The sequence below is a fragment of the Butyricicoccus sp. AM78-15b2TA genome, assembly GCF_027665985.1.
Classification (GTDB): Bacteria; Bacillota; Clostridia; order Oscillospirales; family Butyricicoccaceae; genus Agathobaculum; species Agathobaculum butyriciproducens.
The window spans coordinates 115,343-172,701 of the sequence record NZ_JAQEHY010000006.1; the positions used below are offsets into that span (position 1 = coordinate 115,343).

The window sequence follows — 57,359 nt, forward strand, 5'->3', positions numbered from 1 at the left end:
GCACGCGTCTGCCTTGGGAGCGAGCGGCTTCTCGCAGAACACATACTTGCCGGCTGCGATGGAGGCCAGAACATATTCCTCGTGATACGGATCAGAGGTGGTGCACATGACTGCATCGATCTCGGAATCGTTGATCATATCGATCGGGTTCTCAAAGCCCTTGATGTCGTACTTCTCGGCAACGGACATACCGAATGCACTTGCCGGATCTGCACAAGCAACAACTTTGCCGCCCTGCAGGGTGTTGTTAATGCGCTCGATATGGGTGCGGCCAATGCCGCCGGTGCCTACAAGACCAATTCTCAAAGTTTCCATGGTATATTCTCCTTTTGGCTGCTTGTTCTCCTCCCTGCGGGACTGCCCCGCAGGGGGGAAAAGTGATATGCATTAGATGTGGTCGAAATGAAGTGATGCTTACTTCAGGTACTCGTCAACATTGTCCTTGGTGATGGACTGGAACGGAACGATAACTTCCTTGTCCGGAGTCTCACCGTTCTTCAGCTTCTCGAGAACTTCGTGGGTAGCCTTAGCCTGACCTGCTGCATCCTGCAGAACGGTCTGGCACATATAGCCGTCCTTAACAGCCTTCAGACCGTCGTCGGAGCCGTCAACACCGGTAATGAGGATCTCACCGGCATTGGTCAGCAGACCTGCGCCCTTCAGGGATTCCACAGCACCCAGAGCCATCTGGTCGTTTGCACATACAACTGCGTCGAAATCGGCCTTGCCGCCCGAAGCGTAAGTCTGAATCCAAGCGTCGCAGATACGCATTGCTTCGTCCTTAACGTAATCGCCGTCCTGGTCAGCCAGAATGGTGATGTCATCGCGGCCTGCTTCGCTCAGAGCATCCTTGAAGCCCTGACGGCGGTCAGCGGAGTGCTGCAGACCAGCGGTGCCTGCCAGATACAGAACCTTAGCGCCCTGCGGCAGGTTTTCTGCCATGTACTCGCCCTGCATGTGGCCGGAGTCGTAGTTCTCGGATCCTACGAAGGTGAAGTCACCGGAGTTCGCCTTGATGCCGAGGCAGATAACCGGAGTGCCATTGCTGTTCGCAGCTGAGATAGCCGGAGCGATTGCATCCGAGTCAGCTGGTACGAGGATGAGCGCGTCAACACCCTTTGCGAGGAATGCGTTGGTCTGGTCGATCTGCTTCTGGTTGTCGTTGTTGCCGTCAGAGAACGATACGGAGTAACCGGTACCATCAAGCTCTGTGGTCAACGCGCTCTCACGAGCCATGCAGAATACGTCGGTATCGGCAAGGTTTACATAGCCGATATTCCAGCCGTCGCTGCCTGCGGAATCACCGCCGCTGCTGCTGCCGCCGCCGCAACCGGTGAGTGCCAGTGCCGAAAATGCCGTTACCATTGCCATTGCGCCGATGCGTTTCCAGATTTTCATAATAATTTCCTCCTAAATTATCATTTCTCGTTTCTTCTTCTCTTTACCAATCTGTGCGGAAGCGGAGCCTCCGCACAAAATTGAATACAACAGTTTGGGATTAGCGTGCCTTCTTCGCAGAATTTTTGGTAACTACGTCGATGATAACCGCGCCGACGATGATAACACCCTTGACGATCTTCTGGATGTTGGAGTCAACGCCCATCAGGGTCTGTACGTTGTTGATGATACCAACGATGATAGCACCTACCAGCGTACCAAGCAGCGTGCCAGAGCCGCCGGACATCGAGGTACCGCCTACGATAACAGCGGTGATGGCGTCCATCTCATAGGAGAGGCCGGCGCCCGGAACACCGGAGTTCAGACGGCCCATCAGCAGCAGGCTGCCGACGCCGACCAGTGCACCATCAAGCAGGTATGCCTTAAAGGTTACGGACTTCGGACTGATACCGGAAGCCTCCGCTGCCTTGGAGTTGCCGCCTACCGCGTAGATGTAGCGGCCGTACGGAGTCTTGTTGAGGATGACCCACATGATTGCGAAGCAGATCAGCAGGATGATAACCGCCATCGGGATCGGGCCTACATAGCCCTGGCCCATAAAGGTAAAGCCGCTGGAAATGCCGGAGATCGTGTTGCCCTTGGTTACCAGTACCGCACCGCCGCGGGCAGCTTCGGTTAGTGCGAGGGTCATGATAAATGCCGGAATACTGAATTTTGTGATGATAAAGCCGGTCAAAGCGCCGAGTACAACGCCGATTACAAGTGCTACTGCGATAGCGGCCCATACGGAACCGGTGGCAACGTCAACCATGCAGGCGATACAGCCTATAAACGCGATTTCCGAGCCGTACGCGATGTTGATGTGGCCCAGAATGATGATGAATGTTGCACCGAAGCCAAGCACTGTTGTGCAGGCGATCGCCAGCAGGATGCTCTTGAGATTATACGTGCTCAGAAAGCCTGGAACGAAAAGCGATGCTGCGATGAAAATTACAACAAAGATCAGTGCGATACCGTATTTGCCATAGAATTGACCGAAATTAAACTTCTTCTCTGCCTGTTTGCTCATTGTTTTCCTACTCCCCTCGTAGCCAGTTTCATAATGCTTTCCTGCGTTGCTTCTGAACGATCCAGAGTACCCTGGATAATACCCTCCTGCATAACAACCACACGGTCGCTCATGCCGAGGACCTCAGGCAGCTCGGAAGAGATCATGATGATGCCCATACCCTCACGAGCAAACTTTGTCATCAGCTTGTGAATTTCGGACTTTGCGCCGACGTCGATGCCTCGGGTCGGCTCGTCGAGGATCATGACCTTAACATCGCCTACCAGCCACTTGGCCAGTACGACCTTCTGCTGGTTGCCGCCGGAGAGCGTGCCTGCTTCCACATCTTCGTTTGCGATCTTGATCTGAAGCAGCTCACGCATCTTTTCAACGTCCTTGCTGATCTTCCTGTCATCAATCAGGCCCTTGGTATATTTCTTCAGGTTTACCAGCGATACGTTGTGGTGGATGCTGCGGCCGAGCACCAGACCGTAGGTACGGCGGTCCTCGTTTACCATTGCGATGCCGTGGTTGATGGCATCACGGGTGTTCTTGATGTGCACTTCCCTGCCGTTCAGATAAACCGAACCGGAGGAGATGGGATCCAGACCAAAGATGGCACGCATGACCTCACTTCGGCCTGCGCCTACCAGACCGGCAAAGCCGAGGATCTCGCCTGCGCGGAGCTGGAAGTTGATGTTTCGGAAGCGGCCGCCGTCGGCCTTTTCCTGTGTCAGCTCCTTTACCTCAAAGATAACGTCGCCGATCGGCACCGTGGTGTCCTTGGGGAATACGTTGGTAATCTCGCGGCCTACCATGCGGGCGACCAGCTTATCCGGGTTGTAATCGGTTGCCAGACCGGTTTCGATCCACTGGCCGTCGCGGATGATGGTGATGTCGTCCGCGATGCGGAAGATCTCGTCCATCTTGTGGGTGATGTACAAAATCGCTACGCCCTGTTCCCGGAGGGAGAAGATCTGCTTGAACAATACGTTGATCTCCTCGTCACCGATGGCCGAGGACGGCTCATCCATGATGATGACCGATGCGTTGCACGAGATTGCCTTTGCGATCTCGACCAGCTGGTGGCCTGCGATGGACAGCTCGTACATCTTCTGATTTGCCTTGTACGGCATATCCAGCTTGTCGAGCAGCTCCTGCGTGTCCTTCTGCATCTTGCCGAAGTCTACGAACCTGCCCTTTCTCGGCTCGCGGCCCAGCCAGATGTTCTCTGCGATGGTCATTTCGAGCACCGGATTGAGCTCCTGATAGATCATTGCGATGCCCATTTTGAGGGTATCCTGCACGGTGTGGGGACCGATCTTCTCGCCCTTATAGAACATCTCGCCCTCATCGGCAACGTAAGTACCGTTGATGATCTTCATCAGCGTGGATTTACCTGCGCCGTTCTCGCCGCAGATAACGTGCACCTTGCCGGGCCGAACCTGCAGTTTAACGCCGTCCAGCGCACGCACGCCGGGAAATACCTTTACAATATCCCGCATTTCCAGTACATACTCTGGATTTGCCATGCTGCTTCCTCCTTCTTTCTCCGTTTCTTCTCTTTGCGCGAATTGCGAGCTCGTGCTCGTTCTTCTCTAAAAAAATATTTCGGGAACGAGCTCGTGCTCGTAACCCTGTAAAAAATATTTGCTCCAGAAAGCAAATATTTTTTTCAACTGATTTACAGGCTTTCCTTTACCAGTACGCGAATATCGGTAAAAATCTGCTGCTGTTCGGGTTCCTTGCCGAATACCAGATAATCCATGATGATCTGTACCGGTATCTCGCCCTGCTGCTGGAGCTCTCCGGCAAGCGTACAGTCGATAACATCCTTTCGGATGAGGTCTACAACCTCGGGGTAATCCTCAAAGGAGATCACGCGGATGTCTTTCGCTCTCCCGCTCTCCTCCAGCGCCCGTCCCACTTGGGAGACGCCGCCGCAGGTGATGTAGATACCTTGCAGGTCTTGGTAATCCCGCAGAAGTTTGACTGTCTTTTCGTAAGTGATCTGCGGATCCTCAAAGCTGTCCAGCGTGGTGATGATCTCGATGTCCGGATATTCTTTATGGATGAAGTCCGCAAATTCGGTTTCACGGACCCGAACGTAATAGTTGTTGTTCTCGGAGGCGATCGCGCTGGAAACCACTGCGATCTTTCCTTTGCCGCCGAGGAACTGACCCATCAGACGGCCTGCAATGCGGGCGGCCTTGCGGTTGTTGATGCCGACGCAGCAGGTTCGCTTTGTCCCGTCGATATCGGCGTTGGTGGCAACGACCGGTATCCCGGAATCCACCGCTCTGTCGATCGCCTTTCGGACGCGCTCGGAATTGATCGGGCTGATGATGATGCCGTCCGCCCTTGCGGCGATAGCGTTATCAATAAATTCCTTCTGCCGTTCGGCATCCTGAAATTTGCTGATGGCGTAGGTGACTTCAATATCAAAGCCGACCTGATTGTGTACGCCCTGCTCGATACCGGCCTTGAGGAACGGCAGTGCGTCAACCTCGACCAGTATCGCTTCGATGCGGTACTTCTTGCCCTGCTTTTGCAGTACGCGGCCGGCAGGATTCGGCGTGTAGCCCATCTCATTGATGATGTGCTGCACCTTCATTCTCACTTCATCGCTTACACCGACCCGGTTATGCAGGACCTTATCTACCGTAGCTCGGTGAACGCCCGCACGTTCTGCGATTTCCTTGATCGTTACTTTCATCGGGCTTTCACTTCCTCTCCGGTAAATAATAGCATATCCGGCAGTTCTCAGCAAATCATGCCGCCGGTTTCAGAAGCCCGTGATCGCATTCTATCGAGCTCGTGCTCTTTGTTTTACGAGCTCGTGCTCGTTCCCTTTGTGATGTTAATATAACCGAAACCGAATGAAAAGTCAACGGATTTTTTATTTATTTTTTTAATTTGGCAGGATAGCTAAATCCCACCGGAGGTATTTCGTACAGCCTGCCTAACGCCGCGTACATATCGCACAAAATTACATATATAAAACCGACATGCAAAACCCGTCCGCAGGCAAGGCCGATTTTGCCCGAAACAGCCTGCGTACGCTTTGCAGAGATTTCAGACAAAGATCGCGTTATTGCACTGCTGAAAAAGGTATTGAAATCCGGCTCTATGATGGACACCGCTGACAGCGATATCATTGCAAATTTTGTTGCCAGGCAAAAAAACGGTATGCAAATACCCAACGGGAGAAACTGCGGTTTCTCCCGTTTTTTAATGGCAACTCCCCCTTCCCCGCTGTTGATTTTCGCCAGTCCGCATGCTATGATGAAAGCAGAAAAGGCGCGTGTTCGCTACGCACGCTACTGCGGCTTCGGTGTTCTGGACGAGATCAACATGGCGAAAAACGAAGCGCTGGCGGTGCTGCACGCCACACTGGATTTCCGCCGTTCGATTGACGTGCCGGGCTATGACCGATTGGACGTCGATCCGGCCGCGCGGTTCATCGGCACCATGAACTACGGCTACGCCGGTACCCGTGAGCTGAATGAGGCGCTGACCAGCCGTTTCGCTGTCATTCAGGTGCCCGCCATTGACGGCGACAATCTGGAACGGCTGCTGACCGAGGAATTTCCCACCCTGGAAAAGAAATATCGCGAACAATTTGTACAGCTGTTTCTGGATCTGCAGAAAAAGTGCGAGAATGCCGAGATTTCCTCCAGGGCACTCGATCTCCGCGGCATGCTGGATGCGCTGCGGCTGATCCAAAAGGGACTCAGTGCCGGAACCGCGCTCGATATGGGCATCACAAACAAGGCGTTCGACAGCTATGAACAGGGTTTGATCCGAGACATCATCGCCGCCCGCATTCCGGCCAAACTGGACCGTGCCCGCCTGTTTACCGACTGATATGGGAACTTCTGCTTACAGTGCCCGTCAGCGGCGGGCTATCAATCAGATCTGGACCGCCTGCGGAGATTATCGGTTTGAACCGCAGTTTCTGGCGATGCGTTCGGACGGTCAGCCCGATCTTTACATGAACTGCGTGATCGGTCTGGTGCACAAGTGGTTCGGAGAAGATCTGCCAAAAAAGCTGTTTGCCTCGTGGGCGGGTGACGCTCATCAGGCCATGTATGACGATCTGGCATGGCTGGCATTGGAAAATGCCGTCTACGAAAAAGAGCTGCCGGAGCGCCCCGCGCTGGCGGGACTGCGGCAGGCGCATGCGGCTGCCTTTTTTGCCTCGGAATACCAGCTTTCCCGACAGGAATGGATGGCGAAAAACCAGCTGGTATACGCGCTTCAGTCCGCCCGCTGGAAAGCTGTGCTCGGACAAAAGCCGCCTGTGCTGGCGCCTTGGGAAAAAGGTCTGTCGGCGGCGCTTGCCTGCCCCGGCACGCTGAGCGGTGAGGAACTGACAGAGGCAGTACGGACAGCCTTCCGGAAATATCTGCGCTTTGACGGTACTGCCCATGCAAAAAAGCCGTTCACCCTCCATTTCGGGGAGCGATGGGTGCCGCTGCTGACCAAGCTGTTCACGACCGAAATGGTCCGCACCGACGATCTGGCCATCGACCGCTCTGCGGCGGCCGGAGAAAACGGCATGGTGCGGGCGTCCAATGCGCTTCGCGCGCAGCTGGAATCCGGCGACCGCGAAAACGAGGACCGGGATTATGTGGAAGGCTGTTTCGGCCGCAGTCTGTATCCCCCGCGGGAGCTGGCGCTGATTGAACAGCGGCTCTGCACCGGAAACCATCTCGGCTGTCACCTCTGGTTTACCCGCGGTGAAACGGTGCAAGGCAAAACCATGCGTGCCGATGTGCAGCACCTTTTCGATCAGGCGGCCGAGCAGGCCGAACGGAACCGTGCAGATTTCCTCAAAAACAATGACCTGTATCAAAGCTCCATTCTGCGGCTGACCGAGCACATCCGCAACTGCATGCAGGTGCAGCAGCAGCCGGATGCCGTTTCCGCCCGACAGGGACATGTCGATAGTCAGCGCATCTGGCGGCTTCCGGTACTGAAGGACGGAAAGGTATTTCTCCGCAGCGAGGAGGAAAACAATCCCGGCTTTACGGTGGATCTGCTGCTGGACGGTTCGGCCTCGCGCCTGCACTGTCAGGAGACTATCGCAGCGCAAGGCTACATTCTGGCCCGCAGTCTGGCTACCTGCGGAATTCCGGTCCGCGTCAGCAGCTTCTGCAGTCTGCGCGGTTATACGGTCGTGCGGATTCTCAAGGATTTCAGCGAGAAAAACGCGGAAAGAAAAATTTTCAATTACTTTGCCGCCGGCTGGAATCGGGACGGACTGGCGCTGCGCATGGCCGGAAAGCTGCTGGATACCGCTCCGGCAGATCGGCATCTGCTGATCCTGCTGACCGATGCCAGCCCGGATGACAGCCGCAAAATTCTCCCCACCGGCAAGGTGCCGCTCAGCCGCAGCTACGATGGCGAAGCAGGCGTGCAGGACACCGCCGAGGAGGTTCGTGCTTTGCGGCAGCAGGGCGTCCGGGTCGCTGCCGTCTTTATGGGCGAGAACGCCAGCGCCCCCGACGCACGGACGATCTATGGACAGGATCTGGTCCGTATCCAGCGGATGGACCAGCTTGCCACCGCTGCCGGAAAACTCATTCAGGAGGAGATTCGGGAGCTGTCCGGGTGAGCATGTGCAAGTATATTGTAAAAGTTATCATTTCTCCCTGCAGCCGACATAAAAAAGGAGCCTCCGCAGAGACTCCTCCGGTTACAGGCCCCACAAGCATCTGTAACCTAATCGCTATAAATTATAGCATTTTCGTGTAAATTGTCAATGAAAAGTTTCTATTATAGAGAACACAGTTATTTGCAAAAGTAAATTCCTGTTGGGTGTGGAATTTAACCTTACAAACAGGACTATGGAAATTAACCTTACAAATAAAACATTATATAATAAAATCTGTAGGCAATCCCATTCGCTTAGCATAATCCTTTTCATACTCAAATCGAGTAATCCCTTCAATAAAGAGTTTTTCTTTCGGAGTTGCTGCACTCCAGCGAACATTGAACCTTTTACACATCTCAAAAAAGATGCCGTCAAAAATATCTGCTTCACCGCTGCATCGATCAAAATACCATTTCGCGTCCGAACGAACGGGTTCGCCTTTATAATTGATTGCTGCCATTATAAATTCTCCTTTCCAGAATCGGTCAAATAATCAGAGATAATAGCTAACGACACATCGCCATCAAACATGAAACGTTGAGGTCCACCAACCGACGTTAACGGGATTGCATGATATGCATTGTAATAATGCATTGCTAACTCTGTCGTTTTTGCTTCAAGAGTAACGCAACCATAACAACCGTTGTTTACAGAAAGTGCAATACCTGCCGCAATTAACGCCTTTCCAATTCCATCATACTTTTTATGGCTGACTAACGTAGGATTGCTTTCCGGATGACTTTCCATATATACAATTCTGACTACAACATATTTAGCACGAATCTCATATGCAACGAATCCAACCAGTTCCCCATCGCATGTTTTAAGCGAAAACTTCTCCTTTTCCTCATCTTGAATATATTCAGTATCCCACTCTGTCTGCCAATGTGGTTCCTGAGTGGTTACCAATACATCTTCTTTTGCCATAATAAAAGGCCCTCCTAATGATATTTATTTTATCATAGAAGGACCTTGCTTAGGTTATTTTACAGAAAAAATTTCACAGGCTCTTTGCATCATCGTTTTTATTTCGCCAGGGTACAGTTATTGGTTTGCATGGTGACTTCTTTCCTGCTGCACGGCATTCGCTGCTAAAAAGTTCTGTATCAAGCGTCAAAAATGCACCTTCAAAACGAACCTATCGCCTCCGAGTTATAAAAAATCGATAATCAGTAGATTCTTAATTCTTAATAGTCCCAGCACACGCATTCCTGAACAATATGCTTCGCAATCCCGTTCTCCTTATGGATAACAGCTTTTTGATAATACTGATATAGTGCGTTCTCCTGAATTCTGTACTCTGCGATTCCCTTTTTCTCACATATTATAGCTACCTCTGCAATAAGTGCCGTTCCAACCGAAGCTATCATTTGATCCTTACATGATATTCCCACGCACACAATATCACTCTTCATATCAGACATAAGATCGTAAATTGCTTTCCGCTGTACATCAGTTGCTTTCCGCTCATTGGATCCAGTGATTGCATAAAATAACATATTCGTCGTCATGCAGTAAACACCATGATCCAGAAATGAAAAAACGGCTTTCAGAAGTGTACGATGTTTAGCATTAAATCTGGTTATAGGCAACATACGCTCTGCAAATTCATCAAAAGTATCAAATTGAGGCATCTTTTGTATAACTTCTTCAGACAATTCCTTCAATGGGTCTTCCACGAATATGTCCAATGCATTTTCTTTCATAATAACTACTCCTCTTGTCGTTAATATTCGATTTTAACGCAAAAGGATTTGCAAATTTCATTGCGATTTCTTAAAGCTGCGACTCCGAAAATGCATCCTGCTCCTGCTGAATCATCAGTTCAACGACCTGCAGGATACGCTGTTGTGATGCAACAGGAAGATTTTCCAGCTTTTTTGAAAGCACTGAAGTCTGATAATCCGGCGAACTCGTCAAGACATCGCAGAACACAGCATCCGCCGGAACTCCAAGCGCATTCAGTAGTTGAACCAGCTTTTCGCACCGCGGAAACGTCATGCCGCGTTCAATCGTAGAGATATAATTGATGGTCACACCCATCTTCTTTGCAAACTCCTCTTGTGTCAGGCCAAGTTTTTCCCTGCACTGCTTAAAACGCTGTCCAATTCGCTTATCAATCATTTTTAATCCTCGTTTCTATTGTTCATCAGTAATACACAGAAATGCTTGGCCTTTTATTTCTTCTGTTCGAAGGAACTTAAAATCCCTCCAACTCGTGCATAGCGAAACAGTAAGTGTGCATTATGATGTAGAAATTCCGTGAAATATGCGGTTTCCTGCTCTGTAAAGCCATCGCACATCAACCATCGATAAGACGGCAGTTCACACCGTGCGGAATCAAAACCACCCATTTTCGGTCGCTCAAAATGGACCTGCACCGTCTCGCTGTTGCCTTCTCCCAATACCCGCGAATGCGTAACTAAGGTTTGATCTGCGAATTCCATATATTCATACATCATAAGCGCTACGCTATATTCTCCTGTATATCGCTATACGTTTAATTCATCTGTTTTGCGTCAGCCAGTTGACCACGCTTTATCCCTTGAGCGGCTCTGGACAGGTCTGCTGTACCCAGCGAAGAAAATCATGCACTGTGGTGTCTTCTATTTTCAACTGCGTCTTACCCCCATTACAAAGCGGAAGTTTAGTGACAACGCCATCCAAATTCACCACAAACAAAAAATCATTTTGACGCGGATTTTCACAATTCCAGATTTCCGAAAAGATACCATACTGGACTAATCGGCCGTGTAAGTATACCATCAGGCCTGCAGACTTGCGATCGCCGCGATAAAATCGCCAGTTTTCCGGCATCGGGTTAATCTTTCCAAAAGTATACTGTGCATACACTTCGCTATCATGCTTTACGATATTTGCACGGTCATAGCCCACGTTTTGCTGTGCCCAAATCGGTGAAAGCGCCATCAAATCAATGATCTGTTTCTGGCCAAGCAGCGGAGTCCATAGCAACTGAATACTGAGATGGCTGTCCTCCTCTTCCTGCTGTTCCTTCGGAAGCAACGGTGCATACGTCACCCGCAGTATCTCAACCAGCATCGCAATCCGTTCTTCATCACTCTCCGTGCCTTCCAATCCGCGCTCAAAAACGCTGCGCGAGAGCATCGACGAAATAATCGTTCCCGATCTTCTCAGTCTTTTCATTTCTTTAGGACTGAGCGATTCAAACGCCATCTGCTCTGCATATGGTGCACCAATGTACGAGCACTCACCATTGGTGGTTTTGGTGCGGATTTCCCACGAAAGATTTTCCGGATCAGCGTTAGCTAAAGCAACCTTCAGGCCCATTCCACATCTCTTATAGGCCAACGCGCCTTGCAGAGCCCCAACACTGAAAATCTGATCAAAATCCTCCCTGGCCATTCCGTATCCATCGTCTGTGACTTCCAGTGAAAATTCATCAGTATCCGTCTGCACCAGATGTACAGTAATCCTTGTTGCAGCCGCTGCCCGAGCATTATCAATAAACTCGTTGATAATATTTGCGAAGTTGAGTTGTTCCTTGCTTAGCACGCTCCATATACCGCAGCATCGAGGCTTAAAAGCATTTTCCATAGTTTTCCTCCCATTGTGTAATTTTGCATTCGCGGTTTTTCGGTTTTTAGGATTTATAAAAATCCTGAAAAGTGATAGAAAAGCAAAAAAGTATGCAGGTTTTAAGCCTACACACTCGCAAAAATTACACACCAAGGAACAGAATATATCACTTCTTGAAAACTTGTGCAACCTATATTGCGGTCTTAAGCAAAAAAAGGTATACTGTTATTGCGGTGCGGATTTTATCCGTTGTGTAGGTGGGGTGTCACCTGCGCAGGCTGACAAGGGTTGCCGCCCTTGTCAGCTGCTGTTTTTGTCTTCTTAAATATTATACCATACATGGCATCATACCTAAAGGTAAAAATTCAACAGATATTGCATTTCACTGTCGATATTTTTATATGATATCATACTCTTTATAAGGAGGTTCTATATGCCCACTTCAGAAGCTCGTAAACGCGCTTGTAAAAAATATGAGCAAGAGAAAATCGACCGTATTCCGCTTCGTGTTCCCAGAGGGAAAAAAGCTCAGATACAGGAACGTGCAACATCGTTAAACGAATCGATAAATGCTTATATCAATCGCATAATCAATGAAGATTTAGCCAAATCGGATACTTAAATAACGAGCTGATGCTATCGCATTGGCTCGTTATTTATCTATTCAGCTATATTCTCTATATAATTATCTCTCCTATCATAATCGCATTCACCCATCAATAGGGCCATACCTTTCACGCAAATCTTCCAACTTCGCTTTATCAAAATCCGGATTATCTTTCAGAATACCTGTCAATGATTCCGTTGCGCTGGCTGCAGGCGTATTTTTCTTATCCTTTGTAAGCCTCATCCAAAGACCTTCGCGTTCCAGTTTATCCCGACAGTATTTACGATTGATTTTATTCGTTTGTTTGCGCAATTTCCGAATACCTTTCGGAATATCTGTACAGCCGATGTTTTTCAGATACTCCTGTATCGTACCGATAGAGCCCAGTCTCATGCCACACCGGAACCCCTTAATATAGTCCAGTTTATTCTGCTCACTTTTCTCCGGTAGATCAATCAACGATGCCCGGATACCCAGATAGTAATCCACTGCTTTATGAAAGTCTGCTACCGTTTCCTGTGCAGTATGCCCCGCAAAGTAAATACTGCATTCTGCATCCATCAGGATACCGATAAAGGTTTTCGTCTCTTCATCATAGTCAACAACGCCTCGGCAGTCACGATATTCGATTACACGGTTCAGCTGTACGTCGTAACCAGTCTTGGAATCAGCAATACTATCAGATGCTCGGCAGGCCTGCTCCTGTACCTCTGGAATGCGACTGTTAAAAAGCAGTTCCAGCGCAGCCTTGCATGCCGGTACATACATCTTGCAATCCCAGTCCAGAAACTCACCGGTTATCTGCATAGAAATACCGTTGGGACCGCTTACCACCACCAGATTATAGTCATCGTCCAAATAGCAATCCGCATTCGGACACCATATTTCACGATTTCCATCGTATCGGATCAGCACACCATTCTCCAGTGCAAGCACCTGCACAATATCATTCTTGCTGTTGTATAATCTGATTTTCATAGATTATCCCTGCTTTTGCCTTATTTTCTTTAATTTACACCAGTATTTTCTCATCCGAGTTTTGTGCCTTTATAATTCGAAACGATTTTAATTACATTTATACATGGTATAATAAACCTCAACAAGCACTTTGTCAAGCATCATACAAACACATTTCTTCTTCAGTTATTTGTAAAAGTAAATTTCTGTTGGGTGTGGAATTTAACCTTACAAACGGGACTATGGAAATTAACCTTACAAATAAAACATTATCTCAGAACAGTAAAAAAGAGAAGACTGCAGCACCGCAATGCTGAACTGCACCCCATTTGTTAGACAGTATGATATACTATCTAACAAGTGGGGTGTTTTGCTATGCCAAAAGGAGTACCAAACAAACGATATACGCCGGAATTCAAAAAACTGGTGATTGAAACCATGCAGGAAGAGAAATTGAGTTACAGCGAAACCTGCCGTAGATTTGAGGTAAGCAGCAGAGATCGAATCAAATCATGGGAGCAAATCTACCTGGAGGAAGGGCCGGAAGGCTTTGCCGTTGAACGGCGCGGCCGCAGCAGTAAGGGCCGTCCGCCAAAGCGGCTGCCGAAGGAGGTAACGGAAGATCTGCTGGCAGAGGTTTAGCGGCTGCGTGCGGAGGTAGACTACCTAAAAAATTTGCAAGCCTTGGTTTTGGAAGACGAGCGACGCCAGCACAAAAAACGCTGATAGTTCAAAAGCTAAGGCAAAAACACGCACTCAGTATACTGCTCTCAATCGCTCAACTGCCCCGTGCAACTTTCTACTATCATTTGAAGCAGATGCAGAGAGAAGACAAATATGCATCTGTTAAGCCTGCAAATAAAAAGTCAAGCCCTCAAGCGGACTTGACAAAAGAAAATATCGCAGGCAGCGGGCGGAGAAAAGCACAACACCAAAAGGCCGCCGCGAATGCGCCGACCTGCAGAGCCTGATTACAGCTGTTTATTTCGTGTGATGCAAGCCTGTGGAATCCATATCTACAGGCGGCAGATCTTCCAATGCAGCGAAGTATGCCATCCTACCTCGCACCTTCGGCACATCAATATGAGCCATGTCGTTCACCTCCAATTTTTCATTTTGCGTAAGTTTGCGATACACCACTCTTGCCGTCTTGTCAATACGTTATGCGAAAGTTTTTACGCGAAACGCAATTTTTGCTTGCGCAACGTATTTGCCTGTGATATAGTTAACTTATCATAAGAGGGAGGTACTCATTATGGGAAATATATCATCTGTCTTGAAAGCAAAGCGCAAAGAATTAGGACTTACACTCGCACAGATTGCCGAAAAAATCGGCGTAACCGAAGCTACTGTGCAGCGTTGGGAAAGTGGAAATATTAAATCGTTACGGCATGAACGCATTGCCAAACTGGCTGACATTCTCGGCGTTACTCCTGCTGTATTGATGGGCTGGGACGAACCCACCGCACTAACTCTCCCCTCCCCCACCATCACCGAGGACACAGTGACATTTCCGGTCATCACCAGCGTAGCGGCGCACTACGACGGCGTATCCATCGACGAGAGCGCGGCCGGCGAGAAGATCGAAGTGCCGCGCGCCTACCTCAAAGGCCGGAAAGCCGAGGACTTCTGTGCTATGCGCGTGCGCGGCGACAGTATGTATCCGGCGTTCCAGAACGGCGACATCGTGCTGGTACTGCGTCAGTCCACCATGAACCACTCCGGCGAGATCGGCGTGATCAGCTACGGCGATGACGAAATGACCATCAAACGCATCAACTATGTGGACGGCGAAGACTGGCTCAAGCTTGTGCCGCTCAATCCCGCGTACCCGCCCCGCCGCATTGAAGGCGTAGACCTCGAAAGCTGCCATATCATCGGCATCCCGCAGGTGCTGATACGGGAATATTAAGAAAAGGAGCTATCCCGCATGAATGACCTGAAACCTGCTCTTGCACAGCTTGCGAAGGACTGCGGTGCACGCAAACTCGTCCTGTTCGGCTCCCGCGCACGCGGCGATAACCGTCCGCGCAGTGATATTGACCTTGCTGTGTTCGGTATGCCGGAGGAGCAGCAGACGCGGTTCTGGTGCGGCATGGACGATCTGCCGACCCTGCTGAAATACGACGTTGTGTTTGTCGACGACTACACCTCGCCCGAGCTGCTTGCTGAAATTGACCGAGATGGAGTGATACTGTATGAAAACCAAACGCGATAACTTTGTAAATGCTGCACATCGACTGGCGGAGGCGGTAACGGACTATCGGAACATCCGAAACGACACCGTCCGCGACGGCATGATCCAGCGGTTTGAATTTACCTTTGAGCTGGGCTGGAAGGCACTCAAGGAATATATGCTCGACGCTGGCATGCAGAATACCCTGCAATTCCCAAAGCAAGTGCTGCGTGAGGCGTACGCCGCCGAGCTGATCGACGATGAAAGCGTCTGGCTGGATATGCTGAATGCCCGCAACCAGACTTCGCATATCTACGATGACCATACTGCCGCTGTTATCGCAGCAAAAATCCAGAACGCCTATCTGCCCGAGTTGCAAAAGCTCGCCGCGCGGTGGGAGAAATAAAAAATCCAGCCCCGGTGCTACCAACACCAGAGCGGGACATGAGGTACTGATAAACTTCCACATCCATCAGTACCTCTATTTTACCATTTTTTACTGTAAGAAAGGGGTTATTTTTTTGCTAAGAAAAAAGCCAACCCGCAAGGACAACCGCTACGAGTACAAGCTGACACTCGGGCGCGACATTCACGGCAAGCCGCTGCGCAAGTCCTTTTACAGCACGGTGAGTCTGTCCGATGCGAAGAAGAAAGCCGAGGAGTACCGCGTAGCCTCCGAGGTGTCGGCTCGTACCGGTGAAGCCTTTGTGCCCTCCACCTACAAGCAGCCGTTCGTTGACGTCAACACCTATGAGCTGACCTATGTCAGTCTGGTCGAGGGTCATCTGATCCCCTATTTCGGGGCGGCGCGGTTGAGCGATATTCGTCCGGCGGACATACAGGCGTACTTCGCCACAAGGACGGAATGTTTGGAGAGCCGGCTGAAGAAATGAACTGCACCCCATTTGTTAGACAGTATGATATACTATCTAACAGATGGGGTGATTTATTATGTCAAGAGGAAAACCAAACAAACGATACACGCCAGAATTTAAGAAGCTGGTCGTGGAAACCATGATGGAAGAAAGGTTGAGTTACAGCGAAACCTGCCGTAGACTTGAGGTAAACAGCAGAGATCAGATCAAATCATGGGAACGAATCTATCTGGAAGAAGGGCCAGAAGGCTTGACGGTCGAACGGCGCGGCAGCGACTGCGTGCGGAGAACGATTACCTAAAAACTTGCAAGCCTTGGTTTTGGAAGACGAGCGACGCCAGCGCAGAAAGTGCAGGTAGTTCAAAAGCTGAGGCAAAGACATTCTCTGGATATTCTTCTCTCAATCGCTCAACTGCCCCGTGCAACTTTCTACTATCATTTGAAGCAGATGCAGAAAGATGACAAATACGTATCTGTTAAGCCCTCAAGCGGACTTGACAAAAGAAAATATCGCAGGCAGCAGGCAGAAAAAAGCGCAACCCTAAAAGGCCGCCGCGAATGTGCCGACCTGACGATCTAGATTACAGTTGGTTATTTCGTGAGATGCAGACCTGTGGATTCCATATCTACAGGCGGCAGATCCTCCAGCGAAGAGAAGTATGCCATCACCTTGCCATAATAACGGCGCAGAAACTTATTGCCCGCAGCTATCATGTAAACATAGTACGGCTTGCCCTCGGCACGCTTCTTGTCCATGAACTGGAACACTGGTTCGTCTGCCGGAGCACGTTGCAGATGTACTTTCATAATGTTGAACAGCGTTCTGCGCAGATATGGAGAGCCACGCTTGGTGGTCCTATTGCTACGGGAGCAGTAATTGCCTGATTCGCTCGGCGCGGGGTCAATACCTGCAAAAGCAACAAGCGACTGTTTACGCTCAAAGCGGCGCACATCACCGATTTCCGCCATAAGCTGCGGTCCAAGGGATTCGCCAACACCGTACATTTCCATGACGACAGAGTATTCGGGCAGCTGAGATGCCAGCTTGTTCATCTCGCTGCGGTAAGTTTCTACGCTGCGCGAGATCGCTGTGAGCTGGTCAGCAGCGGCCTGAACGAGCGTTTTCGTGACAGAGGTTTTCTGCACCAGTACAACAGCGGACTTTGCCAGAGCATATACCTCGGCAGCTTTCTCTGTGCTGAACTGGTAACGGTTTCGTTTGCACCATTTGCGGTAACGCTCAGTAAAAGCGTTCAGACTGCCGCTGCGAACGCAATCAACATGCCAGAAGTCATGGGTCAAATCAACCCATTTCTGCGTGCCGTCACCGCGCACAGGGCTGTCAAACAGCTTGCGGATACCGGGAAAAGACTGTTCCTGAAGTGCGATGAGGTTGTTTGCAGTAGCGGTTTTCTGCTTAATGGCCAGCTGAAACTGACGGTTCATAGTTTTCAAATCGTATCGAATCGTATCCATAGGAGTATAATCACGCAATTCGCTCCAATTGTCAAGAGCATATTTGGCAATCTTTATCGCATCTGCCTTATCGGTCTTGACCTTGCGGAGAGAATTATTGCCGTACTCTTTGATAAGCAAAGGATTGACTGCCGAAACGTAATATTATAGCGTTTGAAAACCTTTCTCAAATAAGCAAAATGATCCTTATCTTCTTGGGTCAGCGGAGCAACCCAGCCGGTTTCATCTGCATGCCTCTCCACCTGACGGAGATATTCAAGTCGCTTCTGATCCATCATTAGGTACCTTTTTATTATAAAAAACTAGGACGCCGTCGCAACGCCGCCCCGTACAAAAACTATAAATCGTTTTTTGATGCTGCAACTATTATATATACTCTCAGTCTGAAAATCAACCCTCATTCTCCAACTTTTTAGAAGATGTGGTATGATTGATTCTTATAAAATCTGACGGATTAGACTTTTCAAATTTGACTGAATGATATTCTGAAATTTGACCGATTGAAATTGTAAAATCCGACTAAATGGCCTGCAATAGCAGCAAGATGCATAAACCGCCCATACAGCGGCGCCTGCACGGACTTTCAGCGACATCTTGCCGGAGAAATAGCGCCACCTCGCTGGAACGCAGCGACAACCTTTTGAATTCACGATATCTATGCAGAAGCCTGCGACGACATGAAAACAGAGAACTGGCTGAACTGTCATTCTCATGCTTTCAATTATTTCGGCGGCGTGAGCAAAGCTGCTCATCTGGTACAATGGGATAAGAACAACTTTTAGGAGAGATTTGTACAAGCTGTTTCCTAAAATATGAGCCATATTATGTAAGATAGCCGGTACAGTAGAAGCCGTTCTCAAATGAGGACGGCTTCTCTGGTTCACTTTTCGTAGGGGATACGGAAATAGTCAAGATAGGCTTTGTACTTATCCTGTGCGGTTAAGCAGGTATCCGTAAGATATCCCTTTTCGTTATACCATTCCTTGAGACCGCGATAATAAAACAGCTTGAGGTTTTCTTCTATGATAAACGGAACGATGTTGTATTTGAGACATTCCTTGAACATGATAAGCCGTCCAACGCGGCCGTTGCCGTCTTGAAATGGGTGGATACGCTCAAAGCGCACGTGAAAATCCAGAATATCGTCCAGTGTCTTTTTAGGAACGGCATTATAGTCAGATAGCAGAGCTTTCATTCTATCGGCAACTTCTTCCGGAAGTGAGGTCTGCATACCACCGACCTCATTTGGCAAACGCTTATACTCGCCAACGGCGAACCAGTCCTTACGGGAATCGCTAGTGCCGGTTTTCAGAATATGGTGCAGTTTTTCGATGAAATGCTCGCTTAGCGTGCTTGCTGCATGATCTATGATGAGATCAATGCAACGGAAGTGATTCGAGGTTTCAATCACATCGTCCACATTCAGCACCTCGTTTTCTACACCGATGGTGTTGGTTTCAAAAATATAACGTGTCTGGTCGTGCGTCAGGCAGCTGCCCTCGATGTGGTTAGAGTTGTAGGTCAGGTCGATTTGGGTTTTGTGATAGATGCCTCCAGCATACTTGGTTCGTTTTTCTTCCTGCAGAATGGAAAGCAATGTTTTGACAGGCGTTTTTTTGCCGTTACTACGAGCAGGCTTTTCCGCATTCTCGGGAATGTGCCATGTTTTGCCGATCAGCACAGCACCCGGAATACGTTCCTGTGCACAGTAATTTCGCACACTTCGTTCGGAAATATTCCACTTTTTCGCTGTTTCTGCAACAGAAAGATAGTTCATATGCTCACCTCCGAGCGGGATAGCTGTATTTATAGTATACCATATTATCGGCAAGAAATATACAGAAGTACAGAATGAGTCGGATTGTTTTTTGCCGATGCATAGGTCAAAAGCCGTTCTCAAATGAGTACAGCTTTTTCATTACCCGAAAAAGGAGAAGATGTCGCTCTATTACGTGAAAGTGTCGCTGAAACTCCGTGCAGATGCCGCTCTCACTCCGATTTATGCACAAGATATTGCGTATTTAGCATAGTGATTTTTCTTGTTTCGCGCTCAAAAGCGTGGTATGCTGAGAGAAAAGTAACATACAGCGGATATTCTCCCTATCCGTTGAGAAGGAATACAGAATGAAGATCACCTATGCAGAAGAAAAAGACATTGCTGCCATCGCCGCTTCTGCCGCCTGCTTTCCGCCGGCAGAAGCGGCAACCGAGCAGGAATTTGTCGAGCGGATTAAGTATTACAGCAATCACTTCTGGCTGCTGTACGACGCCGACAAGCTGATTGCGTTTGTCGATGGGTTTGTCACGGACGAGCCGGATTTGACCGATGCAATGTACGAAAACGCCTGTATGCACAACGAAAACGGTGCATGGCAGATGATTTTCGGTGTCAATACCCTGCCGGAGTACCGCAAACGCGGCTATGCCGGTGAGCTGATCCGCCGTGCCATCGCCGATGCCAGACAGCAGGGCCGCAAGGGACTGGTGCTGACCTGCAAGGAACGGCTCATTGCGTACTACGCGAAATTCGGCTTTGTCGACGAAGGCGTGTCCGAGAAATCCACGCACGGAAATGTCCGGTGGCACCAGATGCGGCTGACGTTTTGAGAAGTTAGAGGCACGAAACCGCTGCTTTTTGACGGCAATCACATAACATAATATCTACTATTCCGCAAGGCGTACGCTTCTTACCCCAAGAAGCAATCCCCAAAGCAAAAGGTTTATGGTCCTTTGCTTTGGGGATTGTTCTGTCCCCCCGCTTATGCGGGGATAATTTGCCGATTTTCAAATCTAAGCGCTTACATCAAATTGGGGTGACCCCGCAAATGCGGGGAAGAATTGTAAGACACTTTGCGTGTCTTCCATTCCTTTTTCGAGAGTTACTCATATTTTTAAGTAATACCCAAATCGGCGTCTATCAAGCGTTTTGACGGCGATATCGGCACATTCCTCAGCTGACAATTCTGTCAGCTCTGCAATTTCTTGAAAGGACAAACCGTCATAACGAGCCTGCAAAATAACATATTCAAGCTCAACCCATTCAAGAGCTTCCTTCCAAGGCACGCCAGGTTTATAGGGCTCCTTAGGCACCTTTGGACGACAGTTGTAACACACACCATCCCGTGCAGGAGTACGTCTTTTCCCACAGATAATGCAAATCTGTGCAGAATTAACCCTTTTCTTGTCCCGGCACCATTCACACAATCGATCCTCAGAATTTGTGAGGTGTTCCTTACAGTCTTTACATACATATTTATATTCTCTCATATTGATTCTCCTCATATATTTCCGCAGCATTTACTCATCCACATTCTGCGATGTGCTTGCGACGGCGATGCACACGCCTTGCTGCTTCAGATACTTTCTCTTCAGCGCTTTTCGGTGCAAATAATCGGGTATTCTGCCATGCGTGTGTAACTGCTCCGACCGGTGCGACAGCCGCCATTGCTTTTCGCATCGAAGCATCGCGCGGGTGAACGTAGTAGTGCGTGGTCGTGGTTACATCCGCGTGTCCAAGCAGACCCGCAACCGTTGCAACATCGATCCCCTGCTCGATCTCACGGGTGGCAAATGTATGCCGTTACGGTATAATAACGACAAACAGAAAAAGCCTTTATTTTCAAGGGGTTTGAGCGTTTGTCGTCTTTTATTCAATTCCTTTTCCAAGTTGAAAATTGACGAAAACTATAAAGAAAAAAGGAGGCTGTTTTATTAACGACAAAATTTAATAGTGCCAGCGGTCCGGCTTTATGTCTGACCGCTGGTTGCCGTGGGCGTTTCACTTTTATAGGTGGACGCCCTTTTTTCATACTCATTTTCGAGAGAAAGGAGATCCACATGGAATTAAACGAAATGGAAAAAAAGCTGCTCTTTCAAGTGGAGGGCGATTATCAGACAAAGATCCTGAATGAACTTTATATGACCGTGCGGTATTCAAATAATTCCGAACAGCGGGAGGCGGCAGAAGGTCTTATGGCAAAACTTCGTGTTCTGTCAAATGCAGAGTGCATGGACTTGGTAAAAGATATTCAGAAGAATTACCGTCTGCCCTATCCAGCCCGGACGATTGGAGAAAAGATCGCCGAGGCCAGACAACAATCAGGGGCAGAAAAATTGAAGGGGCATGACATCATGGCACTTGAACGCTTTGATCCAGAAGTAAAGCACATGATCGTCTTTGATGTATTGTCTTACGATTCCCCTGTTGGCGACAAAGGCGATAAGATGCGCTTGTTCCTTACAGATGCCGGCTATCAGAAATTTTTAGAGAGCCAGGAACGGGGCGAAGTGAAACTGAAAAACCATGCGAAGGTCTCTGACGGTCATCTCCATTATGACCGCAGGGATCATGCCTTGTAACGGAATAGTCGAAGAAAGGAGGCGGTACAATGGCAGTATTCCGTGTAGAGAAAACAAAGGACTTTACGATAATGAGCAATCACCATCTGCGCAATACGGAGTTGTCCTTAAAGGCAAAGGGGCTTTTATCACTTATGTTGTCGCTGCCGGAAGATTGGGATTATACCACAAAGGGACTCGCCCATATCTGCAAGGATGGTGTGGATTCTATCACTACTGCCCTGAAGGAACTGGAGCGGCATGGTTATCTCACCAGACAGCGCCTCCGCTATGATAACGGGCAGTTGGGAGACATTGAATATACGATCCATGAGCAGCCTGTAAGTACCGAAAACACAGGGCTTTCACCTAAACGGGAAAATCCAAGACAGGTAAAACCAGAACAGGCAAAACCTAAACAGGCGGAACCTGAACAGGAAAATCCGGCACAATTAAATACTAATCCATTAAAAACAAAAAAATCAAAAAAAGATAAATCAATAACTTATCCATCAATCTATCCGGCAGAGCCGGAAGCGGCAAACCGCACGGATGGGATGGATCGGATAGAGCTGATAGAAGCCTATCGTGAAATCATCAAAGAAAATATTGAATATGACTTACTGGTCTTACGGTATGGCAAGGAACGTTTGGATGAAGCCCTTGAACTTATGCTTGAAGTGATTTTGTCGAAACGCCCTTACATTCGCATTGCCGGAGATGATTTTCCGAGGGAGATCGTCAAGAGCCGGTTCCTGAAGATCAATTCCGGCCACTTAGAGTATGTCTTTGACTGTATCGACAAGAACACAACGAAGGTCGGAAACATCAAAGCGTATCTGCTGGCGGCGCTGTATAATGCCCCGGCTACAATGGACAGCTATTACCGTGCCGAGGTCAATCACGACCTGTACGGCTGTTAGGCACCTTTGGGTGTCTTTTTTCATTTCATCACAGGAAGGAGGCAAAGCACAATGAAAAGAAACACTGTGCCGGTACTATGCCCGGCGTAACCAAAGAACAGATTCAGGCAGCGCGGGAAGCTGACTTGTTTACTTACCTGCAATTCCATGAACCCGGCGTGCTGAAACAGGATGGACCTAATTTTCGGCATAAGGAGCATGACAGTCTAGTATATGTGACCGGGAAAAGGTACTGGTACTGGAACAGCCGCGGACGGAGTATCAATGCGCTGGACTACCTGATCCAGATTCGGGGATATGGTCTTGTGGATGCGGTTCATGCTCTGGTAGGTGGCGAAATCCCACAGGAACCGGCTTACCGAAGTACGGCAGAAATACAGGTATCAAAAGAGCCGGAAAAGAAAACATTCGCTCTCCCCTGGGCCAGACGTTGCGCGACCGCTGCGGTCTCCTATTTGCAGAAACGGGGGATCAGCTCAGAAGTCATTCGCCAGTGTTTACAAGCCGGGATTTTTTACGAAGCCCGGTATCATGGAGAACCGGTTTGTGTGTTTGTTGGGAAAGATGATTCCGGGAAAGCGAAGTTTGCTTGTATGCGCAGTATCAGCGGCAATCTCAAAAAGGATGTCTATGGCAGCGACAAAGGATATAACTTTTGTTATCCCCCGCAAAGTCCGGGCAGCCGGCATGTGGCAGTCTTTGAAGCTCCTATTGATGCGCTTTCCCATGCGACACTTCAAGAGCTGGAGGGATGGAAATGGAATGGTTATCGCTTGTCTTTGGGCGGTACTTCCCATGTGGCGCTGACTTCTTTCCTGGAACGCCACCCGGAGATACGGCGTGTTACCCTTTATATGGACCACGACCTTGCCGGATTTGTCAATGCCCGGAAAATCAAGACCATGCTTCACGAGGATAAACGTTTCCGTCATATCCGGGTAAGTGTCAACCCTCCCCGGATGGGAAAAGATTACAATGAGAAATTGCTGCTGGTTCGGGAACAACTGCAAACCAGCCAGCACCAACGCCGCCCAAAAGAGGCGGCTGTTTCAATTTAGGGAGGATTTCAACATGAATGGATCTCAACATATCTGCTTTACAGACAGCGCCGGAAAAGCGCTGTTTTCCATTCCCGACAATGGTTTACTCTGCCTGTTCTATGGAAACGGGGACAGGCACTTTGCTGTTTGTCATCGTCTGGATGACACCCATGCAGAAATTGACGGGGTAAATTATTCGCTGCCGGATTTTGCCAAAAGGATGAAACACAACCAGATCAGCTTTGCTCCGGCATAAGGCTGGAAAACAAATAACAGGAGGATTTGAAAATGAAAAAAATTGAAAATACCGCTTTGCAGATGATTGCCGAGGCTTCCCGGTGTCCAGACTACGGCCCCGATATGGTTAAATCGCTGATGAAAAAGCTGGACATGAACGAAAAGGGCTTTGCTCTTTTGATGAATGTTGCCCCATCCACAGTGCGTCTTTGGACCAGCGGAGCTGCACAGCCCTGCGGCACAGCAAAACGCCTCATGCAGATTTATGAAACCGGTCCGGAGATTGTCGGCAAGATTGCCGGCGGGCAGCTACCGGCAGATGGGAGGGATTGATTAAATGGCGGAGACAGATAGCCAGCCGTTTGCGGAAAATGAGCAGGTCAAAGAGCTGCTTCACATGAAAGGAGGAATTTGATTGAATCAGGAACCACTACCGCAGATTCATTTGATCCGTGATACAGACTTATCCGTCTTTGCGTATGAGCTCCATATTTTTGCCGGAGATTTTCTTAGGGAATGCGAATTTAATATGCGTTCTCTGGCGACAAATACCGGGGCTGATTCCATTGCCATCATGGGAAAAAATCACATATGGCTTTCCGACGCTTTGTTTGCTTATTGTTCTACGGCGGATCTTTATCAAATGATCTCAACAACGGAGTTTATCGGAGCGAGGGCTTTCCTGTTTCATACGGATCGCAGAGAGGGCGGTCACTTGTACGGAGATGTCCTGATGATGGATTTAGACACGCTGCGGCAGGATATAAAAAGAAATATCCTCTATCCTTGCGGCGTCAATATCGAACGCAAAGATGGTTCAGCGGCTACGGTCAGCCTGAAAGAATGGACTGAAATGGAGCTTTACGAAAAAGATGCTCTGAAAAGTTGGGGGTTTTCTTATGCCCCGAATCAAGTTACGGAATGGCAGTACCACTATTCCACGATGTTCAGACAGTGGATGGATCAGGCATTTCGTTATATGCCCCAGGATTTAGAAGAACGCCTGAATATGCAATATATGGAGGCAGCCCAGAACCCGGATATGGATAAGTACCGCATACCACAGGGAACGGCAAAGCAGATGCTTCTTTATGACGAAGCCCCTGTGTATCGCCTTCTTCCATCCGGTTCGGAGAAAATTGCGCCCATCGCGGCAATCTCTACGGGCCTGTGGTATGAAAATTACCGGGAGTTTGCCATTGCACCGGAGGATTTAGGCGCTCTGGACAAACTGATCCGCAGGGAAACTGACCGGCTCACAGGAAACCTCCCACAACTTCACAAAAACGAAGAACGTCGCCCTGCCCCGGAGCGATAAGAATTTTACACTGACTGGAGGTGATGAAGATTGGCAGGAGTGCATGAAGATTTCGGCGAAAAGATCGGCGGTGCGAAAAAAGACCTGTGGAAAGACCGCGGGCTGTATGCGGATGATCTGGAAGCCATGAATGAGCGCGAAGCCGAAAAATTTGTGAAAAAGGATAATGTCTGGAAAAAGCCGGACTATGCAGCCATGCTGGAGGAAGGGATTCCTCTTGGCGTGGTCTATTTTATCAAAAAAGCAAGGGACGGCTTAAACGCCTCTCCTCAGTATTACCGCACGGATGACACCCCGGAAAAACGGACTGCGAGGCAAAAGGAGTATATAAAAACAGTCCGGGAATTGCAGACAGTGCTTTCAGATGTCCGTACTGTGGAGGATGCCATGAGAGCCTATGACCGCTTTTTCGTTGACAATGGATATTTAGAAAAGGTACAGGGCTGGGTAAGCGGAATCCATTACCGGGCAACGAAAAAGGGTCAGGACAATCCCGTGATTACAAACAAATTATCCAATACTATGCTGATCCGCTCGGCTGAATATTTTGAGCGCAACTTTACTCAGAAAGCAAAAAAGGAACAGTTTTGTGTTTCCAAAGAGCAGAAAATACCGAAAGGTTATGCGATCCACTTCAACGACGGGAAACATACCTATTCTAAAAATGAGGACTGGAAACCCGGTACCTACTATGTGACAAAAGGCTATTCGATCCTGCGGACCAATTTTGAGACCAAAGAAGCTGCCCTGAAATGGGTGCAGGAACTTGCCAAAGGCAGGAACAAAAATGGGAAGATCCGGTTTGTCCCTCCCCAGCTCGCCCATGTCAAACGTACCGGCCCGGATTATCGGAATGGCGTGGAGATCACCGGACAGCATTATCTTGATACATTTGGATTCCGCGGCGGCGAGTTTGGAAACTGGATGAACCAGAACGACCGTCAGACCTCCCTTAACATGGGATTTGAAGCACTAAAGGATCTGGCGTCAGCCCTTAAGATCAGCGATAAAGATATTGCTTATCAGGGAACGCTTGCTATCGCTTTTGGTGCAAGAGGCAGCGGCAATGCTGCGGCTCATTATGAACCTTTGCGTACAGTCATCAATCTTACGAAAATGCACGGGGCCGGTTCGCTGGCACATGAATGGTGGCATGGACTTGACGATTATCTTGGTACAAAGATGGGCGCAAAAGGGATGCTGTCAGAACAGCCCCGCCTCTATGCGCCGTTCCAAAAACTCATTGACACCATGAAGTATAAACCGGAAACACCGGAACAGGCAGCAAAGCGCACGGAAGCACAAACAGAACGCACCCGGAAAAATGCGGCAAGCTGGCTGGATTCCTCGGTTCTTGCCTCTCTGAAACGGTATGGCAATGAGGAACAGATGGAAACCTACGCAGTCTTGCGGGAAGCATTTTTGTCCGGCGAACCCGGCTCTGTGGGACAGATCAGCGCATTTAAGAAGAATGTTACCGGCCGGGTAATTCCCAAAAGTGAACGGGAACGGCTGGAAATTTTTGAGCGTATGCTTTCCAGGATGCAGGCGCAGGAAGCTCCGCAGATTGGACGGACGGAAACTGATTTTTACCGTAATTCGGTACGCATGGGAAAAGAATGTGAAAAAGACGGCGGTTATTGGGACAGCAATGTGGAAATGACAGCCAGAGCCTTTGCCTGTTATATCAAGGACAAACTGCCCTACACATCGGATTATCTGGCAGGCCATGCCGACTGTGCCCTTACCCTGGTTTCCGGTAAAGACGGAGAAATGGAGGTATTGAAAGCCTTTCCTGTGGGGGAAGAACGCCGTGCGATCAACGCTGTTTTTGACGAGATCATTCAGGATTTGAAACGGGAACAGCTATTGACCCATGCCGATGTAACGCTTCCTCTCTCTGTTTCTGAACTTCGTGAGGCAGCGGACGGTCAGCTATCCATGTTCGGCGTCGGCCGTCCTTCCGTGATGGATCAGCTTGCGGCAAACAGACCGGCAGATAAAAAATCACCGGCACAGACGATTTTCAGAAAAAACCATGAGCCGGAAATATAGCAGGAGGTGAACAGCATTTTGGAAGAAAACAGGGATTACCATGCCTACCGGTATGGCGACCACTTGACGCCGGGATCAGAGCTTAAAATTGAACACAGCGTAGTTTGTGAAAATGTGGATATTTCTACTCTGATCACAATGGGAACCGATAGCCTGGAAGCCATGCGCCAGGGAAGTATTGACGGGGAGCAGAAAGCCTATGAAATCGTGGTGGCTGCTGCAAAACAGTGGGAACAGCAGGCAGCGGCAACACAGACGATCAACCGGGCTTTGGAATATCTTCGTACACCGGAGATCGAACATACCGGCAACCAGTGGAAAGACACCGATAACTGGAGGGCGGATCAGAAAATCAGCAACCGGGTCTATCAGATGACCTGCAGTATTTGGGAAGATACGAAATATGACAGAGAAACCAAACAGAGTGTTCCGATTGCCTGGTATGTGACATGGGAAGTCCGTATTCATTCCCCGAAGCAGGGATATGGAGCAAAGATTGCCGGACAAAACCAGAAACGATATACAGATAAGAACGCAGCCATAAAATACCTGGACGGGCGAAAGAAAGCCTATTCCCATTTATTCACGGAAATTTCCCCGCCGATCCCGAAAGAATATGAGCACCATTTTATGGTTCACGGTACTCTTTTACCTGGCTATACGGTTGAAGGACTGGAACAGGCCAAAACGGAACATGCCGCCGCCGAGGTTTCGGAGGGCGGTATTTTTACACCCGAAAACCAGGAGAAGCCTTCCGTCCTGGGGAAGCTCTCTGTGGCAAAAACTCAGGAAAAAACGCCAACCACTCCCGGTACGGCAATGAAAAAGAAGGAGGATATACAGTTATGAAAGTGTTAATGGTAGAGCCGGGCAAGTCCCCTTATGCTGCGGAGATCGAAAGTGGTCTGAAATCCTTGCAGGCGGCAGTGGGCGGAGATATTCAGGCGGTCTATCCGTATGAGGACCCGGTGGCTCTGATCTGCAATGAAGAAGGCAAGCTGATGGGGCTGCCTTTGAACCGAGCTCTCTTTGACGATGACGGCCACATCTATGATATTGTGTCCGGGAATTTTCTGATCGTTGGTCTTGGCGAGGAAAATTTTACAGACCTTTCCCCGGATCTGATGGAGAAATATGGGGAGCAATTCAAGTACCCTGAAAAATTTGCAAGGCTTGCCGGCGAGATCATTGCAGTCAAGCAGCCTGCAACCAATGAGCACCGGGAAAAACCGATGATGCACCATTCCGGCCCGGATTTGTAGAAAGAAAGGAGCCAATTATGTTAATGGCAGTAAATGAACCTTATGCCCTTATGGTGCAGCCGGACGATATTCTGATCTCTCCCCGTGAGGTAGATGAACATTTTGGGACGATGGTATGCTTTCATCCCCGCTATGCGCTGGGCGACCATCACAACCATATGGACAAAGATGACTTCCTGCGGGAAATGTATTTAGATACCGTAGGACATGATGAAGCCGGCATGAAACGCTATGAACGGATGGTAAACATTGTAAGCAGCCGTTTCCGGCATGGACCAAAGACAGAGGAACGGGCGATCGATGAAGCAATGCAGAAAGTAATTTCGGAAAAGTATCTGATGCTCCCCCTCTATCTCTACGACCACTCAGGTCTTGCCATGAGTACAGAAAGTTTCTCAGGCAGGGCTCCTCATGCAGAATGGGACAGCGGACAGGTCGGCTGGATCTATGTTTCCAAAGAAGATGCCCTAAAGGAATTTGACGCTGACAAGATGACCGGCGCCATCCGGCAGAAAGCGGACGCACTGATGCGCAGCGAAGTCGCCGCTTATGATTCCTATCTGCGTGGCGAATGTTATGGGTTTGAGCTTTATAAAAACGGGGAGCTGTCGGATAGCTGCTGGGGCTTTATGGGTAACTTTTCCGATGTGTTGAAAGATATGGCGGCATACCTCCCGGATGAGTGCAAAGGGATGGTCGATCATCTGGAGGAACAGGAACGCCCGGCTACGATCATCAAGACGCTTTTGAAACATGCTAAAATTCAGGTCGATCAGGCAGCAAAAGCCTTTGAACACGCTTCCCGACAGCAGGTTCTTGGGGAAAGCCGGTAAAAAGTTATTTCCATATTATAAATACCGATTTTATCAGAAAGGAGGATGCTCTTGCAGGAAGAACTCGAACAACGAACGGTTTCTGTTTCTATACAGGCAGCAAAACTGTCAGGGCGGGTACTGCGTGCGGCTATTGCTGCGGTACTCCAAAAGATGGAACAGGAACGCACAATGCCAAAAGTCGGGCGCAACAGCATGAAGCGGCTGACTTATAAAGACCCCGGAGCCAATACCATTGAAGTTTCAGGGCGAATCCGCTCTTTTGAACGGTATGCCAGAAAACATCAGGTACGCTACCATATAGAAAAGGAACTTGGGACCGATCCCCCAAAATGGACGGTATATTTCAAGGCAAACCAGGCGGATGCACTGACGGCAGCTTTTAAGGAATATACAAAGAAAGACCTTACACGCAGCACCAGACCGTCGCTGCTTACACAGCTTCATAAGTTCAAAGAACTGGCACAGTCGCTTGGCCGTGACCGTGTAAAGAACAAAGAACACGGAGGACCGGAACGATGAAGATTGATGCAGAAACATTGAAAAAACAGGTCATTCTCCATCTGCCTTATGTTCTGTTCCTTCTGGTATTTGCCAAGCTGGGCGAAGCGGTGCGGCTGGCTCCCGGAGCAGACGCTTCCCAAAAGCTGTTAGGACTGTCCGAAGGCTTTGCCCTTGCGTTTCAGAGTATGTGGCCGGGGGCGGCAATGGACTGGCTGATCGGTTTCTGCGGTGCAGCCATTATGCGGCTGGCAGTCTATCTTAGAGGGAAAGACGCTAAGAAATACCGCAAAAATGTGGAATATGGTTCTGCAAGATGGGGAAATAAAGCCGATATTGCCCCGTTTATGGACCCAAATCCGGAAAACAATATCATTCTTACCCAAAGTGAAGGACTGATGTTAAACGGAAGGCCCAAAAATCCGGCCAATGCAAGAAATAAAAATGTACTGGTAGTCGGAGGATCAGGTTCGGGAAAAACGCGCTTTTTCATCAAGCCCAATCTGATGCAAATGCACAGTTCCTACGTCGTCACCGATCCGAAAGGTACAGTCCTTGTGGAATGCGGAAAGATGTTGCAGCGAGGCACACCAAAGCTGGACAAGGACGGAAAGCCTGTGCGTAATGAAAAAGGAAAGATCATCTATGAGTCCTATAAAATACGGGTATTCAATACGATCAATTTCCAGAAAAGTATGCACTTTAACCCGTTCGCCTACATTCATTCCGAGAAAGATATTCTGAAGATCGTCACTACCCTAATCGCCAATACCAAAGGCGAAGGAAAAGCCGGAGACGATTTCTGGGTCAAGGCAGAAACCCTGCTCTATACGGCACTGATCGGATATATCTATTATGAGGCTCCGGCAAACGAACAGAATTTTGCCACACTGGTAGAAATGCTGAACGCAATGGAAGTCCGTGAGGATGATGAGTCGTTCAAAAATGCCGTTGACCTTCTCTTTGACGCGCTGGAACAGAAAGACCCGGATCATTTTGCCCTGCGTCAATATAAGAAATATAAGCTCGCTGCCGGAAAAACAGCCAAGTCGATCCTTATTTCCTGTGCTTCCAGACTGGCTCCTTTTGACATTAAAGAAGTCAGGGAAATTACCATGTATGACGAACTGGATCTGGATATGCTGGGAGATGAACGGACTGCTCTTTTCCTTATTATGAGTGACACGGACGGGACCTTTGCATTTTTGATCAGTCTGATCTATTCCATTTTGTTTAACCGCTTGTGTGAGCGGGCGGATGATGTATATGGTGGAAGGCTTCCCATCCATGTGCGCTGCCTGATCGACGAGGCGGCAAATATCGGGCAGATCCCGAACCTGGAGCGTCTTATGGCGACCATCCGAAGCCGTGAGATCTCTGCCTGCCTGGTGCTGCAGGCGCAAAGCCAACTCAAAGCCCTGTATAAAGACAACATGGACACCATCATCGGTAACTGTGACGCCTCCCTTTTCTTAGGAGGCAAAGAAGAAACCACCTTAAAAAGCTGGAACTCCCTATTGGGGAAAGAGACCATCGACCTGTATAACACCAGTGTCACAAAGGGCAATCAGGAATCCCACGGACAAAATTTTCAAAAGCTGGGAAAGGATCTGATGTCGGTGGATGAACTGGCAGTCATGGACGGGGGTAAATGTCTGTTGCAGATCAGGGGTGTGCGGCCGTTCCTCTCCCGGAAATACGATATAACCAAACACCCAAATTACAAACTGCTTTCCGATTTTAATGAGAAGAACGCTTTTAATATCGAAAAGTTTCTTTCTACCCGGATGCCGATGCGTCCCGGTGAACGATACCGCAATTATGAAGTCACAGCCGAAGATCTGGCTTCCCAGACTTTATAAAGTTGTTCCTGCCTGTCAAAGCATGACGCCCTGGCAGGCTTTGTTTTTGTCACGATGAAAGGAGGATTTTTTGAGGATTCGTGATTCTCCCTGAAAAGTAAATAACCGCAGGATTTTTCCTGCCCCATGCCGCCGTGCTGTTTGAAACAGATTTTTTCTAAAAACAGTGCGGCGGCTTTTTTTGTTTCCGGCCTGATACGGCCATATCACAAATTAAAATTTCTGAAATTAAAGGAGGAACATTATGGCATTTTTTGCAAGCGCGATTGATACTTTGAAGATCCTTGTGATCGCCCTGGGCGCAGGTCTGGGCGCATGGGGTGTTGTAAACCTTCTCGAAGGTTACGGAAATGATAACCCAGGTGCAAAATCCCAGGGGATCAAGCAGCTTATGGCAGGCGGAGGTATCGCTCTGGTTGGTGCAACGCTGATCCCGCTGCTTTCCGGCCTGTTCGGTTAAGGGCTGACTTATGGGCAGTCTGTTTGAATGGATAACAGACTGGATTAAAGAGGGCCTGATCGATGCGATCACCGGACAGTACACCAGTATTTTCAACTCCGTCAACAACCAGGTTGCGGATGTGGCAAATCAGGTAGGACAGACCCCGCAGGGCTGGAATGGCGGCGTGTTTTCCATGATCCAGAATCTTTCGGAAACCGTCGTCATTCCCATTGCGGGCATGATCCTTACCTTTGTTCTGGTGTATGAACTGATCCAGATGATTCTCGAAAAGAACAACATGCACGAATTCGATACATTCAACATCTTCAAGTGGATTTTCAAGACTTTTGTTGCCACTTACCTGCTCACCAACTGTTTTACGATTGTGATGGCGGTCTTTGATGTGGCCCAAAATGTGGTGTCGCAAAGTGCCGGTGTCATAAACGGGAACCTGGATGTGCAGGCGGCATTGTCTGACCTGGAAACCCAGCTTGAAGCAATGGGAATGTGGGAACTGATTGGATTGTGGCTGGAAACCAACATCATCAATCTGTGTATGTGGGTACTGTCCATCGTGATCTTTGTCATTGTATATGGCCGTATGATCGAGATTTATTTAACCGTGAGCCTTGCACCGATCCCGTTTTCCACAATGGCAAACCGGGAATGGGGACAAATGGGAACCGGGTATCTGCGTTCCCTTTTTGCCCTGGGTTTTCAGGGTTTTTTGATCCTGATCTGTGTTGCCATTTATGCAGTGCTGGTCCAGTCTATCCCATCGTCCGGCGACGTGCACGGCGCGATCTGGGGAACGGCGGGTTATACGGTACTGCTGGCTTTTGCCCTGTTTAAGACAGGTTCGTTATCCAAATCCATATTTAATGCAAGATAGCATGAACAAAACCAATTCTAAAAAGGAGGATTTTATATATGAGTAAAACCAATACAGAAAAAATGGCGCCGGAAACACAGACGCCGGAAATGGCAAACGGCATGAAGCTGGATGTCCGCGTGCGTCCGATTGCTCCAATGGGAAACCTGCTGGCGTTTGCCAATGTTACGATTGGCGGATGCTTTAAGATTGACGGTTTCCGTATCTGTTCCAGTGAAAAGGGGCTGTATGTCAATATGCCCGCAACCCAGGATAAGGGCGGCAACTGGAAAGATGTCTGCTGGCCGGTTACGGCAGAGTTCCGCAAGCAGCTCAACGATGCCTTAATCGATGGGTACGGGCAGGCTATTGAAAATTTGCAGGCAACTCTTGAAGCAACAAAGGGAGCTGCGGAAAAGCCTTCCCTGACCGGTACATTGAAGGAAAATGCCGGTAAGGTCAAAGAACAGCCGACTAAACCTGCCCCATCTAAGAATGAGCAGGCTCGCTAATGCCGGAAACGAAACAGTACGGCATTATCTATGCCGATCCGCCCTGGCATTATGACAGGAAACATGGAAGCGGCGTTGCGGAAAACCATTACCCCACAATGAGCATTGAAGAAATCTGTGCCCTGCCGGTATCGGAACTTGCCGCAAAAGACAGCGCCCTCTTTCTGTGGGCGACCTTCCCACAGCTTAATGAAGCCTTCCGGGTGATCGACGCCTGGGGGTTCAAATATAAAACGCTGGCTTTTCTATGGCTCAAACAGAACCGGAAAGCGGATAGCTGGTTTTATGGCATGGGCTTTTGGACCCGCTCAAACGCGGAGGTCTGCCTGCTGGCAACCAGAGGCCGTCCGAAACGCCAGTGTGCGGGAATCCATCAGTTTGTGATCTCCCATATTGAGCAGCACAGCAAGAAACCGGACGAGGTGCGGGATAAGATCGTAAAACTCATGGGCGATCAGCCCAGAGTGGAACTGTTTGCAAGACAAAAGACTCCCGGCTGGGATGTATGGGGCAATGAAGTGAACTGTACGCTGACTATGCCGGAGCGAAAGGGGTGATTTTGATAGAACAAGATGCAAAGCGGCTGCTTATGGAACGGCTGGACGAGTGTTTGAAGGTTCATGCGGATATGCTGGATGCACAGAACATCGGCAGCATTTACGAGTTGCAGGGATTTTCGGAACTCCACTATTATCTGAAGGTTGAGCATGTATTTACTCCGGCGGAAGTAGAGGCACTTCTTTCTTTTCAGGACCCGTTGGATGTAGCCCGATGGTGCTGGGAAGAAAATAACCATGAACACAGTTTCCCGATCTGCGATCTTCTCAAAGAAATTGATGCAGAGCAAAAATTTGAACATTTCACAAGCGAGCCTTCCGCACAGGACAAATATACGCTCCTGATGAAACGACTGGGACAGAATTACTTTGCCTACCGGGAAAGCCTTATGTCAAAGGATAAGGAATCCTTAATTGAAAAAGCTGCTGAAATTACAGCCATGCAGGAGGCGTATTCCTATCTGACAACAAAGTTTGAGTTCGGGGATGAAATGCTGGATGATGTGCTGGCGCTTGAGAATCCTTTGAAATACTTTGCAGACCGTTGGCTTTTGCCAGTTTCGGATGTGTTCGACGTGGATATGGATATTCGGGAAAATATTGCCGGAATCCGAGACAGCCAGGAATACCTGTGTCAGAGAGGACCGGCTGTTTCTGTCCTGGCACGGCTGCAAAATGCGGCTCAGGAAGTGCGGGAATGTCCGGCTGCGGAGAAAGCGGTACGCGATTTTGGTGCACGCTAATGGACCGGAAACTATATTACGATGGGAGGTGTATAGATGCCTTATGTACCTGTACCAAAGGATTTAACCAAAGTTAAGACCAAGCTGGCCTTCAATCTGACGAAGCGCCAGCTTATTTGTTTCAGCCTTGCCGGACTTGTCGGCCTTCCGGTGTATTTCTTTACCCGCGGGGCGATCGGCAATTCGGCGGCTGTACTTTTGATGATCGGGCTGATGATGCCCTTTTTCTTCTTCGCCATGTATGAGCGTGACGGGCAGCCGGCAGAAAAGATCTTGAAGAACCGGCTCCGTTATAAGCTCTGGCCGAAGGACCGTCCATACAGGACGGATAACCTGTATAAATCTATGTCAAAGAAGGAGGTTACAAAGATTGCCAAAAAACAAGCAGCAGGAAGCTCAGGAAAAGCGTCTGCAAAAAAATATCAGGCAGGCCAAAAAGACCAGAGCCGATGCAAAGCAGGGCAAAACTAAGTCTGCCCGTTCCAAGCCGTCTAAAAAAGGCGGCTTTTTTGCCGGGCTGAAAGCAGATGCCCCGCAGACGGTCCAGCAGAGCATCCCCTACCGTGAAATGTACCGGGATGGGATCTGCCGGCTGACTGATACCCTTTACACCAAAACGGTGCAGTTTTTTGATATTAACTATCAGCTTGCACAGGCAGATGATAAAGCACAGATCTTCGAGGGTTACTGCGATTTCTTAAATTACTTCGATGCCTCGATCCATGTGCAGCTTACCTTTATCAACCAGCGGGCCAATATGCAGGATTTTACCAGAAGCATTGACATCCCTCCCCGCGGCGACGAGTATGACGGAATCCGCAGGGAATACGGGGATATGTTAAAGAACCAGTTGCAGAAAGGAAATAACGGTCTCACCAAACGCAAATACATTACCTTTGGAATCGAGGCAGATGACCTGCGTACTGCGAAAATGCGTCTGGAACGCATTGAAACGGATGTGCTGGCAAATTTCAAGACCCTGGGAGTTCAGGCGAGATCCTTAAACGGACTGGAACGTCTGGAACTTCTTCACAGCCAGCTTCACCCGGACGGTCAGGAAAAGTTTCATTTCCAGTGGTCGGATCTGCCTAAGACTGGTCTTTCTACCAAAGACTTCATTTCCCCATCCGGGCTGTCTTTTTCAAAGGATGGAAAGACATTCCGGGTAGGCGACCATTCCGGTGCTGTCTCCTTTTTGCAGATTTTGGCGCCGGAGCTTACCGACCGGCTTTTAGCGGATCTTCTTGACTTAAACGACGCCGTGACCGTCAACCTGCATATCCAGTCTATCGACCAGGCGCAGGCGATCCGAAACATCAAGCGAAAAATGTCGGACCTGCAGAAAATGACCATTGAGGAACAAAAGAAAGCGGTCCGATCCGGGTATGACATGGACATCATTCCCACCGACCTTGCCACCTATGGAGAGGAAGCCAAAAATCTTTTGCAGGATTTACAGAGCCGCAATGAGCGCATGTTCCTTGTGACGGTACTGGTGGAAAATATCGCTGCCAAACGTCAGAAGCTGTTTAATGATATTTTTGCCGCTTCGGGTGTGGCACAGAAATACAACTGTGCCTTAAAACGGCTGGATTACCAACAGGAACAGGGGCTTATGTCCTCGCTTGCTCTTGGCACGAACCAGATTGAAATTGAGCGCGGGCTTACGACCAGCAGCACAGCGATCTTTGTACCGTTTACCACCTGTGAATTGTTCCAGGAGGGCGAGGCGTTGTATTACGGTCTGAACGCCCTTTCCAATAACCTGATCATGGCGAACAGAAAAACGCTGAAAAATCCCAATGGGCTGTTTCTCGGTACCCCAGGAAGCGGTAAATCTTTCTCTGCCAAGCGTGAGATCGTCAATGTGTTTCTTCTGACGGAGGACGACATCATTATCGCTGACCCGGAAAATGAGTATGGGCCGCTGGTACAGCAGTTCGGTTCCCAGGGGCAGGTCATTGATATTTCTCCTACTTCCACGAACTACATCAACCCGATGGACATCAATCTGGACTATTCCGATGATGAAAACCCGATCACTTTGAAAAGTGATTTTATCCTGTCGCTGTGTGACCTTATCATCGGCGGCAAAGAAGGACTTTCCCCCATTGAAAGGACGATCATCGACCGTTGTACCAGACTGGTGTACCGGGAATACCTGCAGGACCCGTGCCCGGAAAATATGCCGATCTTAGGTGATCTTTACGAGCTGCTTTTGAAACAGTCTGAACCGGAGGCACAGAATATCGCAACGGCGCTGGAAATCTATGTCAATGGTTCCCTTAACGTGTTCAACCACCGTTCCAATATCCAGATGGATAAACACCGGGTACTGTGTTTCCAGCTTAAGTCACTGGGAAAAGCCTTAAAGGAAATCGGGCTTTTGATCATGCAGGATGCGGTGTGGAACCGTGTCACGGCCAATCGCTCCAAACATAAAACAACCTGGTTCTATATCGACGAATTCCATCTTCTTTTGAAAGGGCAGACAGGAAGTTTCAGCGTGGAGATCTGGAAACGCTTCCGTAAATGGGGCGGAATCCCATCAGGTTTAACGCAGAATGTCAAGGACCTTCTGGCTTCCCGTGAGATCGAAAATATTTTTGAGAACTCGGACTTTATCTATATGCTCAACCAGGCCCAGGGAGACCGTCAGATTTTGGCAAAGCAGTTGGGAATCTCCCCGCACCAGCTTTCGTATGTGACCCATTCCGGTCCCGGCGAGGGGCTTTTGTTCTTTGGAAATGTGATCATCCCTTTTGTGGACCACTTCCCGAAGGACACACTCTTGTACAGCGTGCTTACCACAAGACCGGATGAAGTAGCGGGGACCAAAGCGTGAGACAAAAATTAAAATGGATCGGAGGTGAGAACAATGGCACACGACAGGGAATTTCAAAGGAAGCGCAAAGATACCCGGATGCCGGTGCGTGATTCCCACGGGGAGGATCAACCGGCAGCCAGGCAGACCGAACAGGATTTTGACCTGCGCAGGGCACGGGACACCCCTTCTTCTGTCAACGGCAAGACACACAGGCAGGACATCCCTGTACAGACGGAATTTTCCCATCTGTCACCGGAAACACCGGCGTCCTTGCTGGAACAGGGCGAAGCGTATGCAACCGCTTTGGATGGTTTTTCGGAACACTTTGAGACACCGGATGCTACCAGGACAGCGCCCCCGATACAGGACAACGTGCGAAGCAATTTCCGGCAGGAGGCTTCCAGGCGTTCTTTTGTAACAGAGGATGTGACAGACCATGATACCGGAAAATATGCTCCTTCTTCCGAAGGCTCAGCCACACCGGACAGCACAGACAGATCCGGTCAGGAACACCGTTACCGAACACACCAGCATGGGAACAAATATCAGCAGCGTTTTCAGGAAGCGGCACAGGCGGAGGAACAGGCAGCGCAGAAGGAAAAGGGTATGGATAGCGAACCGCCGAAAACATCCAAGCTGGAATTTACTGCGGATGAACTACCGCCGGAGACAAAGGATAAAAAGCTCACCCATGCAAGACGGAAGGCGGAACGGACTGCACAAAAAGCAGAGCAGGCGCAAAATCGTCTACCTGCCCGGAAGAAACTGCGCATGGAGACGGTTTCCGACCCGGAGACCGGAAAAGCCAAAAAACACTTAAAATTTGAAAAGGAGGTCAAATCCCAAAAGGTCCATGTAAAAGGACCTGTACCCCTGCGTCCGGTCAAGGCGGGCGCCAATACTGCCATTGGTTACGCTCATAAAAAGATTTATGAGGCAGAGGATGAAAATGTGGGCATCAAGGCAGCCCACCGCTCTGAACTTGTGGGCGAGGCAGGGCTTCGCACGGCATATCACCGGCATAAAACTGCCCCCTACCGAAAGGCAGCGAAATTACAGCAAAAATCAGCAAAAGCAAACGCAAGACTTGCTTACCGGCAGGCTCTTAGCGACCACCCGGAGCTGAAGAAACATGCGATTGCCCGGATATGGCAGAAACAAAAACTGAAAAGGCAGTATGCCAAGGCTGCCCGTGAAGCCGGGAAACAGGCAAAAAATGCCGCAGTCGCAACAGAGAGGGTCAGCGTCGGTATTGTCCATGCGGTCAAACGGCACCCTGTAATCTGCCTTGTCCTCCTGCTTCTCCTTTTGGTAATTTTCCTGATCACATCCCTGTTTTCCACGTTCTCCAATATCGGGACCGGCGGTTTGGGAAGTCTGGCTGCTTCTACCTATCTTGCAGATGATCAGGACATCAACCAGGCGGAGCTTACCTATACCGAATGGGAAACGGATCTGCAAATGGAAATAGACCGGGTGGAATCAGACCGCCCCGGCTATGACGAATACCGGTATAACCTGGGCGCAATCGAGCATGACCCGTATGTGCTGATGGGGTATCTGACTTCTGCTTATCAGGGATTTACTTACGATGAAGTGGAAAGCGTGCTGCGGCAGCTTTTCCAGGAACAATATACCCTGTCCTTTTCAGAAGAAACCGAGATCCGTTACCGCACCGAAACTTCCGTTGATCCGGAAACCGGGGAAGAAACCCAGGAGGAAGTGCCTTATGAATGGCGCATCTTAAATGTCAAGCTCACGGTTATACCTCTGGAAAACCTGGTCGTTTCCCGGATGAACGCAGACCAGAAAGAGATCTGCGAGATCCTGCTGCAGACAAAAGGAAACCGCCAGTATGTCAAAAATGTCTTTGGCACCAACTGGCTCCCTTATGTGACCAGTTATTACGGCTACCGGGTACATCCCATCAGTGGGGAAAAGAACTATCACACCGGTGTGGACATCGGGATGCCGGAGGGCACAGAGATCCTTGCCGGGCATGACGGAACGGTCACCCTTGCGGGAAATGCCGGCGGTTATGGCTTGTGTGTCGCTATTGAAGGCGAGGCATACGAAGGACATACCCTGACGACCAAATACGGGCACTGTTCCCAGATCCTTGTTTCTGCCGGGCAGGAGGTCAAAGCCGGGGATGTGATCGCAAAGGTCGGGAATACCGGAAATTCTACCGGGGCCCACCTGCACTTAGAAGTCCTGGTTGACGGCCAGTATTTGAATCCCCTGTATTTTGCCGATACCGGCGATACCAGCGAACGGCACCTGCCGGAAGTTGGTTCAGGCGGCACAGGAAACTACTTCGATTATGACATTCCACCGGAAGCCCTTGCGGATGAACAGTTTGCCGCAATGATGGCCGAGGCGGAAAAATATCTTGGCTATCCGTATGTATGGGGAGGCGCAAGCCCTTCCACTTCCTTTGACTGTTCCGGCTATGTGTCCTGGGTGATCAACAACTGCGGCGTTGGCTGGAATTTCGGAAGGCTGACCGCGGATGGTCTTTTAGGTGTATGTACGCCGGTATCAAGTGCGGATGCAAAACCGGGCGACCTGATCTTCTTCCAGGGAACCTACAACACCAACGGCGCAAGCCATGTAGGGATCTATGTGGGAAATGGAATGATGATCCACTGTGGAGACCCGATTTCTTATGCAAACATCAATACAAGCTACTGGCAGCAGCATTTTTATACATTTGGGCGTCTGCCTTAACAGATTGGAGGTAATAAATTGAATCCTAAAATTGAAAAACTGGAAAAGGAAATTGAAAAGACCAAAACAAAGATTGCGGAAATGCAGGCAAAGCTCCATAAGCTGGAGGAACAAAAAACAGAGCTGGAAAATACCGATTATGTAGCGGTGGCGCGCAGTTTCAAACTGACGCCCCAGCAGCTTGCGGATTTTTTGAAATCACAGCAGGCAGCCCCTTCGGAAACTGTTTTACCGCAGGAGAAGGAGGATGTGCATGAGGCTTAAAAAACTTTCCCTGCTGCTGGCGCTTACGCTTCTTGTAAGTGTCAGCGCATTACCTGTAACGGCTCATGCCGGCGGTTCCAAAGACACCACACCGCCAACGCTGACTGCTTCCATGGAGGGCGATGCCCTGAAAATAGAAAGCAGTGACGATCTATCCGGCGTGGAGGCGGTCTTTGTTGATGAAAACCGTATCAACTCCCTCACCGACGGGAAAGCGTCGGTCGCACTGAAAGATTATGCCGGAACAGAAAAACAGGTAAGCATATACGCAAAAGATTATGCCGGCAACCGTTCTGATGTGGTAAAGCTGGATAATCCGTATTACAAAGAACCGGCTCCTGAAAAGAAACCTGCTACGGCAGCACCCCAGAGTCCGTCCGGTACACAGACAAAACCGCCTAAGGAAGAAAAACCTTCCGGCTCAAACGCTGCAACCCCTTCCGGCGGCGGAAATTCTTCCGGTTCAGATAACAGTACCGGACAGCAGGAAAATACTTCTGCGATCCCGGAAGGTGCATTTACCCCGGAAGGCACCGGAACGGTACAGGACAACATCAGCGGTACGGATGGGGAAAAGCAGTTTTACACCATCACTACGGACGCGGGCAATGTCTTTTATCTGGTGATCGACGGGAAACGGGAAGATAACAATGTCTACTTTTTAAACGGCGTCACAGAGTCCGACCTGATGGCGCTTGCAGAAAAGAACAATGGCAGCATGAGCATGATTCCCCAGGAAGAAAGCTGCAACTGCACAGAAAAATGTGAGGCAGGAAAGGTTAATACCGGCTGTCCGGTCTGCAAAAATGACTTAAATGGCTGCAAAGGAAAAGAAAAGCCGGCGGAAACTGAAAAACCGGCAGAACCGGAAAAGCCGAAGAAAGAAACCGGCAGCGTCGGCACGATCCTGTTTATCCTTGCTGCCTTACTTGCGGTCGGCGGGATCGGTTACTATGTAAAAATCGTGCGTCCGAAACAGCAGGCCGAGGACGATGCGGAATTTGAGGATGACGGTTATGGCGAAGGCTTTGACCCGGATGAGGCATACGGGGAACCGGAATATCTTTCCGAGGATGATTTTGACGACAAGGACAGCAAATAAGGCTGTCCTTTTAGATTTTATGAAAGTGAGGATTTTTTCATGGAACATATCATAACCAGACGCCGCGGCTTTCGCAAGCTGTTGGCGTTTTTGCTTTGTATGGCAAGCATTTTGGGGCTTCTTCCGGCTCAGGCTTTTGCCATGTCTGTCGGACAGACGGCAAGCTCCTGGCTGGGCGACGAGTATGTGGGCTCTGATGGGAACCACTACCGTGCCCCGGCGCCTTACACCTATCTTGCCTACCATGCAGACGGAACCATCGATGTACACACCAGTTCCGGGGGCAATGCTTACCGGCACTATATGCTGACGGATTCTGACGGGATCAGCCACCAGGTTTACTGTGTGGAGAGCGGGATTCCTTACCATACTTCGGAAAATACCTATGTTTCGGAAAGCGGGACCAACAGCCAATACCTGAACCTGCTTCCTGCCGAGGCAAGGAGGGGGATCACCCTGACTGCGATCTATGGCTGGAAACCCGGTGCGGCGCTCCCTGTTTCCGGAATCAACGAGGATGACTATAAGATGGCAACCCAGATCATCCTTTGGGAATACCAGCAGCAACTTAGAAGCGATCCGTACAGCCGCCACGGAAACGGCCACGCAGACGCCGACCAGTATTTCAGCGTGATCGCCGGACGACCGGCAGAAAAAGCCTATGACTGGATTCTTGCACAGGTCGCTTCCCATTCCACAGTACCTTCCTTTACTTCTTCTAAGAAAAGCGAAGCACCGGAACTGGAACTGAAATGGGATGTAGAAAAAAAGGTCTATACCCTGACGGTCACAGATACCAACAACTTGAAGATCGATCTGGAGGCTTTGAAAGGCAGCGGCGTTTCTGTGACAAGAAACGGAAATGAATACACCTTTACCAGCAGGCAGATGATGATGGACCCGGTGCTGTTTGAATTCCGAAAGAATATCCCGGTGGCAAACGACATGCTGATCTGGGGCAGACCAGGCTACCAGACCATGATGACCGGCGCCAGCGATCCGGTTTCCTTCTTTGTAAAGATCAAAACGGAAACTTACGGTACCGCAAAACTTGTCAAGACCAGTGAGGACGGCATTGTTTCCGGTATCACCTTCCATATCTCCGGTACGGACATTTTGGGAAATGAAGTCAATGAGGAAGTTACGACCGGAGAAAACGGCCAGATTGAAAAGAAGCTCCTGCCGGGAACCTATCTGGTAAAAGAACTTCCGGTGGATCGCTATGTGACCCCTTCCGCACAGTACGTGACCATTGAAAGCGGGCAGACTTCTTCGGTACATTTCAGCAATATCCTGAAGAAGTTCCGTGTCCATGTGGTAAAGAGTGATGCTGACACCGGAAATGCCCAGGGGGACGCCACGCTTGCAGGGGCGACCTATGGGATCTTCCGTGATGGCGAACTGATCGACACTTATACTACCGGGCCGGATGGCAGCTTTATGACTCGCTATTATGTGTGCGGGGATAACTGGACGATCCGGGAGATCGAACCGAGCACCGGGTATCTTCTGAATGAAACCGTTTATGAAGTGGGTGCATCCCCTTCCCTGTATGAAGTGGAACTCAATACCACAGAAAATCAGGTGACGGAAACGGTTATTTACGGAAATATCCAGCTTGTCAAGCACACCGATGACCTGGACCCGGATGTGCCTGAGGGCGAAAATACCGACGATCCCAATGCCGGTATCATCGAACGCCCGGAAGCAGGCGCAGTCTTTGAAATTTACTTAAAGGCAGCCGGAAGCTATGACGCGGCAAAGGAAAGTGAACGCGACCTTCTTACCACGGATGCGGATGGTTTTGCTTCCAGTAAACCGCTTCCGTATGGGCATTATACGGTCCATCAAATCGCAGGCGAGGAAGGCAAAGCCTTTGTCCCGGACTTTACGGTATTCATTTCCTCTGACGGAAAGACTTACAGCTATATCCTGAACAACCGCACCATCACAGCCCGTCTGAAAGTTGAAAAATGTGACGCAGAGACCGGAAAGATTATCCCTGTGACCGGAACCGGTTTTCAGATCAAGGATCTTTCCACCGGGGAATTTATCACCCAGACCGTCTACTATCCGAACCCGGAAACACTGAATACCTTCTATGTTTCTGACGAGGGCTGGCTGATGCTGCCGGAGCCTTTGGCCGCCGGGGATTATGAACTTTATGAGGTAGCTGCTCCTTACGGCTATGTGCTTTCCGACCAGCCGGTACCGTTTACCATTGACGGCAGCGAGGCGGTTGTGACGGTCACGCAGTACAATATGCCGCAGAAAGGCCAGCTTACCATCACAAAGACCGGAGAAGTATTTGCTTCTGTCCAGGAAAACGACGGACTGTACCAACCGGTATATGAGGTTGCCGGACTTCCTGGAGCGGTCTATGATGTGATCGCAGATGAAGATATTTATACCGGTGACGGTACCTTGCGGGCAGAAAAAGATACGGTTGTGGAAACACTTACGACCGGCGAGGACGGCACAGCGAAAAGCGGGTCTCTCTATCTTGGCCGTTATCGTCTGGAGGAACGTCAGGCGCCTTCCGGCTGTGTGTTGAATCCTCAACCGGAATATGTGGAACTGACCTATGCGGGTGAGACCATAGAGGTTACACAGACAGCGGCCGGTCTTTATGACGAACGCCAGAAAGTGGATGTCACACTTTTCAAGGCAATGGAGACCGATGACCTGTTCGGTCTTGGCATGAACGAGGAATATAAGGATATTTCCTTTGGACTTTATGCTTCCGCAGACCTGACGGCGGCAGATGGCAGCGTAATCCCGGCAGGTGGACTTCTGGAAGTGGTCTCTGTTTCGTCTGAGGAATCCGGCGGTTACAGCGCTTCCTTCGCTTCCGACCTGCCTTTTGGCAGCTATTATGTCAAGGAACGCACAACCAACGGCGCCTATATCCTTTCGGATCAGGAATATCCGGTTGTCTTTGAGTATGCTGGTCAGGAAACCGCCCTGGTACAGATCCTTGTCAATGAAGGCGAGGCTGTTTCCAATGAACTTCTCCGTGGGCGTGTAGACGGTGTAAAAGTCGGGGAAAACCCGGAAGGCGGCGAGGATGTCACGCTTGCCGGTGCGCTCATGGGTCTGTTTAGACCTGATACCGAAGAATTTACTGAAGAAAATGCGCTGCTTACTGCTATTACCGGAAAAGACGGCAGTTTTTCCTTTGAGAACATTCCTTACGGACACTGGATCGTCAAGGAGATCTCTGCCCCTGACCTTTATACGGTAAGCCCGCAGCAGCACCATGTATATATCGGTGCAGACGGACAGCATATCGAGATCCGTGTGGAAAACACCCTGATCCGCGGCAGTGTGCAGGTAACTAAAACCGAAGCTGTGGAGGAACCGTCCCCTGTGGAAAAGGAGGATAAGAAAGACAAGAATTCTTTCCTGCGCTTCCTGCCCGGTGCAGTGTTCGACCTGTATGCGGATTCCAACGCCAACCAGGAATATGATCCTGACGATCAAAAGATCGGTACGCTGAAAGAAACCGATGCAGGCTATCATACGGCGGAAAACCTTCTGGCTGGCGGCTACTTTATCAAAGAAAGCAAAGCGCCGGAGGGCTATCAGCCTGACTCAAACGCTTACTATTTTTCCATCACAGAAGATGGACAGGTCGCAGTTGTGGAAAATGGAGAAGCCGGGCACGGGTTTACCAATGAGGCTTACCGCGGCAACTTAAAGATCACAAAGGATTCCAGCGACGGGCGCAAAGATGGTTTTGCCATCGAGGTTAAGAGTGCGGACGGCTCCTACTGCGAGACATTCACCACTCCAAAATCCGGCGTGATTGAAGTTAAGGGCCTTCGTGTCGGTATTTATACCGTAACAGAAGTTGCAAACCGGGCAAGCAAGGATTACATCATTCCTGATGCCGCTACGGTGGAGATCAAGGCAGATCAGACATCTACAGTCCAGTTCTTTAATGAAAAACCGGAAAAGCCGGATAACCCAAAGAACCCGGAAAAGCCTTCTGTTCCCTCCAATCCTTCCACCCCTCAAAAGCCGGTACCGCAGACCGGGGATGATCCGTATATTTTCCTGTATGGCGGACTGCTGGCAGCCGTACTGATCGGTGGCAGCGTATTTGCTGTGTATTATTTCAAAAAGGGAAAATACAGCAGGACTTCCCCGAAAAGAACGGCTGTCGGGGTTTCTGTCCTTTCACTCTGCGTTCTGGTGGCTCTTGGCAGCGGTTTTTTGGTGTTCCGTGACTTGAACCAGTATGCTGAGAGTAAAGATGCCTATCGAGATCTTGCCGGATATGTGGAAGTACCGGAGCAGACAGCTTCCCCGGAGTCGGCACCCGATCCGACAGAACCAAAACGGGACGATGCCGATATTGTCCTGCCTTCGGTAGACTTTGAAACGCTCCGTGAAAATGGACCGGACATCATCGGATGGCTTTCTCTTCCTGATACGGTGCTCAATTATCCGGTGACGCATACCGACAACAACGAGTATTACCTGAACCATCTTTATGACGGGACCTATAACAAGGTTGGCTGCCTGTTTGCCGACTATGAAAACCGGGCAGATTTTTCAGACCGCAATACGATCATTTACGGTCATAATATGCGGGATGGTTCCATGTTTGCCTTGCTGAACCGGTACGATGAACAAAGTTACTTTGATACTCACAGGCAGATGTATCTCGTTACTCCGAAGGGGGGTTATGTCATGGAGATCTTTACGGCATTTGCAGCAAAACCGGAAGAATCCGGCAGTAAAACTTCTCCCTGGCAGCTTTCCTGGAAGGATGACGGTGCTTATACTACCTGGCTTACAGCTATGAAGGAACGTTCTGCGGTGGAAAGTGATGTGACTGTGACCTGCAGCGATAAGGTACTGACCCTTTCTACCTGTACGCCGGGCGGCACAGGACGCTTTCTTGTCATGGGAAAACTCGTGAAAGTAGATAACGAAATATAGATTTTAGACGGTGCGGGGGCAAAAGCTCCCGCACCTGCTGTTTACAAGGAGGATTTTATTTTATGGTAAATACCATGATTTCCATTCCCGGCTATGTCCATCTTTACCGCTCGCTTTTGCGGTTTTACGACATGCCGGAAAATGAAGTCCGGGAAATGCTCTATCTTCTGAATACGGCAAACCTGGACTGCTATGAGTATTATCACCCGGACCGCAGTGTGATCCAGAGCGGACCGGTCGCTTTTTGCGGATGGCTGGAAACGAAAGACTGCCGCCCTTACCGCACAGAGGTACAGCTTTACAAATCGCTGCTGTTTTTGAAGCGCAGCATTGACCGTGACCTGATCGTATCAGCTCAAAGGGAGGCTCTGCAAACCCTGCGCTGTATTATCTCCAATCTGGAATACCGCTTTTATAAAGCCTATGGCATGGAGATCGAGGACAAACGCACGGTCTATGGGGAATGTACCTACCGTCTGGTTCCCAGGGAGGATGAACCCAGCGTGTGCCTGATGCACGACTGGATCTACCTGCCAACTGCCTGATGTCACGAATAATATATAAAATATGTGACATATATGAAAACTGTACTGCCTTGCAAAATTTTTGATTTTTGATGTATAAATCAGATTTTTAATGGGAACACTCAAAATAAGAGGAATAGGACCTATTGCAATCATGTCACGAATAATATATAATATTCGTGACATGAAGGGAGGCGGTATTGTGGACAACGGATATACAAAACGAATACGAGAGCGTGTTCTTTCTCTTGAAGATGGAACTGTTTTTGTGATGTCTGATTTTGCGGATATTGCAGATACATCCACTATTCGTCAAAGTTTAAGCCGTTTAGTGCAATCAGGAACATTGCGCCGTATTTTGAAAGGAGTTTATGAAAAACCAAAATATAGCAAACTTCTGGATGAATATGTGGCGGCAGACCCGGAAGCGGTGGCGAACGCATTGGCACGAAGTTATCACTGGACGATTGCCCCATGTGGGAATACAGCATTGAACCTGTTAGGTCTTTCAACACAGGTAACAGCAGTATGGTCCTATATCAGCGATGGTCCATATAAGACCTACGAGTGGAACTCTACAAAGCTGGAATTTAAGCACCGGACCAATAAGGAGATTACCGGATTGTCCTATATGACAAGTTTGGTTATACAGGCATTAAAAACGCTTGGCAGATCGAATGTTACGCCAGAAGTCATACAGATGCTTTCCGAAAAACTGACAGACAAGGATAAACAGGCTTGTTTGAAGGAAGCAACCGAGTCTACGGATTGGGTTTACGATACGATACGGCAGATTTGTGGAGGTGAAAAGGTACAATGAGAAATATAGCAAGACTTTCAGATAACGACCGCAGGGAGCTGTTCAGAAATACAGCAGATAAAATGGGGCTGAATGATGCCATCGTGGAAAAAGACTTTTGGGTATGTTTTACGCTGGATTATTTATTTCACCGCTCACCATGGAAAGAGTCCATCACCTTTAAGGGAGGTACCAGCCTTTCAAAAGCCTTTCACCTGATCAGCCGGTTTTCAGAAGATATTGATTTGATTCTGGACTGGCGTGTATTGGGATATGGCAAAGATGAACCATGGGAGAAACGTTCCAATACAAAACAGGATGCTTTTAACAAAGAAGCCAATGTGCGTGCAGAGGTATTTCTGTCCGAAACATTCTGCCCGGCAGTCAAAGCCGGCTTATCCCAGGAAATCGGTTGTGAAGCAAATGTCTACATAGATGAAAAGGATAAACAGACGGTCATTTTCGCCTATCCGCACCTTTTTACGAATACGGCGACTTTACAGGTGATCCGTTTAGAGATTGGTGCGCTGGCAGCGTGGACTCCTGCAAAAACAGCGCTGATCGAACCATACGCGGCAAAATATTATCCGAAGATTTTTGAGCAAAAAGAAACCGCAATCCTTACCGTTGCCCCGGAACGGACCTTCTGGGAAAAAGCCACAATCCTGCACCATGAAGCGAACAGACCGGAACATTTGGAAATGCCGCAGCGGTATTCCAGACATTATTATGATCTCTACCGCATGGCTGCAACACCGGTCAAAGAAGCTGCTTTTTCCAGGCTGGATCTCCTGAAGAAAGTTGTAGATTTCAAAATGAAATTCTATCCCAGAGCATGGGCGAAGTACCCGGAGGCTGTGCCGGGCACATTAAAATTACTCCCGCCGGAATATCGGTTCGCAGCATTGGAAACGGACTATAACTCTATGCAGGATATGTTGTATGGGGATATTCCGACATTTGAGACAGTCATAGCAGCGGTCCAGGAACTGGAAAAAGAGATCAATACACTATAAACAATTACATATCCATTTATTTGCCGGCTATTCTAAGATGCTTTAGAATAGCCGGTTTCTTGTTTTCAAAGGAGGGATGCTATATTACGCAAAATGAAGTCAATGCCGTTTTTGACGAACAGGTACGGCTCTGTGCTGATACCTTGAAACGAAAAACCAAAGAATACACCGGGGATGACCCGGACCGGCTGATTGCATTTAAGGCAGCGGCAGCTTTACAGCATACAACGCCCCAGCGTGCCCTTGCCGGTATGCTGGCAAAGCATATTGTTTCTCTGTACGATATGTGCTTTGCCGAGGAAACAGTTTATCCGATGGACACATGGGACGAAAAGATCACAGACAGTCTTAACTATCTGTTCTTACTGAAAGCGATTGTAAAGGAGGGACATACCAATTAAACAGATTGAAGTAAAAATTTTGAACTGCCAGGCGGTAGCGGAAGCAGAAAAAAACATGGTCTTTGCGGCAAGACTTACCCAGCAGGGACATAAGATTGCCTCAATGGACGACCTGATGGAGCTCTACGAAAAATCATTCAGCGTTCAGACAGTAGCAGCTATGGGGGCGCTTCCCCATCCTACCATCCAGAAATTTGCGGTGATCACGGTAGCCATTGTCGGCGCCAGCAGGCGTTTTCTGGCGCAGATCACCCGCCACCAGAACGAAGTAAAATTTATGAGTGCATCGCTGCAGTACAGCAACTATACGGGACAGGCGGATTTCGCTGTCCCGTATTCTATTATGACGGCTCCGGCAGTGGTACGGGAATTGTACTTAAAAAGCTGTAATGAAAGCATGAAATGTTATGAAGCCCTGTGCACTGCCGGAAGTGGGCACGATGCGGCCGGCTATGCCACGCCCCAGGGATTACGGAATGTACTGCTCATCAGCGCCACCCCTTATCAGTGGAAACATATCATCAGCCAGCGGGTATGCCGGAGAAATACAGATGAAACAAGGATCGTGCTGTTAAAGGTCTGGAAAGAACTTTATGACCTAAGCCCTGCCTTGTTTGCCCCGTCACTGACCGGGCCTTTCTGTCAGATAGATCGATGTCTGGAAGGTAAAATGACCTGTGGACGAAAACTGCAGGCAGATATGACGCCAGAGGATATTTTAGAAAAAGACTATCCTGCTCTTTGGGAAGGAGGCTGCCGATGAAAATAAAACTGATTGACTTTGGCGTACCGGAGCACCAGCGTCCTTACCGTCCGCATGGCAATGATGCCGGGGCAGATGTTTATCTGCCCTATGACTGCACCTTACAGCCCGGAGAAATCGCCAAAATTCCTCTTGGTTTTGGACTGGAAATACCGGATGGGTATGCAGGATATATCTTTCCCCGTACCAGTATGGCGGTAAAAGGTCTGGTCTGTGAACTGCCACCTGTGGATTCCGGCTACCGTGGAGAGATCCATGCGATCATCAGCAATGTAAGCAATCAGGCGCAGTCTCTTTTTAAGGGAGCCCGTATCGGGCAGCTTGTGATCACGCCGATCGTCATTGCGGATTTTGTAACCGATCTGGGAACAGAACGAGGAACCGGCAGCTTTGGCAGTACCGGCGAATAGAAAAAGGCTGTTTGGAGAACAGTTTTTGAATACTTATCGGTATAGGGAGCGGACATTTCGAGAACATTATAAAATATAATAAAGAAAGTCACGAAAAAAGCGGCCATTACCGTGACCGCTTACTTTCTGCTATTGAGTTCTTTCATAATACCGAGGATATATTGCATGGATTGAGGATCAAGCTGTCTTGCCTCTGCAATGAATTCCTTCAAGGTTTCCGGGTAAGTATTTCCTTCATCAAAGAATTCCTGCGGAGTCACACCCAGATATTCGCAGATGTAGAAAAAAGACTGCATAGCGGGAAGTGACTTTTTATTCTCAATATTATTGATGTAGTTGTTTGCCTGACCTAACGATAAAGACATATCGCGTGCGGAAACTCCTTTTTGTGTCCGCAGCTTCGCTAATCGTTCCGGGACAAAATCTTCATACATCGCCTTCACCTCCCATTCTGTAATAGATTGTACCTTACACCCCTTTATTATCCGCAAAGAGAAAAAGGGTATTATCGTTGACTTGCTAAATAAAATCTATTACTATGTGAAAAGTGAAGAATTTTACCTATCAGATGGAGGGATGACCGATGAAAGGAAAGACTTGCTGTGTTACCGGACACAGGGATTTGCCGCAGAATGAGATTAACAAAATAAAAGCCGCTTTGGAACATGAGATCGATGCTGCCGTTACAGATGGATTCACCTGTTTTATGAGTGGCTTTGCAGATGGCGTGGATCAGTATTTTGCAGAGCTGGTGTTGGAAAGAAAGCAGACCAATCCGGCGCTGGAGCTGATCGCAGTGATCCCTTACCGCAAGCGTCTGGACAGCCTGAATAAGAAAACAAGAACCCGTGAACTGCTGGAGGCTTGTGCGGATGTTGTTGTCATACAGGAAAAATATCTCCCAAGCGTCTACTCCCACAGAAACCGCTATATGGTGGAGCACTCCGACCGAGTGATCGCTGTATATGACGGACGGGAAACCGGCGGTACGGCAAAGACGATCCGCTTCACCCATCGGATGAAGAAGGAACTGCGGGAAATCCCGGTTGGAGAGATCGTCCTGCCGGATCACTTGAAACCAAAAACAAAATAGATACCTATTGATGCGCTCACTTTGAAGTGGGCGTTTTTCTTTACCCATTTTTAGGAGGAATGCTTATGTGGAACCTGATTTCATATTTCCTTACCTTTGCCGGAGGAATGGCTTCCGGCGTTATGCTGATGTGTCTTATGCAAACCGGAAAACTTGCGGATAAAGAATTTGAAACTATGAAGGAGGAATAAAAATTGAAACTTGTGATTGCAGAAAAGCCCTCTGTTGCTATGTCACTGGCAGCAGTATTAGGCGCAACGAAAAGAAAAGATGGTTATCTCGAAGGTTCCGGCTATCTGGTGAGCTGGTGCGTGGGACATCTTTTGGAACTGGCACAGCCGGAGGCTTACAAAGAACAGTACGCCAAATGGCGGTATGAGGACCTTCCGATCCTGCCGGAAAACTGGAAATATGAAGTTCCAAAGGATAAGAAAACGCAGCTTGCTCTTTTGTGCCGGCTGATGAAGGACAAACGGGTTGATTCCGTGGTATGCGCTACGGATGCCGGGCGTGAAGGAGAACTGATCTTCCGTCTGGTCTATGAATATGCCGGATGTAATAAGCCTATGGAACGGCTTTGGATTTCCAGTATGGAGGATGCGGCGATCCGTGAGGGCTTTGACCATCTCCACCCCGGCAGTGATTACGATAAGCTCTATGATGCGGCGGTCTGCCGGGCAGGAGCCGACTGGCTGATCGGGATCAATGCCACCCGGCTTTTTTCTGTCCTGTATGGTGTCACCCTAAATGTCGGCCGTGTTATGTCACCGACACTGGCACTTTTGGTACAGCGTGAGTCGGATATTGAATCCTTCATCAGTAAGCCTTTTTATGTGCCGGAAATCGCCTGCGGAGGTTTTACTGCTTCCGGCGTAAAAATGACGGAACGATCCGAGGCTGAAAAAATCCGTATGGACTGTGACCACAACTCCGCTTTTGTGCGTTCTGTGGAAAAGCAGGTAAAAACTATACAGCCTCCCCGCCTTTATGACCTTACAACTCTGCAAAGGGAATGTAACCGTATTTATGGCTATACGGCTCAACAGACCCTTGATTATGTGCAATCTCTCTATGAAAAGAAGCTGGCAACCTATCCGAGAACGGACAGCCAGTATTTGACGAAGGACATGCAGGCAACCGCCGCTTCCCTGATCCTGTGGCTGCGTGACAATATGCCCTTTGGAAAAGGCTACGCCGGAGAGCCGGACATTGACCGGGTAACAGATGACAGCAAAGTGACTGACCACCATGCCATTATCCCAACTGTGGAAATCGCACGGACAGACCTGTCAGAGCTTCCTTCCGGGGAGCGGGATGTGCTTACCCTGCTTGCCGTCAGACTGCTTTGTGCCACAACGCAGGTACACCGATTTGAAGCGGTCACCGCTATATTGGACTGCCAGGGATATACTTTTACGGCAAAAGGAAAGACTATTTTACAGTCCGGCTGGAAAGAGGTGGAACGGATTCACCGTATGAGTATCAGGCAGAGTGAAACGGAACACAAAGAAAATGAAGCTGTCGCTCTCCCTGTGCTGCAGGAAGGACAGACTTTTGAAGCTGTATCAGCAAGTCTCCGTGAAGGGAAAACTTCACCGCCGAAACACTATACGGAGGACACACTGCTGTCCGCTATGGAGACTGCCGGTGCGGAAGATATGCCGGAAGATGCCGAGCGTAAAGGATTGGGTACTCCGGCTACCCGTGCGGCAACACTGGAAAAGCTGGTTTCTGCCGGATTTGTACAGCGAAAGAAAAAGCAGCTCATTCCTACGGAAAAAGGAAAGAACCTGATCGCAGTCCTGCCGGACAATATCAAATCTCCCATCTTAACTGCAGAATGGGAATCCATGCTGAAACAAGTGGAACATGGCGAACTGTCGGCAACATCTTTTATGGATCAGATTGCAGATATGAGCCGGACGCTGGTAAAAGAACATACTACCCCGGAAGAACGTTTTGCGGATCTGTTTCCTTCTTCCAGAGGAACTGCACATGAAGCCGTAGGGGTATGTCCTCGCTGTGGCGCCCCGGTATATGAAGGAAAGAAAGGGTTTTTCTGCGACAACAGGGAATGTTCTTTTGCTCTTTGGAAAGATAACCGTTTCTTTTCCAGCAAGAAAAAGTCCATCACAAAGTCTGTGGCAGCGGCTCTTTTGAAAGAGGGCCGCATTTCTATGTCCGGGCTTTACAGTGAAAAAACAGGAAGGACCTATGATGCGGAAGTGATCCTGGATGATACCGGCGGTAAATATGTGAATTTCAAGCTGGAATTTCCCATAAAGAAAGGCAGGCGTAAATGAGTGATCGAAAAACCTTTGAATATGGCGGTTATCACTTCACGCCCATACGAAAATTTCACAAAAAAGAAGGCGACTTTTTCGCCATATCGAAACGGCTGGCAAGTGACCCCAACTTAGGGCTGTGTACCTATCAGGAGCGGCAAAAAGCACCTTATGATTACAAAGGCTTTTATACCGTCGCAACCGACAAAGAATGTGATGTTTTCCGCTGCGAAGAAAATGGCTTATTGTATGTGCCTGGAAAAAACGAACTTTTTATTTACCATGAACCGAAACAGAAAAAGCGGAACTCTATCGCCGATGCCCTTTCACAGCCCAGGAATGTTACTGATACAACCGGAATTTCCAGCGGCCGGCAAAGCAGTGCCCCGGAAAGGTAGGCGTTATGGCAGAGAGAGAATTGAACCGCTCGGAGCGGACTGCAATCCGAAAGCTGGTTACGGAGCTTTGCGCCAACTATGACTCTCAGGATAAGATCTGCCTTCCTTTGGACAGTCCTTGCTATATGCTGAATAAATGGTGGACCGGCGCTTATTGCAGGTACTTTGAAAAAGCGGTGCTGCCGGTGGATGCAGCACTGGAATCAGCCATTACCGGCGAGGACACCTCCATGAGACAGAAAATATGCCCTGTGTGCGGAAAAGCATATCTTCCTACGACCAGCCAGGCATATTGTTCTGATGCCTGCCGGATCTATGCAAGACGGAAATCCGAGCGGGAACGCAAACGCCGGAAGCGGCAAAACCAACCATGATATGTCCGCAACTTAGCCTTAAAAGTCCTTGATTTTCAAGGGCTTTTTGCACCTGTTTTCAAGGGAGCTGTATAAGAATACTCCGGTGCTTTGAAATGAGGTTAAGTTGCGGACAAAACATATATTTTAACAAAAACGATAGGAGGCGATTTTTTGAATATCAACACGATTACCGCGGAGGACCTTCGCCGCATGCCGGATAAGGAAGGACTGATTTTACAGGGCTGTGGCGGGGATCTGACAGAGTGGGTGGACGGGATCAATGAAATGCTGACAAAAGCAGGCATATTGAAAGATGGCTGTCAGTTTGAGAATGTGGCTGCTTTTCAGCACGGCGAACTGACCTGTCTGCTTTACCCGTTTGATGATGTGAAACTGGATATAGGAAAACTTGCCCTGTGGCGTTTACAGACCCATGAAGTCTATGGCGGCACATGGCTGTCGGACTTTGTGCCGAATTATTTAGGCGGATTTATAGAAACACCGGAAGCGTTGGCAGATAAACCGGATTGTCCGCTGATCGGAGCAGATGGGAACATTTTTAATCTGCTGGGTATTGCTTCCCGTACTTTGCGGGAGCATGGTTTGAAAGAACAGGCAAAAGAAATGTCTGATCGGGTATTTGTTTCCGGCAGTTATGGAGAAGCGCTCTGTATCATTGGCGAATATGTCAACATCACAGATTCCGAACCAGAGCATAAGAATTCTCTCCGTCAGCAGCTAAAAGCAACAAAACCGGCAGACCCGGTAAAAAAGCAACAAACTTCCAAACAGCAGGAACGATAAGGAGGGATGCGGAATGGAAAAGAAACGGGCCTATGGTGTATGGGCAGTACGAAGCAGCACTTCTATTTTCGGACCGGCACAAAGCTGGTGCAAGGAAAATGGAAAACCGTTGGAGTTTGATACCAAAGCTGCTGCTGAAAACTATGCAAAGGAAGCCAACGAACATACGACAGCAAATGTCCGATACTATGTGAAAGAAAAAGAACCGGAGCCCGGTGCTGTTCGGAAAGGAACATCTCAACCGGAGCTGGATGCACGCAGCCATGAAGAAGTGATACCAAGAAATGATGCAGCGGAAAAACAAAATGAGATTCCGGGCAGACAGATTCCTTCTCAAACAGATCCGCTGGTAGAAATCCGCTCTGCGGTCCATAGTAATTACGCGGGTATGGTCGCTATGCTGGGTGCGGACAACCGTGTGTATTTTGGGCGTGAGGAACGCTGCCATTACCAGAATATGCAGCCATCTTACTATGACAATCAGGACGGTTCCCTGTGTTTTGTCTGTGATCAGCCCGACATGTACTATTTTCTCTATGGAGAAGGCTGGGCGCATACCCAGGCGGAAATGCTGGAACGAGGGCTTACCCTGCGCCAGTATGAAGAATTTGCAAGACTGCAAAATGGGGTCCTTGCACAGTTTACCACCCAAAGAGAAATTCTGTTTGCCGGACAGCCATTTCAGGCGCCGGAGAGTTATCTGCGCAATGCAGAACTTTATGAGGAAGGTCAGACCGGCAACTACAATATGCTGGATGGCAGGCTGAACAACGAACCTCCTGTGCGCCCGGATCTGACAGACGGACAGACGGATGAAGAAATCCGGGAGCTGGTGCCGGAAGCAAAGCCGTCTTTGATGGACCGTTTGAAAGCAGACAAACCGGAGCATGAAGCAAGGCAGATGATCCCTCCGGTGCCGGAAAGGGAACGCTGATGGCCGGGGTAAGATTTGAGGATGTAGATCTTTTGGGTGCTCTTTCCCGTATCGTAGATCTTCATACCCAACATTATAAAGAGGACTTTGACCTGGATAAGGAACTGATTTCAAAACTGGCTGTGTCAGACCGTTCAGAGGATAAACAGCTTCTTTGGATGTCACGCCCTTGCGGAACCTATACCCTGCGCGAACGGGAAGTTTATCTGGATGGAAGCCATGAAAATAAAGTGTGGCGGTTTTACCAGGAACAGACAAATGATCCCGTTTTGGCTTATGCCATCTCTTTGAAAGAAGTCAGGGACGGAAAAATATTTGGCAATCTCTATCCGCTAAATTATAGAGAACATGTGGAACGGATGAAAAAGCTGACCTGTCCAATCGGAAATGTAGCCGTTGCATTTGCGGATGGAAATGTTATCACGATTCCCTATCAGGAACGGAGACAGCTTATG

The 57,359-nt window shown here is 49.0% G+C and carries 61 protein-coding genes and 3 pseudogenes (2 of these 64 running past the window's edge); 47 read left to right on the forward strand and 17 right to left on the reverse strand.

The features are described from left to right. From PGS25_RS07725 to PGS25_RS07745, 5 genes are all read right to left on the reverse strand, one after another. A protein-coding gene (locus tag PGS25_RS07725) for a Gfo/Idh/MocA family protein (protein ID WP_270418194.1) crosses the window boundary here: on the reverse strand, window positions 1-315 show its beginning. The gene continues 696 nt to the left of window position 1, outside the view; 315 of the gene's 1,011 nt are visible here — the first part of the coding sequence; its start codon is at window positions 313-315; its stop codon lies off the left edge, out of view. A 99-nt stretch (window positions 316-414) separates the two neighbouring features. Continuing rightward, window positions 415-1,398 carry a sugar ABC transporter substrate-binding protein gene (locus PGS25_RS07730; RefSeq protein ID WP_270418195.1) on the reverse strand — a complete coding sequence of 328 codons (984 nt, stop codon included), beginning with the start codon at window positions 1,396-1,398 and terminating at the stop codon, window positions 415-417. A 100-nt stretch (window positions 1,399-1,498) separates the two neighbouring features. Beyond that, window positions 1,499-2,467 (reverse strand): ABC transporter permease, encoded by a 969-nt coding sequence (locus tag PGS25_RS07735; RefSeq protein WP_119189983.1) that lies wholly within the window; start codon window positions 2,465-2,467, stop codon window positions 1,499-1,501. After that, window positions 2,464-3,978 (reverse strand): sugar ABC transporter ATP-binding protein, encoded by a 1,515-nt coding sequence (locus PGS25_RS07740; protein ID WP_270418197.1) that lies wholly within the window; start codon window positions 3,976-3,978, stop codon window positions 2,464-2,466. The genes PGS25_RS07735 and PGS25_RS07740 overlap by 4 nt, the downstream gene beginning before the upstream one ends. 152 nt (window positions 3,979-4,130) lie before the next feature. Then, window positions 4,131-5,162, reverse strand: a complete 1,032-nt coding sequence (locus PGS25_RS07745) for a LacI family DNA-binding transcriptional regulator (RefSeq protein ID WP_270418199.1) — start codon at window positions 5,160-5,162, stop codon at window positions 4,131-4,133. A gap of 593 nt (window positions 5,163-5,755) precedes the next feature. Here PGS25_RS07745 and PGS25_RS07750 point away from each other — a divergent pair. Further along, window positions 5,756-6,313 (forward strand): annotated as a pseudogene (locus PGS25_RS07750) (AAA family ATPase); the annotation flags it as partial. Continuing rightward, on the forward strand, window positions 6,291-8,066 hold the full coding sequence (locus tag PGS25_RS07755; RefSeq protein ID WP_270418201.1) for a hypothetical protein: 1,776 nt from the start codon (window positions 6,291-6,293) through the stop codon (window positions 8,064-8,066). The pseudogene PGS25_RS07750 and the gene PGS25_RS07755, both read left to right, overlap by 23 nt. A 259-nt stretch (window positions 8,067-8,325) precedes the next feature. Here PGS25_RS07755 and PGS25_RS07760 read toward each other — a convergent pair whose 3' ends face one another. The 6 genes from PGS25_RS07760 to PGS25_RS07785 all read right to left on the reverse strand — a co-directional run bounded on the left by PGS25_RS07760 (window position 8,326) and on the right by PGS25_RS07785 (window position 11,681). Then, complete coding sequence (locus PGS25_RS07760) at window positions 8,326-8,565, reverse strand: hypothetical protein (protein WP_119190483.1); 240 nt, start codon at window positions 8,563-8,565, stop codon at window positions 8,326-8,328. Continuing rightward, a complete protein-coding gene (locus PGS25_RS07765; protein ID WP_270418203.1) occupies window positions 8,565-9,032 on the reverse strand; it encodes a hypothetical protein in 468 nt (155 codons plus the stop codon). The genes PGS25_RS07760 and PGS25_RS07765 overlap by 1 nt, the downstream gene beginning before the upstream one ends. Window positions 9,033-9,292: 260 nt before the next feature. Beyond that, complete coding sequence (locus tag PGS25_RS07770) at window positions 9,293-9,811, reverse strand: hypothetical protein (protein ID WP_119190481.1); 519 nt, start codon at window positions 9,809-9,811, stop codon at window positions 9,293-9,295. Window positions 9,812-9,881: 70 nt separating this feature from the next. Continuing rightward, window positions 9,882-10,229, reverse strand: a complete 348-nt coding sequence (locus tag PGS25_RS07775) for a helix-turn-helix domain-containing protein (protein WP_110435676.1) — start codon at window positions 10,227-10,229, stop codon at window positions 9,882-9,884. Between the two features lie 53 nt (window positions 10,230-10,282). After that, window positions 10,283-10,552, reverse strand: coding sequence for a hypothetical protein (locus PGS25_RS07780; RefSeq protein ID WP_270418205.1), 270 nt, complete (start codon window positions 10,550-10,552; stop codon window positions 10,283-10,285). 91 nt (window positions 10,553-10,643) lie between these two features. Next, window positions 10,644-11,681: an ATP-binding protein gene (locus PGS25_RS07785; protein ID WP_270418206.1), complete on the reverse strand. Its 1,038-nt coding sequence runs from the start codon at window positions 11,679-11,681 to the stop codon at window positions 10,644-10,646. Window positions 11,682-12,096: 415 nt separating this feature from the next. Between PGS25_RS07785 and PGS25_RS07790 the strand changes: the two genes are divergently transcribed. Next, complete coding sequence (locus PGS25_RS07790) at window positions 12,097-12,285, forward strand: antitoxin (protein ID WP_270418208.1); 189 nt, start codon at window positions 12,097-12,099, stop codon at window positions 12,283-12,285. Between the two features lie 87 nt (window positions 12,286-12,372). Here PGS25_RS07790 and PGS25_RS07795 read toward each other — a convergent pair whose 3' ends face one another. Next, on the reverse strand, window positions 12,373-13,248 hold the full coding sequence (locus PGS25_RS07795) for a hypothetical protein (protein WP_270418210.1): 876 nt from the start codon (window positions 13,246-13,248) through the stop codon (window positions 12,373-12,375). Between the two features lie 354 nt (window positions 13,249-13,602). Here PGS25_RS07795 and PGS25_RS07800 point away from each other — a divergent pair, with 354 nt between their 5' ends. From PGS25_RS07800 to PGS25_RS07825, 6 genes are all read left to right on the forward strand, one after another. Further along, window positions 13,603-13,869 carry a helix-turn-helix domain-containing protein gene (locus tag PGS25_RS07800; protein ID WP_118646736.1) on the forward strand — a complete coding sequence of 89 codons (267 nt, stop codon included), beginning with the start codon at window positions 13,603-13,605 and terminating at the stop codon, window positions 13,867-13,869. Between the two features lie 613 nt (window positions 13,870-14,482). After that, window positions 14,483-15,139 carry a LexA family protein gene (locus PGS25_RS07805; protein ID WP_270418211.1) on the forward strand — a complete coding sequence of 219 codons (657 nt, stop codon included), beginning with the start codon at window positions 14,483-14,485 and terminating at the stop codon, window positions 15,137-15,139. A gap of 18 nt (window positions 15,140-15,157) precedes the next feature. Further along, the gene (locus tag PGS25_RS07810) at window positions 15,158-15,445 is read left to right on the forward strand and encodes a nucleotidyltransferase family protein (RefSeq protein ID WP_110435685.1); all 288 of its coding nucleotides are present in this window, start codon (window positions 15,158-15,160) and stop codon (window positions 15,443-15,445) included. After that, complete coding sequence (locus PGS25_RS07815; RefSeq protein WP_117490229.1) at window positions 15,426-15,809, forward strand: nucleotidyltransferase substrate binding protein; 384 nt, start codon at window positions 15,426-15,428, stop codon at window positions 15,807-15,809. The genes PGS25_RS07810 and PGS25_RS07815 overlap by 20 nt, the downstream gene beginning before the upstream one ends. A gap of 115 nt (window positions 15,810-15,924) precedes the next feature. Next, a complete protein-coding gene (locus PGS25_RS07820; protein WP_270418212.1) occupies window positions 15,925-16,296 on the forward strand; it encodes a hypothetical protein in 372 nt (123 codons plus the stop codon). Between the two features lie 58 nt (window positions 16,297-16,354). After that, window positions 16,355-16,579: a helix-turn-helix domain-containing protein gene (locus PGS25_RS07825; protein WP_270418213.1), complete on the forward strand. Its 225-nt coding sequence runs from the start codon at window positions 16,355-16,357 to the stop codon at window positions 16,577-16,579. A gap of 290 nt (window positions 16,580-16,869) precedes the next feature. Here PGS25_RS07825 and PGS25_RS15745 read toward each other — a convergent pair. Together PGS25_RS15745 and PGS25_RS07840 are read right to left on the reverse strand one after the other, a co-directional pair. Beyond that, a pseudogene (locus tag PGS25_RS15745) lies at window positions 16,870-17,895 on the reverse strand (transposase); the annotation flags it as partial. 739 nt (window positions 17,896-18,634) lie between these two features. Then, a complete protein-coding gene (locus tag PGS25_RS07840; protein WP_270418214.1) occupies window positions 18,635-19,531 on the reverse strand; it encodes a Fic family protein in 897 nt (298 codons plus the stop codon). Window positions 19,532-19,878: 347 nt separating this feature from the next. On the opposite strand from PGS25_RS07840, the gene PGS25_RS07845 reads away from it, so the two are divergent. Further along, entirely contained in the window at window positions 19,879-20,361 is a 483-nt protein-coding gene (locus PGS25_RS07845) for a GNAT family N-acetyltransferase (protein ID WP_270418215.1), read from the forward strand. Window positions 20,362-20,637: 276 nt separating this feature from the next. On the opposite strand, the gene PGS25_RS07850 is transcribed toward PGS25_RS07845, so the two are convergent. Beyond that, on the reverse strand, window positions 20,638-21,021 hold the full coding sequence (locus PGS25_RS07850) for a hypothetical protein (RefSeq protein WP_117490253.1): 384 nt from the start codon (window positions 21,019-21,021) through the stop codon (window positions 20,638-20,640). A gap of 34 nt (window positions 21,022-21,055) precedes the next feature. Beyond that, window positions 21,056-21,322: pseudogene (locus PGS25_RS15750) on the reverse strand (hypothetical protein); the annotation flags it as partial. Between the two features lie 269 nt (window positions 21,323-21,591). On the opposite strand from PGS25_RS15750, the gene PGS25_RS07855 reads away from it, so the two are divergent. The 29 genes from PGS25_RS07855 (at window position 21,592) to PGS25_RS07995 (ending at window position 51,034) form a co-directional block, all read left to right on the forward strand. Next, window positions 21,592-22,113: a DUF5720 family protein gene (locus PGS25_RS07855; RefSeq protein WP_005361050.1), complete on the forward strand. Its 522-nt coding sequence runs from the start codon at window positions 21,592-21,594 to the stop codon at window positions 22,111-22,113. Window positions 22,114-22,142: 29 nt separating this feature from the next. Next, window positions 22,143-23,015: a DUF6017 domain-containing protein gene (locus PGS25_RS07860; protein ID WP_118611984.1), complete on the forward strand. Its 873-nt coding sequence runs from the start codon at window positions 22,143-22,145 to the stop codon at window positions 23,013-23,015. A 77-nt stretch (window positions 23,016-23,092) separates the two neighbouring features. Further along, window positions 23,093-24,073, forward strand: a complete 981-nt coding sequence (locus tag PGS25_RS07865; RefSeq protein WP_055156483.1) for a DUF3991 domain-containing protein — start codon at window positions 23,093-23,095, stop codon at window positions 24,071-24,073. A 13-nt stretch (window positions 24,074-24,086) separates the two neighbouring features. Beyond that, the gene (locus PGS25_RS07870) at window positions 24,087-24,311 is read left to right on the forward strand and encodes a hypothetical protein (RefSeq protein ID WP_055156485.1); all 225 of its coding nucleotides are present in this window, start codon (window positions 24,087-24,089) and stop codon (window positions 24,309-24,311) included. A gap of 32 nt (window positions 24,312-24,343) precedes the next feature. After that, on the forward strand, window positions 24,344-24,625 hold the full coding sequence (locus PGS25_RS07875; protein ID WP_005361060.1) for a helix-turn-helix domain-containing protein: 282 nt from the start codon (window positions 24,344-24,346) through the stop codon (window positions 24,623-24,625). Between the two features lie 82 nt (window positions 24,626-24,707). Further along, a complete protein-coding gene (locus PGS25_RS07880; protein WP_117468897.1) occupies window positions 24,708-25,610 on the forward strand; it encodes a hypothetical protein in 903 nt (300 codons plus the stop codon). Window positions 25,611-25,649: 39 nt separating this feature from the next. Next, a complete protein-coding gene (locus PGS25_RS07885) occupies window positions 25,650-27,665 on the forward strand; it encodes an LPD1 domain-containing protein (RefSeq protein WP_330410226.1) in 2,016 nt (671 codons plus the stop codon). A gap of 18 nt (window positions 27,666-27,683) precedes the next feature. Beyond that, complete coding sequence (locus PGS25_RS07890; RefSeq protein ID WP_025580367.1) at window positions 27,684-28,514, forward strand: hypothetical protein; 831 nt, start codon at window positions 27,684-27,686, stop codon at window positions 28,512-28,514. Then, window positions 28,511-28,927: a DUF3846 domain-containing protein gene (locus PGS25_RS07895; protein ID WP_005361068.1), complete on the forward strand. Its 417-nt coding sequence runs from the start codon at window positions 28,511-28,513 to the stop codon at window positions 28,925-28,927. The genes PGS25_RS07890 and PGS25_RS07895 overlap by 4 nt, the downstream gene beginning before the upstream one ends. A gap of 23 nt (window positions 28,928-28,950) precedes the next feature. Next, window positions 28,951-29,760, forward strand: coding sequence for a hypothetical protein (locus tag PGS25_RS07900; protein WP_227135380.1), 810 nt, complete (start codon window positions 28,951-28,953; stop codon window positions 29,758-29,760). Between the two features lie 45 nt (window positions 29,761-29,805). Beyond that, window positions 29,806-30,282 (forward strand): PcfB family protein, encoded by a 477-nt coding sequence (locus PGS25_RS07905; RefSeq protein WP_227199219.1) that lies wholly within the window; start codon window positions 29,806-29,808, stop codon window positions 30,280-30,282. Next, window positions 30,279-32,123, forward strand: coding sequence for a VirD4-like conjugal transfer protein, CD1115 family (locus PGS25_RS07910; protein ID WP_005361076.1), 1,845 nt, complete (start codon window positions 30,279-30,281; stop codon window positions 32,121-32,123). The genes PGS25_RS07905 and PGS25_RS07910 overlap by 4 nt, the downstream gene beginning before the upstream one ends. A 244-nt stretch (window positions 32,124-32,367) precedes the next feature. Beyond that, complete coding sequence (locus PGS25_RS07915) at window positions 32,368-32,583, forward strand: Maff2 family mobile element protein (RefSeq protein WP_005361081.1); 216 nt, start codon at window positions 32,368-32,370, stop codon at window positions 32,581-32,583. 10 nt (window positions 32,584-32,593) lie between these two features. Continuing rightward, entirely contained in the window at window positions 32,594-33,457 is an 864-nt protein-coding gene (locus PGS25_RS07920; RefSeq protein WP_005361084.1) for a VirB6/TrbL-like conjugal transfer protein, CD1112 family, read from the forward strand. A gap of 38 nt (window positions 33,458-33,495) precedes the next feature. After that, on the forward strand, window positions 33,496-33,948 hold the full coding sequence (locus PGS25_RS07925; protein WP_005361086.1) for a SpoVG family protein: 453 nt from the start codon (window positions 33,496-33,498) through the stop codon (window positions 33,946-33,948). Then, complete coding sequence (locus tag PGS25_RS07930; RefSeq protein WP_005361089.1) at window positions 33,948-34,505, forward strand: MT-A70 family methyltransferase; 558 nt, start codon at window positions 33,948-33,950, stop codon at window positions 34,503-34,505. The genes PGS25_RS07925 and PGS25_RS07930 overlap by 1 nt, the downstream gene beginning before the upstream one ends. Then, the gene (locus PGS25_RS07935; RefSeq protein ID WP_242994204.1) at window positions 34,502-35,248 is read left to right on the forward strand and encodes a hypothetical protein; all 747 of its coding nucleotides are present in this window, start codon (window positions 34,502-34,504) and stop codon (window positions 35,246-35,248) included. The genes PGS25_RS07930 and PGS25_RS07935 overlap by 4 nt, the downstream gene beginning before the upstream one ends. Window positions 35,249-35,284: 36 nt before the next feature. Beyond that, entirely contained in the window at window positions 35,285-35,719 is a 435-nt protein-coding gene (locus tag PGS25_RS07940; protein ID WP_005361092.1) for a PrgI family protein, read from the forward strand. Next, on the forward strand, window positions 35,619-38,093 hold the full coding sequence (locus tag PGS25_RS07945) for a VirB4-like conjugal transfer ATPase, CD1110 family (RefSeq protein WP_173721408.1): 2,475 nt from the start codon (window positions 35,619-35,621) through the stop codon (window positions 38,091-38,093). Before PGS25_RS07940 ends, PGS25_RS07945 begins: the two co-directional genes overlap by 101 nt. Before the next feature lie 252 nt (window positions 38,094-38,345). After that, complete coding sequence (locus PGS25_RS07950) at window positions 38,346-40,805, forward strand: CD1108 family mobile element protein (protein WP_442865247.1); 2,460 nt, start codon at window positions 38,346-38,348, stop codon at window positions 40,803-40,805. Between the two features lie 18 nt (window positions 40,806-40,823). Further along, window positions 40,824-41,069 (forward strand): DUF4315 family protein, encoded by a 246-nt coding sequence (locus tag PGS25_RS07955; RefSeq protein WP_025577937.1) that lies wholly within the window; start codon window positions 40,824-40,826, stop codon window positions 41,067-41,069. Further along, a complete protein-coding gene (locus tag PGS25_RS07960) occupies window positions 41,059-42,171 on the forward strand; it encodes a DUF4366 domain-containing protein (RefSeq protein ID WP_055156909.1) in 1,113 nt (370 codons plus the stop codon). Before PGS25_RS07955 ends, PGS25_RS07960 begins: the two co-directional genes overlap by 11 nt. A 39-nt stretch (window positions 42,172-42,210) precedes the next feature. Then, on the forward strand, window positions 42,211-47,121 hold the full coding sequence (gene srtB / locus PGS25_RS07965; RefSeq protein WP_270418221.1) for a class B sortase: 4,911 nt from the start codon (window positions 42,211-42,213) through the stop codon (window positions 47,119-47,121). Window positions 47,122-47,183: 62 nt separating this feature from the next. After that, on the forward strand, window positions 47,184-47,666 hold the full coding sequence (locus tag PGS25_RS07970) for a hypothetical protein (protein WP_015542949.1): 483 nt from the start codon (window positions 47,184-47,186) through the stop codon (window positions 47,664-47,666). A 181-nt stretch (window positions 47,667-47,847) separates the two neighbouring features. Further along, window positions 47,848-48,465, forward strand: a complete 618-nt coding sequence (locus tag PGS25_RS07975; RefSeq protein WP_055158509.1) for a DUF6088 family protein — start codon at window positions 47,848-47,850, stop codon at window positions 48,463-48,465. Next, a complete protein-coding gene (locus tag PGS25_RS07980) occupies window positions 48,462-49,460 on the forward strand; it encodes a nucleotidyl transferase AbiEii/AbiGii toxin family protein (protein ID WP_055158508.1) in 999 nt (332 codons plus the stop codon). The genes PGS25_RS07975 and PGS25_RS07980 overlap by 4 nt, the downstream gene beginning before the upstream one ends. A gap of 143 nt (window positions 49,461-49,603) precedes the next feature. Further along, a complete protein-coding gene (locus PGS25_RS07985; protein ID WP_207741154.1) occupies window positions 49,604-49,861 on the forward strand; it encodes a hypothetical protein in 258 nt (85 codons plus the stop codon). Window positions 49,862-49,880: 19 nt separating this feature from the next. After that, complete coding sequence (locus tag PGS25_RS07990) at window positions 49,881-50,624, forward strand: FAD-dependent thymidylate synthase (protein WP_442865248.1); 744 nt, start codon at window positions 49,881-49,883, stop codon at window positions 50,622-50,624. Further along, on the forward strand, window positions 50,621-51,034 hold the full coding sequence (locus tag PGS25_RS07995) for a dUTP diphosphatase (RefSeq protein WP_005361111.1): 414 nt from the start codon (window positions 50,621-50,623) through the stop codon (window positions 51,032-51,034). The genes PGS25_RS07990 and PGS25_RS07995 overlap by 4 nt, the downstream gene beginning before the upstream one ends. Window positions 51,035-51,153: 119 nt before the next feature. On the opposite strand, the gene PGS25_RS08000 is transcribed toward PGS25_RS07995, so the two are convergent. Further along, on the reverse strand, window positions 51,154-51,468 hold the full coding sequence (locus tag PGS25_RS08000) for a helix-turn-helix domain-containing protein (protein ID WP_005361112.1): 315 nt from the start codon (window positions 51,466-51,468) through the stop codon (window positions 51,154-51,156). A 149-nt stretch (window positions 51,469-51,617) separates the two neighbouring features. Between PGS25_RS08000 and PGS25_RS08005 the strand changes: the two genes are divergently transcribed. From PGS25_RS08005 to PGS25_RS08040, 8 genes are all read left to right on the forward strand, one after another. Beyond that, a complete protein-coding gene (locus tag PGS25_RS08005) occupies window positions 51,618-52,127 on the forward strand; it encodes an SLOG family protein (RefSeq protein WP_055158503.1) in 510 nt (169 codons plus the stop codon). Window positions 52,128-52,192: 65 nt separating this feature from the next. Continuing rightward, a complete protein-coding gene (locus PGS25_RS08010) occupies window positions 52,193-52,318 on the forward strand; it encodes a DUF3789 domain-containing protein (protein WP_117650589.1) in 126 nt (41 codons plus the stop codon). A gap of 3 nt (window positions 52,319-52,321) precedes the next feature. Next, window positions 52,322-54,430 (forward strand): DNA topoisomerase 3, encoded by a 2,109-nt coding sequence (locus PGS25_RS08015; protein ID WP_270418224.1) that lies wholly within the window; start codon window positions 52,322-52,324, stop codon window positions 54,428-54,430. Next, a complete protein-coding gene (locus PGS25_RS08020) occupies window positions 54,427-54,810 on the forward strand; it encodes a hypothetical protein (protein ID WP_270418225.1) in 384 nt (127 codons plus the stop codon). Before PGS25_RS08015 ends, PGS25_RS08020 begins: the two co-directional genes overlap by 4 nt. Before the next feature lie 5 nt (window positions 54,811-54,815). After that, complete coding sequence (locus tag PGS25_RS08025) at window positions 54,816-55,184, forward strand: cysteine-rich VLP protein (RefSeq protein ID WP_270418226.1); 369 nt, start codon at window positions 54,816-54,818, stop codon at window positions 55,182-55,184. 153 nt (window positions 55,185-55,337) lie between these two features. Then, window positions 55,338-55,970 carry a hypothetical protein gene (locus tag PGS25_RS08030; RefSeq protein WP_117552649.1) on the forward strand — a complete coding sequence of 211 codons (633 nt, stop codon included), beginning with the start codon at window positions 55,338-55,340 and terminating at the stop codon, window positions 55,968-55,970. Between the two features lie 13 nt (window positions 55,971-55,983). After that, a complete protein-coding gene (locus tag PGS25_RS08035; RefSeq protein ID WP_118611977.1) occupies window positions 55,984-56,904 on the forward strand; it encodes a DUF4316 domain-containing protein in 921 nt (306 codons plus the stop codon). Then, on the forward strand, window positions 56,904-57,359 hold the 5' portion of the coding sequence (locus PGS25_RS08040) for a hypothetical protein (protein ID WP_015542941.1). It continues 243 nt past the right edge of the window; the window shows 456 of its 699 coding nt (coding positions 1-456); it begins with the start codon at window positions 56,904-56,906; its stop codon lies beyond the right edge, outside the window. Before PGS25_RS08035 ends, PGS25_RS08040 begins: the two co-directional genes overlap by 1 nt.

Bases quoted from the DNA above. Each gene is read 5' to 3' on its own strand.
- PGS25_RS08000 (WP_005361112.1), bottom strand. From the start codon at position 51,468: ATGTATGAAGATTTTGTCCCGGAACGATTAGCGAAGCTGCGGACACAA.
- PGS25_RS07735 (WP_119189983.1), bottom strand. From the start codon at position 2,467: ATGAGCAAACAGGCAGAGAAGAAGTTTAATTTCGGTCAATTCTATGGC.
- PGS25_RS07745 (WP_270418199.1), bottom strand. From the start codon at position 5,162: ATGAAAGTAACGATCAAGGAAATCGCAGAACGTGCGGGCGTTCACCGA.
- PGS25_RS07815 (WP_117490229.1), top strand. From the start codon at position 15,426: ATGAAAACCAAACGCGATAACTTTGTAAATGCTGCACATCGACTGGCG.
- PGS25_RS07970 (WP_015542949.1), top strand. From the start codon at position 47,184: ATGGTAAATACCATGATTTCCATTCCCGGCTATGTCCATCTTTACCGC.
- PGS25_RS07730 (WP_270418195.1), bottom strand. From the start codon at position 1,398: ATGAAAATCTGGAAACGCATCGGCGCAATGGCAATGGTAACGGCATTT.
- PGS25_RS07770 (WP_119190481.1), bottom strand. From the start codon at position 9,811: ATGAAAGAAAATGCATTGGACATATTCGTGGAAGACCCATTGAAGGAA.
- PGS25_RS07900 (WP_227135380.1), top strand. From the start codon at position 28,951: ATGGCAGTAAATGAACCTTATGCCCTTATGGTGCAGCCGGACGATATT.
- PGS25_RS07905 (WP_227199219.1), top strand. From the start codon at position 29,806: ATGCTCTTGCAGGAAGAACTCGAACAACGAACGGTTTCTGTTTCTATA.
- PGS25_RS07780 (WP_270418205.1), bottom strand. From the start codon at position 10,552: ATGGAATTCGCAGATCAAACCTTAGTTACGCATTCGCGGGTATTGGGA.
- PGS25_RS07920 (WP_005361084.1), top strand. From the start codon at position 32,594: ATGGGCAGTCTGTTTGAATGGATAACAGACTGGATTAAAGAGGGCCTG.
- PGS25_RS07960 (WP_055156909.1), top strand. From the start codon at position 41,059: ATGAGGCTTAAAAAACTTTCCCTGCTGCTGGCGCTTACGCTTCTTGTA.
- PGS25_RS07795 (WP_270418210.1), bottom strand. From the start codon at position 13,248: ATGAAAATCAGATTATACAACAGCAAGAATGATATTGTGCAGGTGCTT.
- PGS25_RS07825 (WP_270418213.1), top strand. From the start codon at position 16,355: ATGTCAAGAGGAAAACCAAACAAACGATACACGCCAGAATTTAAGAAG.
- PGS25_RS08020 (WP_270418225.1), top strand. From the start codon at position 54,427: ATGAGTGATCGAAAAACCTTTGAATATGGCGGTTATCACTTCACGCCC.
- PGS25_RS07860 (WP_118611984.1), top strand. From the start codon at position 22,143: ATGGCAGTATTCCGTGTAGAGAAAACAAAGGACTTTACGATAATGAGC.
- PGS25_RS07775 (WP_110435676.1), bottom strand. From the start codon at position 10,229: ATGATTGATAAGCGAATTGGACAGCGTTTTAAGCAGTGCAGGGAAAAA.
- PGS25_RS07940 (WP_005361092.1), top strand. From the start codon at position 35,285: ATGCCTTATGTACCTGTACCAAAGGATTTAACCAAAGTTAAGACCAAG.
- PGS25_RS07870 (WP_055156485.1), top strand. From the start codon at position 24,087: ATGAATGGATCTCAACATATCTGCTTTACAGACAGCGCCGGAAAAGCG.
- PGS25_RS07980 (WP_055158508.1), top strand. From the start codon at position 48,462: ATGAGAAATATAGCAAGACTTTCAGATAACGACCGCAGGGAGCTGTTC.
- PGS25_RS08035 (WP_118611977.1), top strand. From the start codon at position 55,984: ATGGAAAAGAAACGGGCCTATGGTGTATGGGCAGTACGAAGCAGCACT.
- PGS25_RS07850 (WP_117490253.1), bottom strand. From the start codon at position 21,021: ATGAGAGAATATAAATATGTATGTAAAGACTGTAAGGAACACCTCACA.
- PGS25_RS07740 (WP_270418197.1), bottom strand. From the start codon at position 3,978: ATGGCAAATCCAGAGTATGTACTGGAAATGCGGGATATTGTAAAGGTA.
- srtB (WP_270418221.1), top strand. From the start codon at position 42,211: ATGGAACATATCATAACCAGACGCCGCGGCTTTCGCAAGCTGTTGGCG.
- PGS25_RS08005 (WP_055158503.1), top strand. From the start codon at position 51,618: ATGAAAGGAAAGACTTGCTGTGTTACCGGACACAGGGATTTGCCGCAG.
- PGS25_RS07805 (WP_270418211.1), top strand. From the start codon at position 14,483: ATGGGAAATATATCATCTGTCTTGAAAGCAAAGCGCAAAGAATTAGGA.
- PGS25_RS08025 (WP_270418226.1), top strand. From the start codon at position 54,816: ATGGCAGAGAGAGAATTGAACCGCTCGGAGCGGACTGCAATCCGAAAG.
- PGS25_RS07915 (WP_005361081.1), top strand. From the start codon at position 32,368: ATGGCATTTTTTGCAAGCGCGATTGATACTTTGAAGATCCTTGTGATC.
- PGS25_RS07925 (WP_005361086.1), top strand. From the start codon at position 33,496: ATGAGTAAAACCAATACAGAAAAAATGGCGCCGGAAACACAGACGCCG.
- PGS25_RS07790 (WP_270418208.1), top strand. From the start codon at position 12,097: ATGCCCACTTCAGAAGCTCGTAAACGCGCTTGTAAAAAATATGAGCAA.
- PGS25_RS07855 (WP_005361050.1), top strand. From the start codon at position 21,592: ATGGAATTAAACGAAATGGAAAAAAAGCTGCTCTTTCAAGTGGAGGGC.
- PGS25_RS07840 (WP_270418214.1), bottom strand. From the start codon at position 19,531: ATGAACTATCTTTCTGTTGCAGAAACAGCGAAAAAGTGGAATATTTCC.
- PGS25_RS07865 (WP_055156483.1), top strand. From the start codon at position 23,093: ATGCCCGGCGTAACCAAAGAACAGATTCAGGCAGCGCGGGAAGCTGAC.
- PGS25_RS07875 (WP_005361060.1), top strand. From the start codon at position 24,344: ATGAAAAAAATTGAAAATACCGCTTTGCAGATGATTGCCGAGGCTTCC.
- PGS25_RS07800 (WP_118646736.1), top strand. From the start codon at position 13,603: ATGCCAAAAGGAGTACCAAACAAACGATATACGCCGGAATTCAAAAAA.
- PGS25_RS07910 (WP_005361076.1), top strand. From the start codon at position 30,279: ATGAAGATTGATGCAGAAACATTGAAAAAACAGGTCATTCTCCATCTG.
- PGS25_RS07760 (WP_119190483.1), bottom strand. From the start codon at position 8,565: ATGGCAGCAATCAATTATAAAGGCGAACCCGTTCGTTCGGACGCGAAA.
- PGS25_RS08010 (WP_117650589.1), top strand. From the start codon at position 52,193: ATGTGGAACCTGATTTCATATTTCCTTACCTTTGCCGGAGGAATGGCT.
- PGS25_RS07765 (WP_270418203.1), bottom strand. From the start codon at position 9,032: ATGGCAAAAGAAGATGTATTGGTAACCACTCAGGAACCACATTGGCAG.
- PGS25_RS07995 (WP_005361111.1), top strand. From the start codon at position 50,621: ATGAAAATAAAACTGATTGACTTTGGCGTACCGGAGCACCAGCGTCCT.
- PGS25_RS07930 (WP_005361089.1), top strand. From the start codon at position 33,948: ATGCCGGAAACGAAACAGTACGGCATTATCTATGCCGATCCGCCCTGG.
- PGS25_RS07785 (WP_270418206.1), bottom strand. From the start codon at position 11,681: ATGGAAAATGCTTTTAAGCCTCGATGCTGCGGTATATGGAGCGTGCTA.
- PGS25_RS07810 (WP_110435685.1), top strand. From the start codon at position 15,158: ATGAATGACCTGAAACCTGCTCTTGCACAGCTTGCGAAGGACTGCGGT.
- PGS25_RS07845 (WP_270418215.1), top strand. From the start codon at position 19,879: ATGAAGATCACCTATGCAGAAGAAAAAGACATTGCTGCCATCGCCGCT.
- PGS25_RS07895 (WP_005361068.1), top strand. From the start codon at position 28,511: ATGAAAGTGTTAATGGTAGAGCCGGGCAAGTCCCCTTATGCTGCGGAG.